Source organism: Chitinophaga varians (genome assembly GCF_014529945.1).
Lineage (GTDB): Bacteria > Bacteroidota > Bacteroidia > Chitinophagales > Chitinophagaceae > Chitinophaga > Chitinophaga varians.
This window is the reverse complement of sequence record NZ_JACVFB010000008.1, coordinates 346,030-403,700: the sequence shown is the minus strand read 5'-3', so window position 1 is coordinate 403,700 and position 57,671 is coordinate 346,030. Positions and strand designations below refer to the sequence as shown.

The following is a 57,671-nucleotide window of genomic DNA, read 5'->3' as shown; positions in this document are numbered from 1 at the left end:
GCGATAAACGCGCAGCTACCTATTATTCCATTGGCGGCGGTTTTGTGGTGCAGGAAGGCGAAATAGGCGGCGGTACTACTTCGGTCGACCTGCCTTTCCCCATCGATACGGCCCGGCAACTGCTGCAGTTTTGCATTAAAACCGGTTTCAGTATTTCTGAACTGGTCATGGAAAACGAACTGGCCTGGAGGCCGGAAGCCGAAACCCGCGCCGGCGTTCTCAACATCTGGCGTGTGATGCAGGAATGCACCTACCGCGGCTGTCACACTACCGGTGAACTGCCCGGAGGCCTCAAAGTGGCCCGCCGTGCTTCCGCGCTGAATAAAAAACTCCTGAAAGGACGCACCTATACCGACTATAACTCCTGGATAGAAGCTATCCGTGCCGGAGGCGCTCATTTCACCTATACGCTCGACTGGGTAAGCTGTTTCGCCCTCGCTGTCAATGAAGAAAACGCTTCCTTTGGCCGCGTAGTCACTGCCCCCACTAACGGTGCGGCAGGGGTAATACCGGCGGTGCTACAGTATTACATCGCCTTCTGCGACGGCCTGCACGACGATAAGATCATGCAGTTTCTCCTCACTGCCTCCGAAATAGGCAGCATCTTCAAAAAACGTTCTACCATCTCCGCTGCCATGGGCGGATGCCAGGCGGAAATAGGCGTGTCTTCTGCCATGGCCGCTGCGGCACTGACAGAATGCCTCGGCGGGTCGCAACGCCAGGTACTGATGGCTGCTGAAATAGCCATGGAACACCACCTCGGCCTCACCTGCGATCCTATCGGCGGACTGGTACAGATACCCTGCATTGAAAGAAACACCATGGGCGCTATCAAAGCCATCACGGCTTCCCAGCTGGCGCTTCAAAGTAATCCTGAACTGGCCAAGGTATCCCTCGATGCAGTGGTGAAAACTATGTGGGACACCGCTTTGGACATGAATTCCAAATACAAGGAAACGTCCGATGGCGGCCTCGCTGTCAACATCCCGATCAGTCTCAGCGAATGCTAACATAAAGTACGGAAACAGCGGTACAGGGCACATGATTTTAAATATGTTTATATTAAGAAAGAAACATATTTTCGTTTTGCGCTCAGTACCGCAATTCGTAATCCGTATTTTTTTATGCGTCACTACCTCTGGCTCCTGTTTTTGTCAACTTCCGCTGCCGCCCAACAATTCGGGGGCAACCCTCCTTCCCTGAAATGGCAACAGATCAATACTGACACGGTCCGCGTTATTTTCCCAAAGGGGATGGCGCAGCAAGGAGAACGTGTAGCCAATATCGTTACCTGGCTGAATAAAAATACCCGCAACTCTATCGGGCCGCTGGAAAGAAAAGTGGATATCGTATTGCAAAATCAGACGATGCAGTCGAACGGATATGTGCAGCTGGGGCCTTTCCGCTCTGAATTCTACCTTGCACCGTCTCCCTCGTCGCAGGACCTGGGCTCCCTTAACTGGACAGAACAACTGGCACTCCACGAATACCGTCACGTGCTGCAAAACATGAACTTCCGCCAGGGCGTGTCAAAAGTATTCTCCTGGCTCGGAGGACAACTCGGGCAGGCTGCCGCCACGAATATCGCGGTACCCAACTGGTTCTGGGAAGGAGATGCGGTCATTAATGAAACTGCTTTCAGTCAGCAGGGGAGAGGCCGGCTACCGGCTTTCTTTGACGGCTTCCGCGCACTATCGCTCGAAGACAAGCGCTACAGCTATATGAAGATACGCAACGGCTCCTACCGCGATTTCGTTCCGGACCACTATCCGCTGGGCTACCTGTTATCAACGTATGGCCGTGATCATTATGGCAACGACTTCTGGAAGGGCGTTACCAGCGATGCGGTCCGTTACCGCGGCGTCTTTTATCCCTTTTCCCAAAGCCTGAAAAAACGTACCGGTAAAAATATCACCGCTTTCTATAACGCCATGTTGGCAGAATACCAGCCACAGTGGAACCACTATGCGGCGCGTCCGGACACTACGCCGGCAGTGCCGGTCACCGCTGCCAGCCGTACGGTGACCAACTATAAATATGTATATGCTGCCGGTCGTGGTGAATGGATCGTGCTGAAAGACGCCTACAATAAAGTACCGGGTATCTACCGCCTGAGCGCTAACGGAGCAGAGCAACTGCTGGTAAGGCCCGGCATTGTATATAATGATTTCTTCAGTTACCGCAACCAACGCATTGTATGGGCCGCTGCCCGCTTCGATGCCCGCTGGGGCTGGAAAAATTTTTCCGTTATCCGGGTGCATGACAACACCAACGGCAGTACGAAAACAGTGTCCCCCCGCGGCAAGTTCTTCTCTCCGGATATCAGCGCCGATGGTCAAAAGGTGGTGGCTGCATCCATCACACCGGATATGCACTATAGCCTCCAGCTGATCAGTACCGCCACCGGTACGGTGGAAAAAGTGCTGCCTAACCCGGACAACTGGTACTATACCTTCCCCCGGTTTACGGCAGATGATAAAGCCGTGATCAGCGCGGTGCGCAACGAGCGGGGCGAGATGGCGCTCATACAACAGTCGCTGCAAACAGGCGAAACCACACCGCTTACGCCTTTCAGCTTCGTGGTACTGGGCATACCCGCTGTACAGGGAGATACGGTCTACTTCACTGCCTCCACCCGTGATGTAAATAACGTATACGCGCTCACGTTATCTGACCGAAAAACGTATGAAATCACGGACAGAGGTAATAGCGCCTTGCACATGGCTGCCTCGCCGCAACAGGACAGCCTGGTGTTCAGCGAGTTTACCACCGCCGGTTACCGCCTGTACCGTGCGCCGCTGAAAACAACCTGGAAAGAAAGTCCCGTGGCTGCGTTTCAGCACAGTAAATGGTTACAGCCTGCTGCGAAAGAAGGGGCCAATATACTGGACATCGTGCCGCATGATTCCCTCCCGGTAAGGAAATACGCGCTCTTTACACGCCCGTTCAACTTCCATAGCTGGGTGCCTTCTTTTAATGAACCCAACTATAGCATCTCGTTGCTGGGTGAAAACGTCCTGAATACCACCAATACTTCTTTGGGATACACCTATAACAGAAATGAAGGGTACTCTGATGTTGGTGCCAGCTTCACTTTCGGCGGATGGTTCCCCTATCTCAGCACCGGGGTGGATTATGTATTTAACCGCAATACGGTGGTGCCTAACCTCGGCCGCATTTACTGGAATGAGCTGACCTGGCATGCAGGATTGTCGGTGCCGGTGAACCTGTCGTCAGGACTATACAGCCGTAGCCTGGTCATCGGCGGGGACTACAATATCCTTCACCGTTATCCGCAGGGAAATTTCAAATTCAGAAATGATAACCTGCAATACCTGAGCAGCCGGTTGATATTCAGCAATATGCGGATCAAAGCCAAACAGAATATCTATAGCCATTTTGGCCAGTATATCGCGCTGTATTACAATCACTCGATGGGTAATCCGTTCGCTGAGCAGCTCTATGGCCGTATAGACCAGTATCTTCCCGGGTTCTCCCAAAATCACAACATTGTATTACAGGCCGCCTACCGGCAGCGCGACCAGGACTTCAACTATACTTTTACGGATAATTTCGTGTATGCGAGAGGGTATAATACGCCTTTCTACGACCGGATATATAAGCTGGGAGCTAATTACCACCTGCCGCTGGCGTACCCCGACTGGGGCTTTGCGCAGATCCTTTATTTCAGCCGTGTCCGGGGTAATCTGTTCTATGACTATAGTGTGGCGCGCGATTTTATCAACAAACGGGACAACCGCTATACTTCAGCCGGGGGAGAACTTTTCCTGGATACCCGCATCGGCAATACATTGCCGTTTACCTGTGGCGTGCGGTTCAGCCACCTGTTTGATAAAGATCCGGTAGACAATGCACAGAACAGAGTGGATTTTATTCTCCCGTTGCAACAGCTGTTTAACTATTGATTTTGGGATTTTTTGATTTACGAATGTTGGAATTTCGGGGATCAAATAAGCGAATTCATAAAATAAAAAAGACCGAAGCGATTAAATATCACTTCGGTCTTCTCTTTTATTCGCTATGAGCTTCAGCTTAATTCCGAAATTCCAACATCTGTAAATCCCAAAATCCCCCAATTATTTAACGGTTATGCGTAAGGACGGCGCCCGGTAAAGCTTATCAGGCACATATTCAATCAGAATATCATCGAAGTACAACACATCTCCCTGTTGCAAACTCTCTTTCAGGCGTGAGCTCCAGAGAGCCGGGAGGCGGGAAGTCTTAAAATTATCTCCGGTGTAGTCTTTATAAATGGCTGCCTGGCCGGTGGTGTCGTTGAGGTAAGGCTGATGTTGTTCGTATGTGAAGGCGAAAGAAATCACCGGGTAGAGGTGATTTTTCTCGTCGCGCACTACCAGCGCGGAGTCCAGCAGTCTCACCACCTGGCTTTTCGGCAGGGTGTCACTGAGGAAGAGGCCCCAGCTGCTGCGGAGCTTCGCCGGCCGTTTGTTACTTACCGGAGCGCCTTTGGTAGCAGGAACGGGCTTTTTGCCGGATTGGGCAAAAGTGTTCACGTTGATCATCAACAGCAGGAAAATGAATGCGGACAGGTGTTTCAGCATGATAGTGACGGGATAAAAAAATCGCCCGGTATACTAACGACCGGGCGATGGCTAAAATTATAAAGATTTCAAACTTTCCGTTATAATCTGAATTTTTGCTTCGGTATCCGCTTTTTTGCGTCTTTCCGCTTCTACCACTTCCGGTTTGGCATTCTGTACGAAACGTTCATTGGCCAGTTTGTTTTCCACTGACTTCAGGAAGCCCTGTTGATACTCGAGATCTTTGAGCAGGGATTCTTTCTGCGCAGTAGTGTCCAGTACTGTTTCGGTACCGAGGTAGAATTTATCTTTCTGTACCACGAGGGTGATACAGCCGGGAACTGCTTCCTGTACATAATGTACCGCTTTGGCGTTAACCTGTTTGGCGATGGTGTCTTCAATTTGTTTGAAGGCATTCTCGTGTTTGGTTTCGATATGCAGTACGATTGGATCTTTCGGTTTGATCTGGTTTTTAACACGGGCGTCGCGGATGCCGGTGATCACTTCCTGTGCCAGTACGCCTTCCAGCAGGGTGGCGTGTACCGGTGCAGCAGGTGCGGTGAATTGTTTTATCATCAGCACATCAGCTTCCTCGCGTGTTTGCAGCTGTTGGTAAATTTCTTCTGTGATGAATGGCATATACGGGTGCAGCAGTTGCATCAGCTGTTCGAAGAAAGACACGGTTTGGGCGTATACCGCAGCGGAGATCGGTTGTTCAAAACCTGGTTTAACCCATTCGAGGTACCAGCTGCAGAAATCGTCCCAGATAAGGCTGTATATGGCTTTCAGGCCTTCGCTGAGGCGGAAGTCGGCATGCAGGGAGGCTACCTGTGCCTGTACTTCGTTCAGTCGGCTCTGGAACCACCTGATCGGGAAGAGGCTGGAAGCGTCCACGTCATCAGTTGCCTGACGGGATTCCCACATTTTCACCAGTTTCAGCGCGTTCCAGATTTTATTGTTGAAGTTACGGCCCTGATCACAGCTGGAAGTATCAAACAGCAGGTCGTTACCGGCCGGGGAGCTGATCATGACGCCAAAACGTACGGCGTCAGCGCCGTAGCTGTGAATGAGCTCCAGCAGGTCAGGTGAGTTGCCCAGCTGTTTGCTCATCTTGCGGCCTTCCTTGTCTCTTACCATGCCGGTGAAGTACACATCGCTGAAAGGCTTTTGCCCGTTGAATTCCAGGCCGGCCATGATCATGCGGGCTACCCAGAAGAAAATGATATCCTGACCGGTTACCAGTACGGAACCAGGGTAGTAGTATTTGTAATCTGCGTTGTCAGGGCTGGAAATACCATTGAATACTTCCATGGGCCAGAGCCAGGAAGAGAACCAGGTGTCCAGGCAGTCTTCGTCCTGTTTCAGGTCTGCCGCGGAGAGCGTGATGCCTTTCTGTGCAAACTGTGCTACCGCTTCTTCGGCGGTGGCGGCTACTTCGAAGGTGCCGTCAGCAGCGTACCAGGCAGGGATCTGCTGTCCCCACCACAGTTGGCGGGAGATACACCAGTCCTTCACGTTTTCCATCCAGTATTTGTAAGTCGCCAGGAAACGGTCGCCGGGATGTATCCTTACATCGCCGTCTACCACTGCGTCCAGCGCTGGTTTGGCGATATCCGCCATTTTTACGAACCATTGGGTGGAGATGCGTGGCTCTACTACGGTGGTGGGGTTACGCTGACTGTAGCCCAGGCGGGTAGTATAAGCTTCTTCTTTCACCAGCTGGCCGGCTTCTGCGAGGGCCGCTACTGTTTTCTTACGGGCCACGAAACGGTCTTCGCCCACAAACACGATGGCAGCAGCGCTCAGGGTGCCGTCTTCGTTGAGGGTGTCGATGATCTCGAGGTTATGTTTCAGACCAAGGTTATAGTCGTTGATATCGTGTGCAGGCGTCACTTTCAGGGCGCCGGTACCGAAGGCTTTGTCTACATAGGTATCAAAGATGATGGGCACGGGACGGTTTACCAGCGGAACGATGGCAAAATGTCCTTTCAGGTGGGCATATCTTTCATCTTCCGGATTGACGCAGATGGCGGTATCGCCCATGATGGTCTCCGGACGCTGTGTGGCGATGGTAATGAATTCGCCGGTAGGCTTGCCTTCCGCGTCGGTGATAGCATATTTTACGTGATACAGGAAACCCTGGATGTCTTTGTATTCTACTTCCTCATCGCTCAAAGCTGTTTTAGCTTTGGGGTCCCAGTTGATCATACGCGCACCGCGATAGATCAGGCCTTTGTTGTACAGTTCCACGAATACTTTGATGACCGCTTTATAATAGTGGTCGTCCATAGTAAAGGTCACCCTGTCCCAGTCGCAGGAGCAGCCGAGCTTTTTGATCTGTTGGTAGATGATACCACCATATTTATCCTTCCATTCAAAGGCGTGTTTAAGGAATTCCTCACGGGACAGCTGGGATTTTTCGATTCCTTTCTCCCGTTTCAGCATGTCTACCACTTTGGCTTCCGTGGCGATAGAGGCATGGTCGGAACCCGGTACCCAGCAGGCGTTGAAACCGCTCATACGGGCGCGGCGCACCAGTATGTCCTGGACAGTTTCATTGAGGGTATGGCCAAGATGCAAGACCCCGGTGACATTAGGCGGGGGGATCACTACAGTAAAGGGCTGGCGGCTATCCGGCGTAGAGCGGAAATAACCTTTGTCCATCCAGTGTTGGTACCATTTGTCTTCAACCGTTGCAGGCAGGTAATTTTTCGAGAGTTCCATGCTATTCATAATATAAGTCTGCAAAAATAACGGAGATTGACCAGAGAAGGAAATAATGAGGCAGAATATTAGGCCGGAACGTTGGCCGCAGGAAGAAGAGGGAAGGCCCGTGTGCCCGGGTTTCCCTGTGACCGGCTGCGTATGGGCCGCACCCGACGGTTTTTGTGCAAAAAAAAAGTGCATCGTGGGATGCACCTTTTGTGGGAGATAAGTGTCTTTATATATAGACGGTACCGTTACATGGTGTCAGCAATCACCTGACAGGTTTTTGCCACCATGTCAGGGGTGATGTCCAGGTGGACCACCATTCTTACCTGTGTAGGGGAGATGGCCAACGTAAGGATACCTTCTTTGCGGAAGTGATCAGTCAGTTTTTGAGGTGTCCATTCACCGCCGGTTACTTCGAAGATGAGGATATTGGTCTCCACCGGCAGCATATGGCCGATGAACGTTTTTTCCAGCAGGGCGGCCGCTATTTGTTTGGCGTGCTGATGGTCTTCTTCGAGGCGCTGGATATTGTTCTCCATGGCGTAGATGCCGGTAGCGGCCATATAGCCGGCCTGTCGCAGGCCACCGCCCAGTCTTTTGCGTACGCGGCGGGCCTCCCGGATAAAGGCTTTGCTGCCGAGGAGTACGGAGCCCATAGGGCAGCCCATTCCTTTGTTGAGGCATACGGAGATACTGTCGAATGTCTGTCCGTAGGCCCTGGGATCCTGTCCGGTGGCCACGATGGCGTTAAAAAGGCGGGCGCCGTCGATATGCAGGGCCAGTTTATGCTGGTTGCACACCTGCCGGATGCGAAGCACCTCTTCCCAATCGTAGCAGCATCCGCCGCCGCGGTTGGACGTGTTTTCGAGGCAAACCAGGCTGGTGCGGGCTTTGTGTACGTCGTCGGGGTTAATGGCAGCTTCCACCTGTGCAGCGGTGATCATGCCGCGGTCGCCATCAATGGCTTGTACCTGTGCGCCGGATGTGGCAGCGATGCCGCCTCCCTCATAAATATACACATGGGCGAGGCTGCTGCAAACCACTTCATCCCCCGGCAACGTATGTACTTTGATGGCGATCTGATTGCTCATGGTGCCGGAAGGGCAGTAAAGGGCTGCCTCTTTGCCAAAATAGTCTGCCATCATGGCTTCCAGTTTATTGACGCTGGCGTCTTCACCGAAAACGTCGTCTCCTGTTTCTGCCTGTAACATGGCCTGTAACATGCCGGGGCTGGGGCGTGTAAAAGTATCGCTGCGAAAGTCTATCATATGATTGAATAATTTGCAAGGACTTTGACAATAAATTAGTTAAGATGCTAATTTAATAATGATTATTTATCAATTGTTAAAATTTGCATAAAGCGTGTGGCAACAAGGACTAAAGCACTATAAAATATCGTTATAAAACTGTACTTTGTTATAGCGAAGTGGAAAAAAAGAAGGATTTGGTAGAGTGACGGGTTAGCACGATCTTTGCAGGCTAATTAAAACAAACGAATAAGGTGTGGGAAATTTTGTAAGTTAATTAAATTCAAAATTCAAACAAAATATTTCTTTCGCTGTTATTCTTATTTATAAACCAATACAATTTTTCATATGAGGCAACTTAAAATTGCCACCCAGATCACCAATCGTGATTCGCAGGCGGTAGAAAAGTACCTGCAGGAAATCTCGAAGATCCCTTTGTTAACACCTGAGGAGGAGACCGTTTTGGCGCAGCGCATTAAAATGGGCGATCAGAAGGCTCTTGAAAGATTGACTACAGGAAACTTGCGTTTCGTGGTTTCCGTTGCCAAGCAGTATCAGCACCAGGGGCTTAGCCTCAGCGACCTTATCAATGAAGGTAATTTAGGCCTGATCAAAGCTGCGCAGCGTTTCGATGAAACAAAAGGTTTCAAATTCATCTCTTATGCAGTTTGGTGGATCCGCCAGTCCATCCTGCAGGCGTTGGCTGAACAAGGTCGTCTTGTTCGTCTGCCGCAAAACAAAATTGGCACCTATAATAAAGCGAACAAAGCTTACATGGCATTTGAGCAGGAAAACGAGCGTGAACCGTCTACCGAGGAACTCGCAGAAATCCTGGAAATGTCTGAATCGGAAATTAACAACATTTTCCAAAGCAACACCCGCCATATGTCACTGGACGCACCAGTACATGAAGCTGAAGACGTAGCTATGGGAGACCTGCTGGAAGGTGGAGACATTACCGACGATGACGTGATGAGAGATTCCCTCCGCGAGGAAATACGCCGGGTATTAAAATCCCTGAGCCCCCGCGAAGCGGAAATTGTGAATGCCTATTTCGGTCTGGATGGTGAAAACGGCGCAACAATCGAACAAATCGGACAGAAGTACGATCTGACCAAGGAAAGAATCAGGCAAATCAAGGAACGCGCTATCAAAAGGCTCCAGAAAGCACGCTATAGCGGCGCCCTGAAATCCTACCTGGGATAATAGCTTAGATTTTCAGATTTTCAGATTTTCGATTTAAATAACTAAATCAAAAAATCCCAAAATCAGAAATCAGTATATAACCCTCTTAATCTATAAAAACACCGGCCTTGTAAATACATGGCCGGTGTTTTTATATTGTGAACACCGCTTATTTTTGCAACTATGCGCAACCTCCTGATGACATTAGTGGCTGCAGTTATATTGCTCTCCGCCTGCGAGAAAGATATTAGCGTCAACTTACAACAGCAGGAGCAATCGCTGGTGGTGGAAGGTAAATTTGAAACCAACCGGTACCCGCAGGTAGTGCTCACCCGCAGCCTTGACTATTTTTCCAGGATAGATGCCGCGGCATTACTGGCCTCCTTTGTACATAAGGCCGTGGTGACCGTCTCCGACAGTGTCCGCACCATGACACTGGAGGAGAAAATCGTGGAAATACCAGGCCTGGGCCCCGTTTTCGCCTACGTGCCCGATACCACCAAAACAACCACCGTTTTCAAAGGAAAACCAGGTGGCCGGTATACCTTAAAGATTACTGCTGACAATAAGTCATATGAGGCAGTGACAACTATACCCCTGCCCGATTTCCATCTGGACACCATCTGGTGGCGACGGACAAGACAGGGCGACGATACGTTAAAAGCCCGCCTGTGGGCCAGAATCACGGATGCTGCTGCACCGGGCAACTACGCCAGGTACTTCACCCGGACTAACAGCGGGCCCTTTCTGGCAGGGTTGAACTCTACCCTGGATGACCAGGTGGTGAACGGCACAACATTTGAAATTCCTGTGGACGCCGGCGTGGATAAAAGCAAACGTCCAGACCCGGAAACAAACGGCTTCTTTAACAGAGGCGACACGGTGACGCTTAAATTCTGCAACGTCGATAAAGCCACCTACACCTTCTGGAGGGCACTCGATTTTGCGTATAACAGCACCGGCAACCCGTTCGCATCTCCCACTAAAATTATCGGGAATGTGCCCGGCGCCATCGGCTACTGGGGCGGCTACGCAGTCACCTATAAAACAGTTATTATCAGGAAATAATTATATAGAGCAATCAAAGTATGGAAAACAAGCAACAAGAACATGTGCATCTGTTGATCATCGGGTCCGGCCCCGCCGGCTACACCGCTGCAATTTATGCCTCAAGAGCCAACCTTAAACCAGTATTGTACCAGGGTATCCAACCCGGTGGCCAGCTCACCATCACTACTGAAGTTGAAAACTATCCCGGCTATCCCGAAGGTATCCAGGGCCCGGAAATGATGGTGGACTTCGAAAAACAAGCTACCCGCATGGGCGCTGATATCCGCTACGGTCTGGCCACATCGGTGGACTTCAGTAAACAACCATATAAAGTAACCATCGACGAAGAGAAAGAAATCACTGCCGACGCTATCATCATCGCAACAGGCGCCTCCGCCAAATGGCTGGGACTCCCGTCCGAACAGCGGCTCAACGGCTCCGGCGTTTCTGCCTGCGCAGTATGCGACGGTTTCTTCTTCCGCGGTAAAGAGGTAGCCATCGTAGGCGCAGGTGACACTGCTGCTGAAGAAGCACTCTACCTCTCCAAAATGTGCTCCACCGTACATATGCTGGTACGTAAGCACGAAATGCGCGCCTCTAAAGTAATGCAGGACCGCGTCCTCAAAACTTCCAATATCATCGTATACTGGAACACCGAAACGGATGAAGTACTCGGCGAAAATAAAGTGGAAGCAGTAAGAGTACGTAACAACCAAACTGGCGAGAAAAAAGACGTTCCGGTGAGCGCTTTCTTCGTGGCTATCGGCCACCAGCCTAACTCCGCTATCTTTAAAGACTATCTGCAACTGGACGAACAGGATTATATCGTGACCGTTCCGGGCAGCAGCCGTACCAGCATAGAAGGGGTATTCGCCTGCGGCGACGTACAGGACAAAATCTACCGTCAGGCTGTAACAGCAGCCGGTAGCGGTTGTATGGCCGCCCTCGATGCTGAAAGATACCTGTCGGCTAAAGAACACCAATAATCAATTACGAATTGCGAATGACGAATGACGAATGAACAGTAATTGGTGATCCGTAATTCGTGATTGAACCTAATCATAACACCATGACGAATGACGGATGACGAATTGCACCTCAATTCGTCATTCGTCATTCGTCATTCGTAACTCGTAATTGTCATCCAATGCTTACTATCGCGCTCGAACAAGCTGCTTTCCATGCCTATCATGGTTTTTACCCGGAAGAAACCGTCATTGGCAACGACTTTCTCCTCGATATAGCTGTTCGTATACCTGGCTCCGTTGCCATCGACGAACTCACTGACACGGTCAACTATCAGGGGATCTATGAAATAGCGAAAGAAATCATGGCCCAACCCAAACCGCTACTGGAAGAAGTCGTATACGCCCTCTCTGATACGCTGAAGGAACGTTATCCCGCTATCCAACACAGCACTGTTACCCTCCGGAAACTAAACCCACCAATGGGCGCCAGCATCCGTAACTCACTGGTATCACTGGAAAAGGAATACTAAAATACACGCCTGCCCGCGCTAATTATTTGTAATTTTCCGTAGATTTATAGCAACAAGTAAATCAAGCATTTCTTATCCTGTTAAAAACCAGTCCTATGATGAAACGGATTTTGACAATTTCATTTTTGCTCTGCACTGTATTATTTGCCAAAGCCCAATCTGTAGACGAAATGGTGGAACAGGCCAAGCAGCTGGAATTACAGATGAAAGAAGAAGCTGCGCTGGACAAGGACAAGGAAATTTTAAAAATACAACCCGGCGAAATACACGCACTGAATCAGGCCAGCCAGATGTGCTCCCGTATCGGCAACCGCCAGAAAGATAAAAGCGCTAAAACTAACTACTTTAATCAGGCGAAAAGTTATGCGCAGTCAGCCCTGAAAGTTGACCCTAACAACGCCGACGCCAATCTGGCCATGGCAGTGGCGATGGGACGTATGGCCCTCATCTCCGGCGCCAAAGAAAAAGTAGCCGCCTCCAAAGATGTGAAGAAATATGCCGAACTGGCCATTAAATTCAATCCTAACCTCGCACAGGCATACCATGTGTTAGGCAAATGGAATTACGAAGTGGCCAATCTCAATGTATTCGAAAGAGGCGCTGCCAAAATGCTCTTCGGTGGCCTGCCGGACGGCTCGCTTAAAAACGCGATCGCCAACTACGAAAAATGCCGGCAGCTGGACCCCGCTTTTCTGCTCAACTATTACGAACTGGCCCGTGCCTACAAGGCAGATGATCAGCAGGAGAAAGCCATTGAAGTGCTGAAAAAAGCCCTGACACTGCGCAGCATCTATCAGGATGACGCCAGCATCAAGGCTGACTGCAAAAAAATGCTCGATGATCTTCAATAAAGAAATTACCCGGAGAACGCTCTGTTAGCGCATTCTCCAGGTAACCTTTCCATAAGCGGGTCCTCCATTCGTAATTTGTAATTCGTAATTCAAATCACTTTTCCTTTCCATTTACCACTTTTCAGATACCAGGCGCTAAGCCCGAATATCAATATCCAGTAGATGAAATCCGCGCCCCAGGCCAGATGCAGCGGGCTACGCATCCTCTCTATCACAATATCACAATAGATCAGATAACCCACTACCGCGGTACATTCGGTGAAAAGGTTCATGCGGGTATTGCCGGTACCGGTAACGCCGCTGAGCACTACCGCTGCCACAGCCATCAGCAACGTGCTGAGGGTAATGATCCGGATGGAAGGGATCGCCGCTGTAATCAGCGAAGCGTCGTTAGTATAGATATGCAGCAGGGTGAAAGGGAAGAGGTTCACCAGTATGCATACCACGGTAGCGCAGCCCAGGCTGATAGCAGCGATGGTCTTGATGATTTTAAATACCAGGTGCTCTTTACCCTGCCCAATGATATTGCTCACCATCGTATTACAGGTGGCCGCCAGGGCCCAGGTGAAAATGCCGAAGAAACCGAAAATACTACGCAGCATATTGGAAATGGCCAGCGGTCTTTCTCCCAGGTGCTCAATGAAAATAAAAAAGACAAACCAGCTGCCGATGCTGAAAAGAAACTGCACAATCAGCGGGGCTGACACATTAAGGATATTCCGGATGATGTCCCAATTGGGCCGTAAATAGGTGAACAGGCTATAGCGGATATGGTATCTTTTCAGAAAGATAATACTGAAAGCCACTGAACAACCGGTCACTTCTGCGATAATAGAAGCTACCGCCGCCCCATTCAGCCCCATGGCCGGTAACCCCAGCTTTCCGAAAATCAGCGTATAGTCAAAGAAGATATTGATGGTTTCCTGACACAGTGAAGTAACCGCCAGTACGCGGGAATTGCCGCTACCGATGTAAAAGGCATTGGCCATGCTCAGCATCATAAGGAAGGGCAGCCCCCAGATACGGATACGAATGAACGAAACCGCTGCGGAAAGGATCTCCTGGTTGTGCAGTGTTTTGGAGAAAAAATATGGCGCTACCGCCAGTGTGATCAAAATGGCCGCCAGCGAAAAGAAAGTACCAACTTCCAGCCCATTGGCAAAAAGCTGACCGATACTGCTGTATTGCTGCTGTCCTGCCCGGCGGGCGATCAGCACCTGCAGGCCGTTGTTGAGCCCATAGGCGATCATGTACATCACGAGGTAATAGATGCCGGCAATACCATTGGCCGCCAACTCCAGCTCGCCCAGCCGGCCGAGAAAAGCGGTGTTGGTCATATGGTTAAACTGAGGGATGATCAGTGCCAGGCATATAGGGGCGGCGATTTTTATGATCTGCCGGTTGTTAACTTCGAGTTGCATCGTGAAATGGGTCTGATATTCATCAAAAAACAAAGATATAGCCTCACCAATTCACTAAAAAGATTATTATTGTAATTCATTTGAAAGGTAAAATATGCCCGTGGCTTACAACATCCATCCTGCATTTACAGTAGATGATGAAACTTTACTGGAAACCGATCTTACTGCCTGTCACCTGCTGGTGCTGGTAGGTGGCGGTACTTTCAGTTATGTGGTGTTTGATCCCGCAGCGAAAAAATTCCTGGCGCTGAAATCCTATCATTTCCAACCGCAGAAACTGGCCCTGGCCGATCTGGAGATGATAGAAGAGGTGTTTGACGCAGACAAACTGCTGTTTACCGCCTTTAAATCCGTACTGCTGGCCTTTGATAACGGTGGCGGAGTGTTGGTGCCGCAGATATATTACATGCCTTCCCTGAAAAAAGAATACCTCCACCTGTCACAACCGGAAAAAATGCAGGAAGCCATTCTGGCCGATCTGCTGCCGGGGCTGCCCATGGTGAATATATTTAGCGTAGACAAAGATCTGCTGGGATTCCTGCGGAAGGAATTCTCCACAGACCTCGTGGTACACGCTAATTCCGCACTGCTGCAAGCTTATCCGCTGGACCTGGACTACCGGGCGACCGATGGAATAGCCTTTGTACATGTACAGCGTCAGCGCTTTACATTGACTATCTACGTGAACGGGAAACTTATCATCCAGCAGGATGGAGAGTACCAGGCCGGGCTCGACGTGGTATACCAACTGGTGAATACCCTTCGTCAGCTGGGGCTCGATGAGCAGCGGGTAAAGGTGAAGCTGGGGGGCGTAGTGGCCACAGACAGCGTGGTTTACCAGGAGATGTATAAATTCATCTCCAACCTGGAATGGGTGCAACGACTACCGGGATTCAACTATATCACACCCATGCAGGAAATCCCGGGCTATTATTTTCATAACTTGTATGCGTTAGCATTATGCGTATAATCGGAGGAGAACGTGGGGGCAGAAAGATACAACCGCCTGCAAAAATGCCTAATACAAGGCCTACTACAGACATTGCCAAAGGCGGACTGTTTAATATCATCGAGAACAATCTGGATATTCCTTCTTTAAAAACACTCGACATTTTTGGCGGTACCGGCAGCATCAGCTACGAGCTGGCGTCCAGAGGCGCCACTGATATGACCATCGTGGAGAAAGATCATGCGATGGCTGAATTTATTACCAAAACAGCCCGGTTGCTGGACATCCCTACCCTGAAAGTAGTGCGGATGGATGTGTTTAAGTATCTGCAGCAATGCACCGAAAAATTCGATTTCATTTTTGCCGACCCGCCTTATGCCATGGAGGCCATGTATAAACTGCCCGGGATCATTTTTGAGCAACAACTGCTCAATCCCGAAGGCTGGCTGGTCATTGAACATACCCGGCAGAACGATTTTCAGGGTTATAGCTATTACCGCTCTGAAAGGAGTTACGGCGGGACTACCTTCTCGATTTTCATTAACCGGGAAGAGCTGAAGCGCTGAACCTGTCATTTAAAACCCATCAACTTTCCATGAGGACTTGTTTATTTCCGGGCACCTTCGATCCCATCACGCTGGGCCATACCGATATCATAGACCGGGGGCTGGGCCTGTTTGACCGCCTGGTGGTGGGCATCGGCACCAATAGCAGCAAATCACCGATGTTTTCGCTGGAAGAACGTATGGAGTGGATCCGGGAGATCTATAAAAACGACCCGAGGGTGGAAGTAGCCGCCTATCAGGGGCTGACCATCAACTTTTGTAAGGAAATCGGGGCTAACTTTATCCTGCGTGGTATCCGGTACGTGAGTGATTTCGAATATGAAAAAGCTATTGCGGATGTCAACCGGACGATCGCACCCGACATAGAAACGATTTTCCTGACCACCACGCCGCAATACTCCAGTGTGGCCTCCACGCTGGTACGGGATATTTTCCGGCATGGGGGAGATGTACAGCCTTTCCTGCATAAAGTAGTGCTGGAAGGTATTCAACAACATAAGCGATCACTGTAAAAGCGCATACTATGAAAGCGATCTGGCATTCCCTGAACGTATCACTGGACACACTCAATGAACTGAGTGAAAATACGATGGGGGCCCATCTGGGAATGGAATTTACAGAAATAGGTCCGGATTACCTGAAGATGATGATGCCGGTGGACCATCGTACCAAACAGCCGTATGGTCTGTTGCATGGCGGCGCTTCTGTGGCGCTGGCAGAAACAGTGGGCAGCATGGCTTCCGGGTTAATCATCGATCCCGACAAACAAATTTGTGTGGGTATGGAAATCAGTGCCAATCACCTGAGGGGAGTAAAGAGCGGATATGTGCATGCCTGCGCTAAACCCTTGCATATAGGCGCTACCAGCCATGTGTGGGACATCCGGATTACTGATGACCAGCACAAACTTATCTGTGTAAGCCGGCTTACCATGGCTATTCTGGCCAAAAGATAAAATCAATTACAAATTAGGAATTAGGAATTACGAATTGAGGGTCCCTTGTCAGAGCGGTTCCTAAACAACCGTTCCATAAATGAGTCCTCAATTCGTAATTTGTAATTGTTTAAATTTTAAATAAGGCCTTCTGCTTTGAATACTTCCCGGATGTTCTCGTAGGAGTATTTAAGGTATTTCTCGAGGTTTTGTGGTTTAACCCATTCTATATCCTGAATATCTTCTTCGATCTGTGGTACCGTAAGTTCTGTACCGGTGAACTGCATCCGGTACCAGTGGGTGTGTTTCAATACTTTTTTAGTCTTCATAGGGTAGTAGTGAAACGTCTCCGTGATTTTATGCGTGAGGGCAATGGTATGCAGCCCTGTTTCCTCCGCTACTTCACGGACAGCGCAGGTTTCGAGGTCTTCGCCCGGGTCTTGTTTGCCTTTAGGCAGGTCCCACTTTCCTCTGCGGAACATCATCAGGATTTCACCGTCGGGATTGGTGATCAGGCCACCGGCGGCCACCAGTACCGTAAAATGAAGAGACACCTTTTTAAACAGCTGTTTCACATCTTCTGTGATAAATACGGCCGCTTCTTTTTTACCTTCCTCCATCTTCTGTAATACCTTCTCTATTTTCTCCGTATCGGGATTCAGGTAAACCTTTGCCCCGTTGATGTCTGCTGGTATGTTTTGTTCACTTCCGCTGATGATGAGGGGGCGCTCATTCAGGTAGATCGTCATGTTAGCTTGCATGATGCAAATTTAGACATTTGGTTATTCAGTGATTTAGATATTTGAAGATTTAATGAAAACACTCAAATCTGTCAATGTCTAAATATCTAAATGGGCAAATAATCAAATGTTTTACCTTTGGCGCTGTATGACTACAGTAAGCGAAAAACAAGTTGCAGAAAAACTGCTGCAGGTGCAGGCCGTAAAGTTGAGCCCTGCCCAGCCTTTTACATGGGCTTCCGGATGGAAATCTCCCATTTATTGCGATAACCGGAAATTGTTATCCTATCCGTATGTGCGGGACTACATCAAATCCGAGTTATGCAATACCGTATTTGAAACTTTCCCGGATGCTGCGGTAATCGCGGGCGTGGCTACTGCGGGTATTCCACACGGCGCACTGGTGGCTGACCAGCTGAAACTGCCGTTTATCTATGTCCGTTCCAAACCGAAAGAGCATGGCATGGGTAATCAGATAGAAGGCGTACTGCAACCTGGTCAGCAGGTAGTAGTGGTGGAGGACCTGATCTCTACGGGTAAAAGCAGCCTCGAAGCGGTACAGGCCATCCGTGCGGCAGGTGGTGAAGTAATAGGCATGGTGTCTATCTTCAACTATGGCTTTGACATAGCGGTAAAAGCATTTGAAGCAGCCGGCGTACCGTTTAAGTCACTGAGCAACTACAACGCTATGATTGCCCTGGCAGAAGAGAAGGGTATTGTTTCTGCGGATGAGATCAGCACGCTGCAGGCGTGGAGAACAGCGCCTGACCAATGGGGTAAATAGTCGGGTATATTACTTTTTTTGTATATTCGGTTGTCAAAATCTATACTATGCGCATCGTAAAATTAGTAATGCTGTTCCTGCTGGCGAGCGTAAGCGTGGCCATGGCCCAGCAGAAGAAAAAATCCCTGCTGACTGCCAAGATCAGCACGCCTACCGTGCAGTGTGAGTCCTGCAAAAACCGTATCGAAAGATATATGTCCCAGGAAGAAGGTGTAGAGTCGGTAAAAGTGGATTTTAAAAAACACGTAACCACCGTAAAATACTGGGATGACCGTACGAATATCGAAAACGTTAAAACAGGTATCGCTAATGCCGGTTATGACGCAGATAACGTAACTGCCAATCCGGAAAGCTACGCTAAACTGCCTAAATGCTGCAAAAAGCCTGAAGATGGCGGCGGCATGGAAAAGAAAAAGCACTAAGCTTTGATACCATCATTATAATTATACCCGGGGAGAGGTCCGAGCCCTTCCCGGGTTTTTAATGCGCCTGAAATTCCCCATTTTCCCCATAAATTGCTCAAATCTTCAAATTTTCGGCTATTTCCTGCATTCTCTTTAACCCGTTCAAACACCATTTAGGTGTATTACAACAGATGCTGGCAACGGTGTCGATTACTGATCTGCCGGCAGCGCTTCAAAAGATCGGGACCTCCCAGATGGATATGTATACCGGCGCGTTGGCCGTGGAAGTGATTTTTGAGGAAGTGACTGCGCAACTGACGGCGCAGGGTATTTTTCTGCCGGCAGCTTTTGCCGCCTGGGTGGCGGCACGGGACGGCTATGTGGAAGTGACGCTGTCTGATACCTCCCGTTGGGTATTGCGGTTGTCGGATAACCCGGAGCAGTATATTCATCTGCATCCCGGCCGGTATAGTCCGCATTCGCTGCGAATCAAAGCTGCTGCGCTGAAAACAGCCATGGCCTATAAAGCGGCGGCCGATAGTGGCCTGCTCAGCGGGGAACTTTTGCCGGATATAAATGCAGTCAGGGGAATGGCTGCTTTATCACCTGTGCGTAGCCTGGAAGACGCCCAACACATCCTGAAGATCATCTCCCTGGTAACGGTATCGAAATAAAAAAGCCCCGGCAGGACCGGAGCTTCCATACTAATTATATAAGCACATCATTTCCTTAAAAGAAATTCAGCGCCTGCTTTGTTTCGCATTTAATCGGGAAAGGAATGTAAATGCCTCCCTTGCCTACTTTACAGTTGCCGGTGGCTTTTATGGTGACTTCCTTGCTGGAGAAAGCGGTAAACGCATTTTTCAGCACATTGGCCATGTTGACTTCCAGCTTCACCGGAAAGTAAAAGGTGTCTTTTGCGGGGATGTTGATCATGGTATCCTGAATGGATCGGCCGACTTCGGTGTCATCGAAAAATACATTGAAGTTGGCGTCTTTGAGTTTGAGCTGATAATTGTTCGGGTTATAATATGCCAGGGTGAGCCGTACAATACTTTTGGACATGCCTAGCTCATCCATTTGCAAATTGGCTACTCTCACAAACTGGAGGTCCTTCATTTTTTCGCATGAGCTTGCCAGTCCCCAGGTGGCCATGATGATTAAAAACAGACGGATCGTTTTCATTGTGATCGGTGAACTTTTAATCTTCAAACCTACAGCAAAGGTTTTACTTATCAAAAACGAGTATCCGAATTGGGAAACATTTAACGGGAAGTTATGGCGGAGCCGGGTAGGAGACTATTTTAAATAGGTTTAAAAATGAATATAAAAAAATATATTCTTTAGGATTGTTTGTTATCTTTCAAATCCTTCCTGAGCTTGCTTAAAATCATCTCGCAAGCAACTAATTTCTTTAGTATTTTTGCATTTGACTGCCATTTTACTTTAAACGGTGAAATACTAATTTCGTTAGCATATGAATAACTTTTCTATGAATTGTTATCCAGTTACTTGAAATTAATTATTAAGTAGATAACTGTAAGTGAGTCAGCAGCTGTAACTATTCATTTCCGCGTTGGCGGGTTAAAAATTTGACAATATGACAGAGAATGCAAAAAGTGAAGTGCTATTAATTGAATCACAGTATTTTCCGCCAATTATCTTCTATAAAACTTTAATTAACCACGATATATTACAGATAGAGAAATATGAGCACTATCAAAAGCTCAGTTACCGGAACCGTTGTTATCTCGCCGGCCCAAATGGCCGCATGATCTTAAGTGTGCCCCTGACCCGCGGAAAAAATCAACGCACGCTGATGAAGGATGTCCGGATTAGTAATGAAGAGAAATGGCAGTCTCTGCACTGGAAAACGCTCGTGTCTGCTTATCGGCGCTCTCCCTGGTTTGAATATTATGAGGAAGACCTGCAGGGGCTGTTTGAAAAACCATTCTCATTTTTGCTCGACTGGAACATGGCCTGTTTTGAATGGGTGAATAACAAGCTCGGCATTAACCCGGTTATTCAGTTCACCGAAAGCTATCAAAAGGAAGTGCCCGGTGTTACGGACGCGCGTGACCGTATCCTGCCCAACGCCCCGGCAACGGAAGATGCGGCGCAGTACACCCAGGTGTTCCAGGAACGTGTCGGTTTCCTGCCCGATCTCAGTATTCTGGACCTGCTTTTCTGCGAAGGAAAACAGTCGCCGGTAGTCATTAATAATGGCCAATAAATATTAAATATTTTTATTTAATTTGCTGATTTGTAATTGTTTGTATATTTGCCCGGTTGTTGACCTGTTGCCCGGCAGGATACCCGGAAAAAAATTAATGCAGCAATCAACAAAATATTTAGCTTTGCAACCAATTTTGCTGGGTTTCAACTGACGTAGGTGTGTAAACCAGGAGTTTCCAGCGAGGAAAAGGAGCATTTATCCTGTAGTTTATTTTATTACTAATTCATTTGCAGATTTAAATGAACAACACCTACACCGACCTCGTTAAACAGACTTTTGAATTCCCCCAGGAGGGCTTTGACGTAAAAGACAACTACCTGGAGTTTAACGGTTTGGACATTAAGGCGCTGATTGACAAGTACGGAACGCCATTTAAGTTGACCTACCTTCCCAAGATCGGGATGCAGATCAACAAGGCAAAGAAAATGTTCCATGATGCCATCAAGAAGAACAGGTACGATGGAAAATACTATTACTGCTATTGTACCAAGAGTTCGCACTTCTCCTTCATTATGGAGGAAACCCTGAAACATGGCGTGCACATCGAAACATCGTTTGCTTATGATATCGATATCGTAAACAAACTGTACGAAAAAAAGAAGATCAACAAAGAGACGTTTGTACTCTGCAACGGTTTCAAAACGAAAGCCTATACCAGGGCCATAGCCAGACTGATCAACAGCGGCTTTAAAAATGTGATCCCGGTACTGGACAACAAAGAAGAGCTGGAAGACTACAAACGCAACGTCCGGATAAAAGATAAGGTGAAACTGGGTATCCGCGTAGCCGCGGAAGAAGAGCCCAGCTTCGACTTCTATACTTCCCGTTTGGGCGTGCCTCCCCGCGATATCCTCGAATATTATGTCGATAAAATCAAAGGGAACGAGAAGTTTGAGCTGAAAATGCTGCACTTCTTTATGAACAAAGGGATCAAAGACGATATCTTCTACTGGTCACAGTTCAACAGGGTGATCAACCTGTACTGCCAGCTGAAAAAGATCTGCCCGGAACTGGACAGCATCAATATTGGTGGCGGTTTCCCGATCAAACACTCCCTGGGCTTTGACTACGATTATAATTACATCGTTAACGAAATTGTGGCCAACATCAAAAGCACCTGCAAAAAGAACAAGGTACCGGTACCGGACATCTACACAGAATTCGGTTCCTTTACTGTAGGTGAGAGCGGTGCGGTGATTTACAGCGTGGTAGGTGAAAAAATGCAGAACGACAGGGAATCCTGGTACATGATCGATAGCTCGTTCATTACTACCCTGCCGGATACATGGGGTATTGGGGAGAAATTCCTGATGCTGCCTATCAATAAGTGGGACCAGGAATACCAGGAAGTACATCTGGGTGGTCTTACCTGCGACGGATACGACTTTTATACATCTGAGGAACATATCAACGCGGTATTTTTACCGAAACAACAGCCAAGCGGAGAGCCGCTGTATATCGGTTTCTTTCATACCGGCGCTTATCAGGACCAGCTGAGTGGATATGGCGGTATTAAACACTGTCTGATTCCATCTCCCAAACACGTGATCGTGGGGTATGATAAAAACGGACAACTGAAAGACTGGTTGTATGCCAAAGAGCAAACTTCCCAGAGTATGTTAAAGATTTTGGGTTATTAAAAAAATGGGTTAGTAATCCTACTGAAAGCCCCCCGATTTTTCGGGGGGCTTCTTTTATGTGTTAAAAAGTACCGGACAAAAAAAAGGACTTTCATTTCTGAAAGCCCCATCCATGGCATAGGTTAGATGATGTCCAATAGCATAAGGACAATAGGAAATAATTTGATAGCACAAATATAGTGTAGCCGTTGACGCTGGATAAGCCCTAAAAGTTGTAATTTTTTATAATCTGTTGAGGCGATATTTGAATTGATTTGGTGGTAATTTAGTATTATAACATTTACAAATCATTAACATTTACGCGGTCTTTCAGAAGATTAGCCTTTGGAGGGATGTCGGGTTACAAGCGGGGGATAGGGAATAAAAAAATATTATATCTCACACAGACGTGTAGTATCAATCTTCCTGTGCTTCATTGAGATAGTCAATAGCGGTACCACATTGTTTTTCTATTTCTGTGAAGCAGGCCTCCAGTAGTTCCATTTCTCCTTTCATGAAGGCCGCTTTGCCGGAGCGGGAAAACCCTTTTACCAGCAGGAACTGTTTGGTCAGGTTCTGATTGATCAGCGACAGGTGCTGCTTTTGTTTTTCCACGGTACGCTGCTGTTCCATGGAGATGATGTTACGGTAATACTGTCCCAGCGCACGGATCAGGAACAGCATGTACAGGATGACCGTTATCGGATTAGACATCAGCTGAAAGGTATCGGAGTAGCCGGAACTTACATAAACGGGGATGCCGTTGATTTTAACATAGGCCACTACAGAGAGGTAGGCACACAGAATGCCGCACAGTGCCAGGGCTGTTCTGATGTTGACAGTAATATAGGCCAGCAATATACTCATGGCCCATACAATGGCGTAGCGGGGCGAAAGGTCCTGACTATTAAAAAATGAAGAAATGATCGGAATGATCAGGGTACAGCAGGAGGTGACCAGGCCTACCACCCGGGCCGCCACGCCTCTTCTCAACAGGTAAAGGCCTGTCAGCAAAGCGGTGACCAGACAAGGGATCAGGAGCATGTTCACTTCATTCTGGCTGATCATGGCCAGTAACATGATGGGGAACAACAGTAATGTGTAAAAAAAGAGGTAGTCAAAGATGAGCCGGAGTTTGGCTTGTTCGTAGGTGTTTTCCGTACGTTGCAATACATTGCCGATCACTGCTTTCTCCGAGCTGAGGTAAATGCTCTTGGTGAATAACCAGGCATTCCTGAAATGCTTTGCCATAGCGCTTGCTTAAGGAAGCAAATTATCGTATTAATGCGCACCAGTTGATTCAACGTTTGTGTGAATTATACACATATGAAAAAAGGAGGTACCAGATGGTACCTCCTTTAACCCCCATGTTTTGGATGACTTCCGGGAGGAAGCCATCCTGTATCCCTTATTCCACTACTATTTCTTTGGGAGCGTCCTGTTTGTTTTCCTTTTTGGAAAGGGTCACTTTCAGGATGCCATTATCGTATTTTGCCTGAATCCTGTTCGTATCTACTGCATCCGTGATGCTGAAGGAACGTTTAAAGGATTTGAAGTTAAACTCGCGGCGTACCTGTTTGTCGCCTTCGGTTTTGGCTTCAGCTTTTCTTTCCGCGCTGATGGTAATTGCTTTTTCGTCTGCATTGATCTTAAAGTCTTCTTTCGCAAAGCCAGGAGCTACTACATCCAGCAAAAACGCGTCTTTGGTTTCTACGATGTTTACCGGAGGATGGGTAGAAAAGAAGTCGCTGGTCAGGAAATCATCTTTTACATATTTATTCCATCCGCCATTAAAAATGTCTTCAACTAATCTGGGAAGAGGGCTGTGGTTGAATTTTACGTGTGTCATAGTTTTTATCAATTTTTTTAGTGTGAAATCAATTTTGTTGTTCAACGATGGTTACAGATCAAATGGGATACCATGCCATTAAAACTGCTATTTTGTTAGTAAAAACGTTACAGATACTGACATTGTGTCTGTTTGATTGTTTGGTTTGTGTCAAAAAGTCTTTTAGTGAGATCGATTTTTTACTTTTTGATCCTATATCTTTAACTTTGTCGAAAATCTTAACACAAAAAACTATAACAATATGTATCCTGCGGAATTAGTTATGCCTAGAAAGGCAGAGTTGACTGATAATGGATTTGACGAGCTGCTGACCTCTGGCAACGTAGACGAAACACTGAAGAAAGAAGGTACCACGCTGGTAGTAATAAATTCTGTATGTGGCTGTTCTGCTGCCACCGCCCGTCCTGGTGTGCTGATGGCAGTAGCGCATAGCGAAAAGAAACCAGACAGGCTGACGACTGCATTTGCCGGTTATGATCTGGAAGCTGTACAGCAGATCCGTACGCACCTGCTGCCTTACCCTCCGTCTTCTCCGTCTATCGCATTGTTTAAAGATGGACAACTGGTACATTTCATCGAGCGTCACATGATCGAAGGTCGTTCAGCACAGATGATTGCTGCTAACCTCGCTGACGCATTTGAACAATATTGCTAATACTTTAATTCCGGAATTCCAATTCAGAATTTCGAAATTACATCGTACTTTGGTGGTTTGATTTTCCTTTTTGACTAATTCGGCTTTGTTCATAGGAAAACTCAGATCACCAATTTTTTTTAGGCTATGTATCCTAATTTATATTACGCTTTCAGAGATCTGTTCGGTATAGAGATTCCTGTTTTCAAAATCCTTCAAACATTTGGCTTTTTTGTGGCCGTTGCTTTCCTGGCAGGGGCTTATGTGTTGACAAAAGAATTAAAGCGCCGTGAGCAGCTGGGTTGGCTGAAGCCGGTTTCCCAAACCGTGCTGACTGGCGGTCCCGCTACTACCAGCGAATACATCAGCAATGGCATCCTCGGATTCCTGCTGGGTTGGAAGGGGCTTGGCCTGATACTCAACTGGGATAAGGTGTCCCAGAATTTTCAGGGTTTTATCCTGTCTGGTGAAGGCAGTTTCCTGGGGGGCCTGGCGGTAGCAGCGATATTGATTTTCCTGAAATACAACAGCACTAAAGGCAAAAAAGGAACAGCAGCCAAAAAAGAAACGGTGAACATATGGCCTCACCAGCGCGTGCCGGACATTATTGTGATGGCGGCCATCGCGGGACTGCTGGGCGCTAAGGTGTTTCATAACCTGGAGAACTGGAACGACTTTGTTCAGGACCCTATTGGCGCGCTGCTCTCTTTCAGCGGCCTTACCTTCTACGGCGGTCTGATTGTGGCCACCATCGTGATTTTGCGTTATGCCCGTAAAAGACAGATCAGCATCAAACACCTGATAGATAGTGCGGCGCCGGCGCTGATGCTGGCTTACGCTATCGGCAGGATGGGATGCCAGTTTGCCGGCGATGGTGACTGGGGTATCTACAACAGCGCCTATATCACCGATACCACCGGTCATGTGGTACAGGTGCCGCCGGCCGAATTCAATAATGCAGTTCAGCGGAATATTACCTTCTTCCAACAGCAATACAGCGATACAGCTCATATTCCCCATGCGGCATTTGCCAAACCGGCGGCGCTGAGTTTCCTGCCTGACTGGTTTTTTGCTTCCGGATATCCCCACAACGTGGTAAATGAAGGGGTGCCGATGCCAGGATGTGACGGGCCTTACTGCCGCGTGCTGCCGGTAGGCGTATATCCCACGCCGTTATATGAAATACTGGCTTGTCTGCTGCTCACCGGTGTACTCTGGGCTATCCGTAAGAGAATCACCGTACCAGGGGTGATCTTCGGGGTATACCTTGTACTCAATGGCCTGGAGCGCTTCTTCGTTGAAAAAATCCGTGTCAATACGAAATACGACATTTTCGGTTTTCATCCCACACAGGCGGAAATCATCTCTTTCCTGATGGTTATCGGAGGTATTATCTGGATATGGTATTGCCGTAAAAAAAATGCAGCTGTTGCAACAGCTGCCTGATATTGAATATGCAACGTCATTCAGCACTAATACCCTTATCGCATGAGCATAAGCGGCTGTTATTTGTATGCCGCTATCTGAAAAAAGATGCGGCTCCCTACGAAGGTTTTCCGCTGGAAACACAGGCCCGTTTTGAATATATGGTGAAAGTGTTTCAGGAACTGATGGTACCTCATATCCAGAAAGAAGAATACCTCTTCGAGAAATGTACCGGTCATGATCCCCGCGTGGACGCGCTGATTACCGAACTACAGGGGGAACACCGGCTTATCTCCGGTATGTATAGTGCCATCACTGAAAGTACGCAGCTGGAAGAAGATATGGACAAAATAGCCGTAAGCCTGGAGGCGCATATACGAAAAGAAGAAAGAGTGTTTTTTGAGTTGATCCAGGAAGTATTGCCTGGCGTCCTGGAAAATATCCACTGGGAAAAATAAAAGTTTTTATATCTTGGTTTTGCGAACAATGAGTGGTTTCCGTCGTGGGTACCACCTTCACGGAAATTAAACCCTGTATCTGTGCGCCCTGATGGCAGCTATCCGTAGTAATTTTATCCCTATCGTACTAAGACCTTACAATATCCATTTTTTGTTGAGCCGTTAAACCACCAATCGGTTTTATGCGAAAGGCTTTTGCATACTGTATTTTCACTTGTATTGTCTTCATTTCCCGGGCATTCGCCGGTGTGGGAGAAGAGGGCCTGGACCGCTATGACTCCCTCGGTCCGGAAGACAGGCTCCATGCATCATTTACTTATCAGGAAGGCAAGGTGGTCCTGAATAACGGCGTGGTATTATCGGTGCCGGAAGGATATCGCTTTCTGAATGCGGTACAGGGCCGGACATTGGTAGAACGTCTTTGGGGTAACCCGCAAAATCCTGGCTTTCTGGGACTGTTGTTGCCCAAACCAGGTAGTCGTGCCGAAAGTAATCTCTTTGGTATTGAAATTTCCATGGATGAATCAGGGTATCTGAGCCAGCCGGAGGCGCGGCAGCTGAACTATAACGTGCTAATGCAGAAAATGCAACAGCACCTCGTTCAGGAAAACAACTGGCGCAGCAGAAGGGGGCTGAATACGGTTACGGATATGTATTGGGCGTTGCCACCGGTATACCATGAAACCGATAATACCTTACACCTGGCCCGCATGCTGCAGCTGGGCAAAAATGCCGCTGTCCTTAACTATGAACTGCGGATCCTTACGCGGACCGGCGCATTGTGCCTGACCGCCGTAGCCAATACCGGGCAACTGGAGCAGTTGCAGGCGCTGATGCCGGCCATGTGCGCGCATGTCCACCTTCCGATTGGGCAGCGTTACCTGGACTTCAACCCCCATACCGACCGGATGGCCGCCTGGACCGAAAAGGTACTCAGGATGGGGGAGCTCCTCGAAGTCCGTCATATCTTCCAGGAGGTGCTCAATACCTGGTTGTTCGTTGTGGTATCACTGTTGATGATACTATTTATATATGTCATGCAATACATACATCGCCGCCGGGAAATGCCTAAGCAGCTTTTTCGGGTAGATGAGCGATTGAACTAAATCTCCCCCAGCTTTCCTTTTAGAAGTTCCCTTTTCTCTTTTCTATTATCCCTGCGGGAGATGCCTGCCGGAGACTTTTGATGTTTTTTTAACCATATTTTACTCTTGTGCCCGCTATTGGAGTACCGTTCTTCCGGTCATTTTAACCGTCTGTACCCCTCATTCACCATCGACACTTCCGTAGCTTTCAGGGTGAAACATTTCCTTTTTTGGGTCGTCTTCTTATTGTTTCCGGCACACATTACCGTTCATCACTACTTACAGACCGTTCGTGTAAAGATTAGGTACTATGTATTGCATGGTACATATCTTTACAATGTAGTTGATAAGCTACTGTAGTTGACAAACCACTGTAGTATATTAACCAAGGTTCTTTAAGAAGGGATTCACCAGAAAACCAACTGAACAGTAACCGGAACGATCTAACATCTAAAAAACCAGAAAAATTCTAAATCCGCCCTTATATGAAATCAATTTTGACAGCGTTTGCATTAACAGCAGGAATGATGAGCGCCGCGTTAACCTCCCAGGCACAAAACGGACCTAAAATAGCCGGTAAAGTAGTTCGTGCCGGCGAACAACCAGTAGAATTTGCTACCGTTACCCTGTTAAAGGCCGGTGACTCCTCTCTTGTAAAAGGAGCTATCGCGGACATCAACGGTAAATATGAATTTGAACAGATAAAACAAGGTAAGTATCTGATCGCGGCAGCAGCCGTAGGAATGAACAAAGCTTACAGTAAACCATTCGAAGTGGGCACCACGGGCGTAGCGGTCCCTTCTCTCGCCATGGAGGCTGCCTCCAAAAGCCTGAAAGCGGTAGACGTAACTGCCCGCAAGCCTTTCGTAGAGCAGAAAGCTGATAAAATGGTGGTCAACGTGGAAAGCAGCATCACTGCTGCTGGTGGCAACGCCATGGAAGTACTGGAAAAATCACCTACTGTCAATGTAGATAAAGACGGTAACATCTCCATGAAAGGAAAAGGCGGCGTTATCATTATGATTGATGGTAAACCCACCAATATGTCTTCCCAGGAAATAGCGGAGCTGCTGAAAAGCATGCCGGCTTCCAATGTGGACCAGATAGAACTGATTGCCAATCCTTCCGCCAAATATGATGCTGCCGGTAATGCCGGTATCATCAACCTGAAACTGAAAAAGAACAAAAACTACGGTACCAATGGCAACGTAAACCTGGCCATTGCACAAGGCCTGAGACCTCGTGGCAACGCCGGCATCAACCTGAACCACCGCAATGCAAAAGTGAATCTGTTTGGTTCTTATAACTATAACCACCGAGAATCAAAGCAAAACCTGGACGTGTACCGCACGATGACCAACGAAGGCCGTTATCAGGTGTTTGATCAGAATAATGTTGACCGATATAAGTCAGACTATCATGGAGCCAAACTGGGATTGGATTACTTCCTCTCCAAAAATCATACAATCGGCGTCATGGCAGACCTGGCACGCCGGGACCGTAACAGTCCGGCAGAAGCCGTTACCAAAATAGGAAATGGTTCCATCATCGATTCCATCCTGCGTACTAATTCCACTGACAATGGCAGATGGCAGCGGGGCGCTTACAACGTGAACTATCGTGGTATCCTGGATTCCACCGGCAAAGAACTGAACATTGATCTGGACTATGCCCGTAACACCAACGAACAAGTGTCTTCCATCTTTGCGGTGAGCCGTGATGGTGCTGAAAAAGGCCTGCTGGGCAGCGATACATCCCGTAACAACCAGCCTTCCCGGATTGAAATCAAAACGGCAAAAGTAGATTATGTGCATCCGTTGAAAGGCGGCGCTAAACTGGAAGCCGGCCTGAAAACCAGCTTTGTGACTACCGACAACGACGCCCGCTTTGACTCGCTGCGCGCCGGTAACTGGATAAAAGATGAGAACCGTTCCAATCACTTTATTTATAAAGAAAACATCAATGCAGCGTATGTTAACTTCAGCAAACAGTTCAAAAAGCTGCATGTACAGGTAGGTTTACGTGGCGAACAAACTCACATCAACGGCTATTCTGAGTCAACACAAAAGGAACAACTGAAAATAGTGAAGAACGATTCCAGCTACTTCAACCTCTTCCCCAGCGCAGCATTGACTTACCAGCTGAATAAAGACAATACGCTGGGACTGACTTACAGCCGTCGTATTCAACGTCCGGATTATGAAGAACTGAATCCGTTCGAATCTTACCTGGACCGCTATACGAAACAAGCCGGTAACCCGAATCTGAGACCGCAGTATTCCAATAACTTTGAACTTACCCACACCTTCAAAGAGTTCCTGATCACTTCACTGGGGTATACGCACACCAAAGATATGATGACGAGAATCCTGGAAGCGGCGGTGGACCCAGCCAGCGGAGATACTTCAGCGATCCGTTACCGGTACCAGAACGTGGCGAAGGCCGACAACTTCAACCTGAACGTGTCTGTGCCGATACCCATCACCAAATGGTGGACTTCTTTTACAACAGTCTCTCTTGCCTATAATATGTATGAAACAGTGGTAGACAAGAACAATGTGAAGCTTTCTTCTTTCGGTTTCTTTGGCCGTACGCAACAAACTTTCACGCTGGCTAAAAACACCACCGCAGAAGTTACTTTCTTCTATGTAGCGCCACAAGTGCTCGAAGAAGGCTTGTTCAAAATGAAGTCAATGTACTCCATGGACCTGGGCTTGCAACAGAAAGTACTGAAAGGTAAAGGAACATTGAAACTGAACATAGCTGATATCTTCAACACACAATATTTCCGTGGTTCATTTGACAACGCCGGCAGGACCACCGGACTGGTTAGCAGAAACGATGTGCGGCAAATACGTCTTTCCTTCAATTACCGCTTCGGTAACAGCAACGTGAAAGCAGCCCGCAACCGCGAAACCGGCCTGGAAGCAGAACAAAACCGTGTAAAACAAGGAGGAAACTAACGATGGTTTTTTAGGTATATATAAGGATGGAAAAACGCGGCTCTTTTCGCCAGAGCTGCGTCTTTTACCTCACCTGAAAATAGCTGTTCGTCACAAAAAAGCAGGATTTGGTGGATTTTAAAATTGGAAATACCTGCTTCCCGATAATTTTAAATCTGAAACCAGAAAAATTCTAAATCCTCTCTTGTATGAAATCAATTTTGACAGCGTTTGCACTAACAGCAGGAATGGTAAGCGCCGTGTTAACTTCCCAGGCACAAAACGGACCTAAAGTGGCCGGTAAAGTAGTCCGTACCGGCGAGCAACCAGTAGAATTTGCCACCATTACTTTATTAAAGGCTGGCGATTCTTCTCTCGTAAAAGGAGCCATTGCAGATATCAACGGTAAATATGAATTTGAACAGATAAAACAAGGTAAGTACCTGATCGCGGCAGCTGCCGTAGGAATGAACAAGGCTTACAGTAAATCTTTTGTGGTGGGCACTACCACCGTAACGGTTCCTTCCCTCGCCATGGAAGCCGCTTCCAAAAGCCTGAAAGCAGTAGACGTGACTGCCCGCAAGCCTTTCATAGAGCAGAAAGCAGATAAAATGGTGGTGAACGTGGAAAGCAGTATCACCGCCGCCGGCGGTAATGCCATGGAAGTACTGGAGAAATCACCTACCATCAACGTAGATAAAGACGGTAATATCTCCATGAAAGGAAAGAGCGGCGTCGTGATCATGATTGATGGTAAACCCACCAATATGACTTCACAGGATGTGGCTGAGCTGCTGAAAAGCATGCCGGCTTCCAACCTCGAACAGATAGAACTGATCGCCAATCCTTCCGCCAAATATGATGCTGCCGGTAATGCCGGTATCATCAATCTGAAACTGAAAAAGAATAAGAACTACGGCACCAACGGCAATCTGAATCTGGGTCTCGTCCGGGGGATCAACAACCGCGCTAACGGCGCGCTTAACCTGAACCACCGCAACGAAAAAGTAAACATCTTTGGTTCCTATAATTATAACTATCGCAGACAAGAGCAGGATTTGGGGTTATACCGCACCATGACCAACGAAGGCCGGTATCAGGTATTTGATCAGCTGACGGGCACAGACCACAAATCTGATTATCACGGTGGTAAACTTGGGGTGGATTATTTCATCTCCAAAAATCATACACTCGGAGTAATGGCTGATGTGAGTCGCCGTGACCGTAATATGTTCAGTGATGCTGTCACTAAAATTGGTAACGGTAACCTGATCGACTCCATCCTGCATACCAACACCGGAGAAAGCGGCAGATGGCAGCGTGGGGCCTACAATCTGAACTACCGCGGTATCCTGGATTCTACCGGTAAAGAGCTGAACATTGATCTGGACTATGCCCGTATCACGCAGCAGCTGAATGCTTCCATCTTCGCCATTAACCGCGATGGTGCCGATAAAGGTGTGCTGGGCAGCGATACTTCCCGTAATGCCCAACCTTCCAGCATCGACATCAAATCTGCTAAAGTTGACTATGTACATCCTTTAAAAGGTGGAGCTAAACTGGAAGCCGGTGCTAAGATCAGCTTCGTGACGACTGACAACGATGCCCGCTTTGATTCACTGCGTACCGGCAACTGGATTAAGGACGAACGGCGCTCCAACCACTTCATATATAAGGAGAACATCAATGCAGCGTATATCAATATCAACAAACAATTCAAAAAGGTATATGTACAAGTGGGGCTGCGTGGGGAGCAAACACATATCAACGGTAATTCAGCCTTTACCAAAGATCAACAGGCACAGGTAGTCAGGAACGATTCCAGTTACTTTAACCTGTTCCCCAGTGCTGCTGTGAGTTATCAGCTGAACAAGAGCAATACGCTGGGCCTGACTTACAGCCGTCGTATCCAACGTCCGGACTACGAAGAGCTCAATCCGTTTGAGTTTTACCTGGACCGCTATACCAGGATTGCCGGTAATCCGGGCCTGAAGCCACAGTACTCCAACAACTTTGAGATCACCCATACATTTAAGGAGTTTCTGACCACTTCACTGGCATATACTCATACGAAGGATATGATGACCAAGATTCTGGAAGCGGCCGTAGACCCGGTGAGCGGAGATACATCAGCTATTCGCTACCGGTATCAGAACGTCGCCAAGTCAGATGTTTTCAACCTGAACATTTCTGCTCCGGTGCCTATCACCAAATGGTGGACGTCTTTTACTACGGTGTCACTCTCCTATAATATGTACGAAACCGTGGTAGATAAGAACAACGTGAAACTGTCATCAGTAGGTTTCTTTGGACGCACCCAGCAGACTTTCACCCTCACGAAGGACCTGAGCGCGGAAGCTGTTTTCTTCTATGTTTCTCCGCAGGTAGCGGATGAAGGGCTGTTCAGAATGAAAGCGATGTATGGCCTGGACCTGGGCGCACAGCAGAAAGTGCTGAAGGGCAAGGGTTCCGTGAAGCTGGGCGTCACCGATGTGTTCAGAACGAATTATTTCCGCGGGTCTTTTGAGAATGTGGGCCGCACCACCTCCGTATTCAACAGATGGGATTCACGGCAGGTACGGCTTTCTTTCAACTATCGTTTCGGCAACAATAATGTGAAAGCAGCCCGTAATCGTCAGACCGGCCTGGAAGCAGAGCAAAACCGTGTTAAAGGAGGAAACTAAAGATGGTTTTTTAGGTATATATAAGGATGGAAAAACGCGGCCCTTTTCGTCAGGGCTGCGTTTTATACCCGGATTATCTAAAAAATGAGTTTTCGTCACAAAAAAGCAGGGTTTGGTGGATTTTAAAACAGGAAAAGCACGCTTCCCGGTAATTTTATAAAAAATTTTTAAGGAGACATTACAGGTATATATCTATATAAAATATTTATAATTAGATATTTAAGTCTAATTTTTTGACGGGTCTTGCGTATCAGTCGTAAAAAATTTCAAAAGAACGGCCTTACTACATGCAACCTTTTTTACAATCATTGTCTTTATAATGAAAGCATCAGCCAATAACTTGAATCAGACGCAATTAGACGGGAATGTAATAGACCGCTGCAAAAGAGGGGATGTTCGCGCATTTCGCGAACTGTATAATGCTTATGCTGCTGCCATGTACAACATCTGTTTGCGTATGACGGGTAACGTTAGTGATGCGGAAGACACCTTACAGGAAGCCTTCATACAGGTACACCGTAACATTGGCAAGCTGGAGCGGGAAGCGAGTGTAACAGCGTGGATTAAAAGGATAGTGGTGAACCACTGCCTGAATAATCTCAGAAAGAAAAAAGTGTACTTTGAAGAAGTGGAAGAAGTGGAAGTAGCAGAAGAAGCAGGTATAGACGAGGATTCCTTCACCTGGACCGTGTCCGCTGTTAAATCAGCGATCCATGGACTGCCACAGGGATACCGCACTGTACTGAACCTCTATCTGTTTGAAGAGTACTCCCACCGTGAGATTGCCGACATGATGGGCATTACGGAATCTACCGTAAAAACCCAGTACATGCGGGCAAAGGAGAAAGTAAGACAAATTGTAAAACAGCAAAATCTTATTCGTTAATGCCGGAAAATTTTGAAAGTTTTATCCAACAGCACCGGGGGGCATTTGAAGAACCCGGACCTTCACCGCGCGTGTGGGACGCGTTGGAAAGAGAGTTGGAGGGAGGCCGTAAAGGCAGCGTGGTTTCGATGCTGGGCAAAAACTGGTTTAAAGCCGCCGTTATCGCAGTATTGCTGGTCAACGCCGCCGTACTGTTTTATTTCGCGAAGCATAAACAACAGCAACAACAGGACCTTGCTGTCGTGATACCGGAAATGCAGGACGCCAAAGTGTATTATTCCAATCGTATCAATGAAAAACTGGAGCTGATCAATGCCTATCCCGCCGAAGAGCTGGGGCTTGACAGTGCAGCGCGACAAGAATTGCAGTTACGTAATGATACCTATAAAACACTGGAGAATGAGCTGAAAAACAATCCGGGCAACCAAAGAATCCGGGGCGCCATGATCCGTTATTATCAGCTCAAACTGGAGCTGCTTGACAAAATCCTCGAAGAGTTGCATGAAAAACACGCAGCTCCCACTACTCACACAAAAAAACAATATGAAGCTGAAATTTAATTTGCTGTTATGCCTTGTATTGCCGCTGTTCACTTTTGCCACTAATGGCGACGTAACGTATAAAAAAACCATCCGCAAAGAATTCACCGTTAGTGCCGGCGCGGCTTTCAGCCTGAGCAACAAATATGGTAAGGTGGTATTCCACATCTGGAATAAAAATGAAATCAAAGCGGCCATCACTGTTACCGGCTTTGGTAAAAATGATGAGGAAGCACAGGGAATCGCCGAAAGCGTGAATATTGATGCCAACCAAAACGGCGCCAACGTGTCCATCACTACTTCCTATGCACCATCCAAATCAGGCGGGTCCTGGTTTTCCTGGGGCGGTAAAAAAGATTCCAAAGACTATGTGAATATAGACTACGATGTGTTTATTCCTGAAAGCCTTGCCAGGCTGAAGGTAGAGAACAACTTCGGAGACGTGGTAGCCGATAAATTCAATTTCCCGGCAGAGCTGTCACTCAACTATTGCTCTTATGATATCCGTGACGCAGCAGACCTGCAGTTAAAACTCAACTATTGCGACAGGGGCCGCATCGGTAAAGCCAACAAAGTGGTGCTGAAGGGTAATTATTCCAGCCTGAAAGCAGAGCAGCTGGACCTGCTGGACGTCAGCTCCAACTACAGCAATTATACCGTTACCAATCTGGGAACGCTGAAGCTGGCCGCCAATTATGATGATTATAAGATACAGCGGGTAGAACGGGTAAATGGCCATGTCGCCTTTTCAGATACCAATATTGGTGACCTGGTGAATGATATCTCCATGAAGATCACGTATGGAGACCTGAACATCAAAAAGGTGGTGCCGGGCTTTAAAGGCGCCGATCTGATACTGACTTTCTCCGATCTGAAGATGAACCTGCCGCGTAAGTTACCGCTGCAACTGGATGTGGTGATAGTAAATGGAGACCTGGGCACCGGTGGCCTGGAACTGAAAAACGTAAATTCCAATAAAACATCCAGCACCCTGATCTATAAAGCACAGTCGGGTGGTGGCAGCGAAGGATCGCCGGTCATTAAGATAAAAGGCACCAATTCCGACGCCAGCCTGAATGCTTATTGATCTTCATCTGATATTGTATTCACAACGAAGTCCATTCTAAAACCTGATTATAAATCATTTCTAAAAAAATCCACATGAAAACATTCTTTAAGTATGTAGTACCAGCGTCCTTTTTGTTAGCGCTCATCGTGTTACTGGCCTCTTTCACCAACATGCGCAATGAGCGTATCAGAGGAAACGGCCAAATGAAAACGGAAAGCCGTACCGCCGGTAATTTTGACAAAATTTCTACCGGTGGCGTGTACCATGTAGAACTGCAGCAAGGCAGCACCAACAGTATTCAGATAGAAGCAGAAGAGAATCTGCTGCCTTACATTGAAACCAACGTTTCCGGCAGCGAGCTGGAAATAACTACCCGCAGAGGTGTAAACATTGACCCCAGCAAAAAGATCATTGTGCACATTACCATACAGCAGGTAAAGAAGTTGTCGGCCAGCGGCGCCTGCAGCTATACCGGTAAAGGACGGATCAACTCAGACAATCTGAAGCTGGATTTCAGTGGTGCCACTCATGCCGACCTGGACCTCAACGCCCGGAATCTGGAAGTGGGCATGTCCGGTGCGAGCAAGGTTGATCTGAAAGGGAGCTGCCAGAGAGTGTCTTACCACGCTTCCGGTGCTGCTAACATTGAAGCGCTGGATTTTCAGACCGATGAGGCGGAAATAGGTATTTCCGGTAGTGGAGAAGCAAAAGTAGCGGTGGCAAAAAAGCTGAATGTCAGCGTATCCGGTGTGGGTAAGGTAAAATATAAAGGAAATCCGACCGTGAACCAGTCCGTTTCCGGCATGGGCAACGTACGCCAGATTTAATTTTTTTTAGATTTAGATTTATATATGTCGGGCAGGTAGTTCACTACCTGCTTTTTCTTTTCTATATTTGTCGTTCCAAGATAAAAAAAATGAATTATGCCGTCCTTTGATATTGTTAGCAAAGTAGATTTACAGACACTGGATAATGCGGTTAACACTGTGAAAAAGGAGATCACCAACCGGTTTGATTTCAAAGGCTCACATGTGGTAATAGAACTGAACAAAAAAGATCTGGTGCTGAACATAGAAGTAGACAGTGATATGAAGCTGGGGCAGGTGTTGGACGTGCTGATCTCGCGTTCCATGCGTCAGGGGCTGGAAGCCACCATTTATGACCAGAGCAAAGAGGCTTACCAGAGTGGAAAAGTATATAAAAAGGAAGTACCTATCCGAAATGGCATTAAACAGGAAGATGCCAAAAAGATCGTGAAGATGATCAAGGATTCCGGATTAAAGGTACAGGCCGCCATTATGGACGATATTGTGCGCGTAACAGGCAAAAAAATAGATGATTTACAGGATGTTATACAGGCATGCCGGGAAGCTAATCTGGGCATACCATTACAGTATATCAATATGAAATCCTGATTTTTTTATAATAAACTTTGGGTGTTAAAGAAATTTGGTTACCTTTGCACCCTGTATTTACAATAATATTTGATATGAAACAGGGAATCCATCCGGAAAATTACAGATTTGTGGTATTTAAAGATATGTCAAACGGACACAGCTTTTTAAGCCGTTCCACTGCTCCTTCCAAAGAAACTGTAAAGTGGGAAGATGGCAATGAGTATCCGTTGATTAAGTTGGAAATTTCCAATACTTCTCACCCTTTCTATACTGGTAAGAATGTGTTGGTGGATACTGCAGGACGTATCGACAAATTCAACAAACGCTACGCTAAAAAAGCATAGTTGTTTGCAACAATATTTTTATAAAGAATCCCATCGGCTTATCGATGGGATTTTTTATTTTTAACCCCTTATGGAGCGTCATTACATTCTTTTCGACACGCCCGAACGCAACCTGTTATACCCCTTTACGTATACAAGACCCATTGCAGCCTGCAGAGTAGGAATTCTTACCCTCCAGGAAAAGTGGGAGCATTGGCTGGGTACAGGTGTCAGTCATTTTACCGTACCTCATTTGCAGGAGAAGTTTCCGCTGCGCCGTGGAGATGACGTGGTGATGAACGTGCTGATCAACGGGCACCTGATGCCCGACGAGCAGCTGGTGGCAGCCATTCAGGCTTTGGGGCCGGATGAGGAATTATATAAAGACAACCATCTGGTAGCGAAGGTGGTACAGGGGAAGGAAGTTCACCTGTTGCCCGCTGCCAGTCGCAAGAATTATACAGGCCCGGTGGCTGGTATTTTCAGGCCCTGGGACATTTTTTTGCAGAACGATCGTGCCATCCGGGACGATTTTCGGCTGTTGACCAAAGGGCGTACCTCTGCGCCGCTGCCGGAAGGTTGCCAGGTATCACATCCTGAAAATGTGTTCCTGGAGCCGGGGGCCGCCGTGCACTGCAGTATCCTTAACGCTGCCACCGGTCCTATTTATATCGGCAGCAACGCCCTTATTATGGAGGGGTGTACTATCAGAGGACCGCTGGCGATGGGAGAAGGGGCCGTTTTAAAAATGGGCGCCAAAATATACGGCGCCACTACGCTGGGACCTTATTGTATCGGTGGCGGGGAAATCAAAAACAGCGTATTTTTCGGCTATTCCAATAAATCACATGATGGTTACATCGGTGATGCGGTGATTGGCGAATGGTGTAATCTTGGAGGCAATACCACCTGTTCCAATGTGAAAAACAATGCGGGGGTGGTGAAAGTGTGGATGGAGGCCAGGCAGGATACAGAGCCGGCGGGGCAGAAGTGTGGCGTGATGATGGGCGATTATAGTCGCACCGGCATCAATACCATGTTGAACACCGGTACAGTGGTGGGCGTATCCTGTAATATTTTCGGCGCCGGATTTCCACCTGTTTTTCTGTCTTCCTTCAGTTGGGGGCATCAGGTGGGGATGACCGGTTACCGGTTGCCGGAGGCGTTGCGGGACGCAGCAGCCTGGATGGGCTTCAAAGGCCATCAGCTGGGAGATGCCGATCGCAGGATACTGGAAGCCATTTTCAGGGAAACAAACACACAACGACCATAAAACTTAATATCACAGTACATGAGAAAAAAAATTGTTGCAGGTAACTGGAAGATGAACCTTACACTGGCACAGGGTGAGCAATTGATCAACGACATATTGCAGGCCGGTCTTAAACTGGCTGAAGGGCAGGAAGTAGTGGTGGCCACCCCTTTCCCATATCTGACCAAGGCCAAGGCGCTGCTGAAAAACTATCCCGGCTTTTTCGTAGCGGCACAGAACTGTGCCAGCGAGAAGTCCGGCGCTTATACCGGCGAAGTTTCCGCAGAAATGTTGCAGTCAGTGGGGGTGGATTATGTGATCATCGGCCATTCTGAAAGAAGGGAATACTTCCAGGAAAGCAACGCGATACTGGCGAAGAAAGTAGACCAGGCGCTGGCTGCCGGCATCAAGCCGATTTTCTGCTGCGGTGAGCCGCTGGCTATCCGTCAGGCGGAGACACAAAATGAATTTGTAGCGAAACAGCTTGAAGAGAGCCTGTTTCATCTGACTGTGGAGCAACTGAAAGACGTGGTCATTGCCTATGAGCCGATTTGGGCTATTGGTACCGGGCTGACTGCCAGCGCAGCGCAGGCGCAGGATATGCACGCTTTTATCCGTTCACAGATAGCTAATAAATTTGGCCGTGAAGCAGCGCTGCACCTGACTATTTTGTATGGTGGCAGTGCTAAGCCGGGCAATGCAGCGGAACTCTTTGCCAATCCTGATGTAGACGGTGGCCTGATTGGTGGCGCCTCTCTGGTAGCGAATGATTTCGTAGCGATTATTCAACATCTCGGTTAGTATTTTTTAGCAAGATATAAAAGGAGCAGGGATAGGCCGAAAGGCTTATCCCTGCTTTGTTTTAGGCTATTGGATGAGTTGGGTGCGTATTTTTTTAGTATAAAATGCTAAAAAAATTAGTATTTCCGAAAAAAGGATGTATATTTGTATTGTCATTCTAACAGTCAGTGTTAAAATATCAGGTTATGAATACGAATTATGAAACTTCGGAAGCGTTATTTGATTATTTGCTGGTAGTGAATCCGGATGTTGTGGTATCGAAAGATGTAAACCGTATACGGCAGTTTATCGCAACGTCTTTGGAAGATGCTGCGAGCATTACATCACCGGTGTACATTCCTTTATTCAGGTCCGAGTTTCCGGCGCGTTTTGAAAATGACTTTATTGACATGGTGGAAGAAGTAGCCAAGCGTCAGTCAGGTTTTGCGATTTATACATCCAGATTGGAGGCGGTAAGGCATGCCGATGGCCGGCAGAGCATTTGTGTGAATGTGGCCAATCCCAAGCCGTTGGTAGAGCTGCACAAGAGCATTATGCAGTGTTTCGATCTGAAGCCGCAGGCATTTAAGCCCGGGATGACGATCGCGCGCGGGCTCGATGACGCAGCCATCAGCAAAGTATTGCCGGCCTTAACGCAACGGTTATTTGTGCGGAGTTTTAACTGCCATTGTTTTACCCTGCTGAAGCGGCCGGTGACAGGTGGTAAATATCAACGCGTGAGAGATATTGTGTTTGGAGACATCGAGCATATGACAGGATCTTTGTTCAATTATGCTGCTTAGCAGGTTGGGCTTTTTATATATCATTGTCTGAATCGGGAAGAGCCGGATTGGAGATGCATTGGATGAAAATTGAACGGACCGTATCATGAATGCCCGCAGCGGGAAGGCTTTCAGCCTATTATTTTGTGACCCCTGTTTCTTCAATTTTCATCTGTAGTTTGTTTCCCTCAAGTTAACCATTCTCAGTCTTTCCTTAAATGTGTGGTAGCTGTCATGGCTTGTTCCGGTAGTACCGGTGAAGGGTGATCACCATCGAATCTGCTTTTGTGGATGAGGTGTCCTACTGCCGGATAAAACTATTTCAGCGCCCCGGGATTAATCGTTACATTCGTTTGACCATAGAACCTATATGGCCGATGGATCATGCTGGTCCGTATTCATCCTGATTCAGACATTTAGAGATAACCATTGACGTTATGACAACCAAATCAATCGTACACAAAGAGATCATCGTGAAGGGCCGGGTGCAGGGTGTAGGTTACCGGGCTAATGCGAAACATATGGCGGATCTGCTGGGCGTACAGGGGCAGATCAAAAACATGCCGGACAAAGCAGTATGGATTTTAGCGGAAGCGGAAGAACCGGTAATGGAGCAATTTCTGACCTGGTGCCGTAAAGGGCCGGCCATGGCTAAAGTAACAGAAATGGAGATCAGTGTGGGACCTGTGCAGCATGTCGCCGGATTTACGATACTCCATTGATGCAGTTATCGCCCTTTTCTATTCACCGTTTTCATTCATCACATTCATTTGGAGTGGTAAACCCAGGTTGCAGTTCGTGAATGCTAATTCGTATTCCGTAATTCATATTCCGTAATTCGTATGATGTGAGTCATACCTCCAAATTCATCATTTCTACAGTCAGATTTTTAATCCGTGAAGCCCTAATTCAACATTCGTAATTCGTAATTCGTAATTCGCATTTCGCATTTCGTAATTCGTAATTCGTAATTCGTAATTCGTAATTCGTATTGAGGTTACTATCCTTCTACATATACCTGGTTAGATAACAGGTACTGGTGTTCCTTTCCTATGCCTGGACTACCGCTTTCCCTATTGGGCGGTAGTCCTGAAATAAAGAAAAGCGCAAAGAATATGACGGGTCGCTGACGCAACTCCAGCCGTATCATTCTTTGCGCTTTTTCTATGATGATGAAGAACGTTTTTTTCCCTTTATGAGAAACGATTAATCTTCGATGCTGATATTGAGATTGCCGGGTTCAGCCTGCCGGATATAGGTCCGTTTGTTCTGCAGGTATTGACTATATTTTTCGGCAACATTATCAGGTTGTTTGGTACCGTTGATATACAGACCGTTGCTGTTCTTTTCAATGGTGAAGGAATGCTGATTGTCGATCAGTTTATCATCCGCCATTTTATTGATCATTTCGCGATATTTTTTGGAGGAGTTGTTGGCCTTTTCCCGGGCAATATCTGCGTTTTCGCGGGCTCTGTCGGCTTGCTGGCGGGCTTTGTCCGCCTCACGGAACATGATGTCCCGTTGCTCATCCATCCGTTTGTGCATTTGCATTTGTTTGGACAGTGCGGAATCGCGCATGACCAGCATTCTTTGTTGGTTGGTAGCAAGTGCTTTATCCCGCATGCGGCTCATTTCCTTCAGCTGATGTGTTCTGTCGGCCTCCATTTTTTTGCGGTTGGTTTCCCATTCCTTGCGGAATTTCTCGCTCTGTTTCCTGAATTTCTCACTGTGCGCTTTCCACTCTTCATTATCGAAATCAAATTTGAAGTTAATGCTGTTTTTTATGTCCTGCTGCATTTGCGACCAGTCGATATTTTTCAGCGCTTCTTTTGCGGCTTCCTGGGCTGCCTGTGATTCTTCGGCGATGGCTTTCCAGTCGATTTTATCTACAGCAGACTGTGCTTCTGCCTGAATCTTTTTGATATCCACTTCTTTCAGCTGTTGCATTGCTTTTTCCACGCTTTGTTGTGCCCGTTGCAGATTTTTTCTGGCAGCTTCTGAGCTGCGGGAGTAGCGTTCCGGTGTGGTATCGGACAACATCGGCGGCATTGGCGGCATCGGTGGCATGGGAATCGTGGGAGTCGTGGGAATCACGGTCATGGAGGGCGTGGGTGTTGAAAAAGGATGCAACATCTGGCCCTTGCTATTCATCACAATAACATTTTGTGGTGTTTGTATGTTGGCCGGGATGGGTTTTTCAGGAGCATTCGGTGGCGGTGGAGGAGGCGCTGGAGCATCGGGAATTTCGTCTGCTGCCGGTGGCGCGTCCGGTACTACAACAGGTGCTGGCGGTGCGTCCGGTACCACGACTGGCGGCGTTGGCGGAGCAGGCGGCATTGGGATGCTGGTATCAGCTGCCGCGGCGCTTTCCGGTTGTTTGTGGCCGGCATCTTTCCCTTTGGCAGGGTTGAGCCATGCGATGGACACCAGGGCAGTGGCAATGATCAGGACTGCTAATAATTTTTGACTATAGTTAAGATGTTTTGTTTTCATCTCCATAATTCTTTTGATGCGGTGAAACAGATGTTGTTTGTCATCTGCAGCAGCCATGGCCATGGGGTTGGAAGTTAACCGGTACGTTTCCAGTGCCATCAAAGCTTTGGCATAATGCAGCGGTTGGACGGTGCCATCGATCACGAGGTCGTCGCAACAGTGTTCCCTTTCCTGGCGGATGATACGGGAAATCAGCCATACGAAAGGATTAAAGAAGAGGATTGTTTCTACAATGGATTGGAAGATATTCAACAGATAATCATTGCGTTTTACGTGTGCCAGTTCATGCAGCAAAATGGCTTCCAGCTGCTCTTCCGACAGATTGTTGACCATCGCGACGGGCAACAGGATGATCGGTTTCAGGAATCCCAGCATCACCGGCACCTGAACATAGCGTGATACCAGCAGTTTTACCGGACGGGATAACTTCAGTCTGGCCATGAGCCGGCGCAGATGTTTTTCCCAGGTCTCGCCCATCGGCTCCACCATCGTGGTACGGATATGATGCAGCTGTACCAGATCAGACGTGAGTTTGATCGTCATGAGCAACATGCCGGCCAGGTATAAGGTGACAATTATAGGGAAGCAGAGTTCCAGGCTGGGAAACAGCTCCACCATTCTCAGTTGGCCCTGATAGGGCGCCGCTGTTGGTTGTGCCATCGCAGCCATTTCTGCTGCATTGGCAGGAGTGTATTGTACCAGCAGTTCTTTGGCAGCGGTAATGGTATGCCATTGCTGATAAAACGTGATCAGGAACCAGGCGAATATTCCGGAGAGTGCAAAAAACGACAGGTTGTATTTAATCCGGGCACTGGCCATGGGCCATAGTTTCAGCACTACTCTCAGGCAGGCATATACGAAGAAAGCCTGCCATAAGGCATGGAGTATGCTCCAGCCAAGCGCGCGCACCAGATCGCCGGTAATAGGTAATAAGTTCATAGTAGTGTCTGTTTTACCTGTTATCGTTTTTGTTGTTTTTCTATTTCCGCTAAGTATTCCCTGATTTTTTCCAGTTCCGCTTCAGAAGAGCGATGTTGTCCCAATGCCTGCATAACCAGGCTGGTAGCCGATCCGCCGAAGACAGTGTCTATCATTTTATTTAACAGCTGCTGCCGGGTTTTTTCCTGGGAAACAGCCGCTTTATACACGTGGGTCTTACTGCTGGTATCACGTTCCAGCAGGTCCTTGTCATGCATGATCTGCATCAGCTTCAGCGTAGTGGTATAGCCGGCATCTTTGGTGGCAGAGAGGATATCATGCACCTCCCGTACGGTGCAGGGACCTTTCTCCCAGAGAATGCTTAGTATCTCCAACTCGCTTTCTGTAGGCTTTATTTGTTTCACAGTCATGATGTTTTATCAAGGATGATTATTGTTGTACGAATATCTTCGTAGCTAATGTACGATTGTTTTCGTAAATGCAAAATAAATTATCGGTGAAAATGATCAGGGTGGTAAAAAAAGGATGAACGGAAAAGAGAGGGGAGACTGTCGTTTCAGGTTGGTAGCGGACGGTTCGCGGTTTCGCCGGCCTGAAAAAAGCGAGTACTATTTCCTCTTGTATGGAACCGATTACCCACTCATGAGATAGGTAACCCGACGATGATTATCAGGAAATTCCGCTTCGTGAAACCGGACAAAAAATTGTCTGATAATGAACAAAACATACTATTTTTAATATGTAAACATATGGTAGGTATATTACTCGTATGTTGGCATTTTCTTCGCGGCCACACTGTCATTCAAATCATCCGAGCATGATCCGCAACTACCTTAAAATTGCTTTTCGCCATTTTACGCAGCATAAACTGTACGCAGGGCTTAATATTATTGGTCTGGCTACCGGAATGGCCGTGGCACTGATGATTGGATTATGGATCTGGGATGAATGGTCCTATAACCACTATCATACGCAGCATAACCGCATCGCCAGGGTGATGAGCACACAGCTGGACAATGGCGCGCTGGTGACCAGCAACGGGATATGTATCCCGCTGGCAGACGAGCTGCGGAACAAATACGGTGCGGACTTTAAGAGGGTCGCCGTCGTTTTCCCGACATATAACCACGTGCTGGCCAATGGGGAGACAAAAGTTTCCGCCATAGGACGGTGGACACAACCAGACCTGCCGGCGATGTTATCACTGCGCATGATCACTGGTCGCCAGGATGCGCTGAATGATCCTTCCTCTGTGCTGCTTTCCCAATCGCTGGCGCAGGCATTGTTCGGGCAGGTTGACCCCATGAACCGCCTGCTGCGCATGGACAACCGTATGGACCTGAAAGTGGCCGGCGTGTATGAAGACCTGCCAGACAATACTACCTTCCATGATACCAAGCTGTTGCTGCCATGGGGAAAAGCCCTACAGGAACTCGTTTGGCTGAAAGACGCGACCAGCGACTGGACTACCCATCACTGGGAGCTGATCGTGGAATTGAATGAACATGCGAAACCTGCTATCGTATCAGATAAAATCAAAAACCTGGTACAGGCGCATATCACAACAGGAAAGGAAAACATCTTTCTGCAACCCATGAATCAATGGCATCTCTATAATGAATTCAGGGATGGTGTCAATACAGGAGGCCGTATCGGTACCGTGAAGCTAATGGGCACCATCGGACTGTTCGTATTGCTGCTGGCGGTGATTAATTTCATGAACCTTGCTACGGCCCGCGGTGAGCAACGTGCACGGGAGGTGGGGCTGCGGAAGGCAATCGGGTCGTACAGAAGCCAGCTGATAGGGCAATTTCTGACGGAATCTATCCTGGTCGCATTGCTGGCCATGATATGCTGTTTGGTGACGGTGCAGTGTTCCCTGTTTTTCTTTAACAGCCTGGCGGATAAACATATGACGCTACCTCTCGGGAACGCGCTTTTCTGGCTGGCGATAGTGTTGTTTACGTTATGTGTGGGCCTGTTGGCAGGCAGTTATCCCGCGTTTTATCTTTCCCGCTTTGAACCGGTAAAGGTGTTGAAAGGAACATTCCCTGCCGGCAAAGCTGCGTGGCTGCCCCGTCAAACGCTGATCGTGCTGCAATTCACGGTGTCCGTTACGTTGATCATTGGTACATTGGTGGTCTTCCGCCAGCTGCAGCACGTCCGCAACCGGCCTGCTGGTTACGCCAGAGAAGGGCTGATAACACTGGGCGTCAATACACCACAACTATACCAGGCGAATTACAACACACTGCACCGCGACCTGATGGAAACAGGCGCGGTGGCTGATATGGCCTACTCCACAGCTGCCACGACAGAAGCGCCGGAGAATGAAAAGAGTTTTAGCTGGAAAGGGAAAGATCCCAATATCGTCCCTCAACTGAAAATAGTGGGCGTGTCTCACGATTACGGCCATACGATTGGTTGGAAGATCAAAGACGGCCGTGACTTCTCGCGGGATTATCCGGCGGATACCGGTACGCTGGTCCTCAACGAAGCGGCGGTGCGACTAATGGGTTTTAGTCATCCGGTAGGGGAGCTTGTGGAGTATGGTGATGTGCCTTGCCGGGTGATTGGAGTGGTCGCGGATATGATCATGGAATCGCCCTATCAGCGCGTGTCGCCGATGATTTTCCAGCTGGACTACAAATGGTATAATTTCATTACTGTCCGCATCAGACCGGGAATGCCGGTGGTGGCCGCGCTGGACAGGATAGGAAAAGTATTCCGTCAATACAATCCGGCAGCTCCCTTTGAATATAAATTTGTAGATGAAGCCTATGCCCGTAAGTTCTCCGACGAACAGCGCCTGGGTCGTCTGGCTGCGGTATTTGCCGTGTTGGCCATATTCATTTCCTGCCTTGGCTTATTTGGATTATCTGCCTTTGTGGTTTCGCAACGCACCAAAGAAATCGGTATCCGCAAGGTATTGGGTGCTTCAGAGCTGAACCTGTGGGCGCTGTTGACAGCCGATTTTGTACGTCTCACCGTGTTGTCCGTTGTCATAGCAGTGCCCCTGGGATATTGCGGCATGCACTACTGGTTGCAGCAATATGCTTACCGCACCAGCCTGGTGTGGTGGATATTTCTGATGGCAGGGGGTATGGCCTTGGTGGTAGCCTTGCTGACGGTGAGCTTCCAGAGTATCAGGGCTGCCCGCATGAATCCTGGCCGGAGTTTATCGGCCTCTTAATTGTTTGGTGGTTTGCCGGCTGCCATCGGGGCTCCAGCCCGGTGCATCCAGGAGATAGTGCCACGCTTCGCGCAGAGACCGCGCCCGTCGCAGGTCGCGCCAGATATCCACCCACTCATGGGTGGCAATACGAAGAGGATTGTAGGTATGAATATTTTTGGTGAGCCCATAGGCAGGCCGCTGCTTTTCGGCCGTAAACGTACCGAACATGCGGTCCCAGATAATCAGCATCCCGCCATGATTGCGGTCCAGATAATCAAGGTCGGAGCCATGATGTACCCGGTGGTGGGAAGGCGTGTTGAAAATAAACTCAATAGGGCGTGGTAGTTTGTTGATCACCTCCGTATGTATCCAGAACTGATAAATGAGGCTGATGGCCTGCATACTCAATACCATAATGGGATGGAACCCTACAAGCGGCATCCATAGCCAGAACAGGAAGGTGCCGGTGAGATTACCGGTCCAGTTCTGACGCAGCGCCGTCGCCAGTGTATACTTTTGGGAAGAATGATGAATGACGTGGGAAGCCCAGAAGAAGCGGACGGTATGGCTACTGCGGTGAAACCAGTAGTAACTGAAATCATCTGCAAAAAAGCATAATATCCAGGCCCACCAGGTAAAGCCGAGGGTAAAGAGCCGGAATTCGTAAACAAAGAGATAAATGCCGAGGATAACGCCTTTGGTAAACAGGCCGATGAAAACATTGCCCAGCCCCATGGCAATGCTGCTGAGGGCGTCTTTGGGCTCGTAAAGATTCCGGTGGTCTATCGTGGTAATGATGATCTCCAGCAGTATCAACAACACAAAGCCGGGAATGGCATACATGATCAGGTTAGGAGGCATAAAAAGAAATTTGGCTATTCAGGTATTTGGTTATTTAATTTACGATTTTTTGATCGTCTGTAAATCACCAGCTACCTAAATAGCCAAATTTATCTTGTTATTTTACCGGTTTTTCCGACCGGCTAACGCCAGACGTACCAAACCAGCCCAGGATTTTGGTTTTCCCGGAAGGAGTAGTGTTGTCAACATTCGATTTTACGTTCTCCAGCACTTTGGCAAACAATCCGCCGGCATTCACCTGTTGATCTACCTGCGTCAGGAACTCGTGACTGCGCTTGGTGACTGATTTCAGCTTTACGATCACTTTTTCATTGGGTTGGAACGGCTTGTCGAAATCCGTGATGCTTTCAGCGATGGGCACAATGAAAACAGCACCGTCGGACACGCCTTCATCATAGGAACCGTCAATAGAGAAGGCATCGCGCAGGCGGCGTGTAGTATCGGTGCGGTAGGAGCGGATCCAGTAGTAGTCCGTAGGACCGCCTTCAATGTCTCTGGCATGCATGGTGGCATAGTATCCTTCCTTACCAGACATGGCCTCTTCTTTTTTCTTGAATTTCAGGGTGATAGAATCGATCTGGGGCACCCTTTTCAGGGTGTCATACGCTTCAAAGATCTCCCCTTTGTATTCCACATGCAGTTTGTAGGCATGGTCAACAATACCAATCGGGCTGCTGGTAGCGTCATAAGTGTAGGCGTTTTCCTTAAACGCAAACGGATAAGACTTGCCATTGGTCAGATCGTAAAGGGTAATGGACGCATCGTTGATGATAGGCGCCGGGTTGTTGTCTGTAAAAGGCACAGACATGGTGAATTTGATCGTTTGCGGCGCGGCCTCGTTGGTAATCCAGGCGTCGAGCACCGGGTAGGATTTACCCGGGGCTATATCCAGATCTATTTTATCCTCGCAGGCCGTAAGCGTTGCTAACGCTGATATGATGAATAATGACAGTTTTTTCATTAGTTTCTTTTTTAGACAGATTAAAATTTGAAGTTGTACGTGATCCCCGGGATGATGGAACCGATGATAGACAGGCGAACAGATTCGCGTTTGTTAGGATCATCCTCATTCTGCTTGAAGTAAATGCTGTAGGCATTTCTACGGGCATACACGTTATACAGGGAAAATACCCATTCTCCTTTCCAGCGTTTCAACTGTTTGCCTTTAAGGGTAAAGGACAGGTCCAGACGGTGGAATGCCGGCAGGCGGTAGTTGTTTCTTTTCTCGGTGCTGTTGTAAGGAATATCCCAGTCCTGGAACTGCAGCCTGTTGTCAGCATAGGTGCCGGGCGTACCGGAAGCATATACCCAGTTGGCGGACAGAGAGTGTCTCTTCGTGAATTCATGTGTAAGCACGAGGTTGAAGTTGTGCGTACGGTCGTAGCGGTTCAGGAACCATTCATCGAGACTGATACCTGGTGTTTTTCTTTCTGAGCGGGACAGGGTATAGCTGATCCAGCCGGTAGTTTTACCAATATTCTTTTTAGCATACAGCTCAATACCATAAGCGCGGGTCTGAGAAGGCAGCAGGTCGGCTTCGATCAGCTGGTTCAACTGCAGGTTGGCATTGTCGATATAGTCCAGTTGATGATCGGTGGTTTTATAGAAAGCTTCTGCGGAGAACTCATAAGAGTCGTTGGGAGAATTGTAGAAGTAACCAACAGTGTACTGGTCAGACAAGGCGGGCTCGATGTTGTTGGTGCTGGGTGTCCAGATATCGAGCGGGGTGGGAGACGCAGTATTGGAGAGCTGGTGCATGAACTGAGTAGTACGGCTGTAGGCTACTTTCACGGCATGTTCATCGTTGATGGCATAGCGGGCGCTGAGTCGTGGCTCGAAGTAGTAATAACCCTTGATCAGTTCATTAGCGCCGTAGGCTTTGCTGCCGATGAGTGTTCTGCGGATACCGGGTGTGGTATCGTTAAAGTAGTAGGCGGTTCCTTTACCCAGCAGTTGGTAAGCAGAGAGGCGGCCACCGTACTGGATACCGAATTTTTTAGTGGGCTTCCATTCATGATCTATGTATACGGCTGATTCCAGTGCGTGTTTCTCGGTCAGCTCTTTCAGGCGGTGTTTGTCGCCCTCAACGCTGCTACCCGTACCCGGACGGAAAGTATAGTAGATGCCCTGTACCCCGAAATGCAGGATGTTATTGGTGTTCAGGTAGTAGGTAAAGGAGGGTTTCAGGCCGTAGTTAATGATATTGGAAGTCCATTTATAGCCTTGCAGCAGTTCATCCTCTTGTTTTTTGGAGCCGTTGCTGAAGTTAAGGCTATAGTCGTATTTAGAGTAGTAGGTGGTAAGGTTCAGGAACAGGCGGTTGGAGAATACGTGGTTCCAGCGCAGGGTGGCGGTGGTATTGCCCCAGTTCATGTCTATATCTTTACCCAATCCGAATTTATCACGGCCGAAGTAGCCGCTCACGAAGAGGGTATTGTTTTTATCGAATTTGTAGTTGGCCTTTGCGGTCAGATCATAGAAGTTCAGTTTGGTATCCTTCATGTCTCCTTTTACGAAAGGTTTCATGAGGATATCGATGTATGATCTTCTGGCAGCAACGATGAAGGACGATTTATCTTTTACCAGGGGGCCTTCTACAGACAGGCGGCTGAAGATGTTGCCGATACCGCCGTTCACGTTGAAGTTCTGGTTGTTACCGTCTTTCATGCGGATATCGAGCACAGAAGAGGTACGGCCACCGTATTCAGCGGGGAAGCCGCCTTTGATCAGGTTGAGGCTTTTTACCGCGTCCGGATTGAATACAGAGAAGAAGCCGAGCATGTGGCTGGAGTTATATACCGGAGCTTCGTCGAGCAGGATGAGGTTTTCATCGCTGTTGCCACCGCGTACGTTGAAGCCGGAAGAGCCTTCCCCTACGGTGGTTACGCCGGGGAGCGTCTGGATGGAACGAATTACATCTACTTCACCCATGAAAGTAGGCAGTTTTTTCATCTGGGCGATGTCGAGGCGGTTGATGCTGGTGTTCAGCGTGTTGACGGCTTTTTCCTGTTTTTGGCCGCTGACGGTGATTTCACTCAGTTGGCTGCTGCTGCTTTCCAGGCGGATGTCGAGGGTTTTGTTGCTATGTAAACTAACAGTTGTTTTAACGGGCGCATATCCCATATACGAAAACTGTAACTCGTGTTCCCCGGCGGGGAGTGTCAGAGAGTAGAAACCGTATTGGTTGGTAACTGTACCAACGCTGGTGCCAGGTTTGCCGATAGAAATTCCCACCAGGCTTTCCCCGTTTTGTTTGTCTTTTACATAACCGCTAACGGTAAAACGTTGCTGTTGTGCGCGTGTTGGACCCATTGCCAGTATCAATACCAGCAAGGTCATCAACATGGTGACCAAAGTTTTCATAATAGGTAAATCTCGATTTAAAATGACGTTTCCTGTTTTTGTGACGTTGCTAATAAGACGTGGTGGGATATTTGTACCCCTATCTGGAGTCAGATTATTTTTTTGGTTAATAATAGGGGGTGAAGATAATCCGGAAAAATGAGAAAGAATATTGAGGTTGAAGCCAGGGGTTATGCTTCAAGCTCAATATTCGGCATAGGATTGGTTTTGAGGGGAATTAATCAAGGATATCGCAACGGAACCCGAGCCGGTTCACAAACTCGATAATGGTTCTTTCTGCCAGTTGCTGGGGGCTGATCACTCTTAAAACCTTGTCGCAGTCCTCAATGTCCACGCTACAGGCATTTACGCTAAAGCTGGCAGAAATGGCATCGATAACATCATCTTTATCCTTAACAGTGTTAATATTTGTACGGAATATTCCAATCATGGCGTTTGGATTTGAATTTTGCGGAATATATTTGTGCAAATTTGCTACTGTTTGTCCGTATAGCTGTTACATGAAAAGGATTAAAACTTATACGAAACGGATTATTTTATGGCTGTAGTAATCAAAAATGAGCTGAACGAAGTATTGCTGCAGGAGGGTTTTCCTTTTTCGCCTGAGGACTTAACGCCTCCCGGGGCCATTGTGGAGGAGAAAAAAGAGCAGCAACTTGATTTTGGCGCCTATAATATACAAGAATGTAAGTTTGACGGGATACATCTGATCATCTGTACTGCGGAGATCTACGAGAACCTGACCGTGGCCTCTGACGATATTATGCCTCATGTATCTATGTTATTTATGGAACAGGGGGATGTGCGTGCCAGGGTGGAAGGGTTAAGGGACAAGTTCCGTTTTTCCTCCCTGGAGCATAATATTATGTATTCTCCTCACCGGGAAGAGACGGCCGAGTTGAGAAAACAGAAAGGTATCCAGGTACTGGGCATGAACTTTTCACCAGAGCGGTTTATTGCCCTGGCCGATAGTAACGGACAGGTATTGGGTAAAATGGCCAATGCTGTTGCCAATAACAAAGGGGTGATTCTGGCAGATAAGATGAACCCGCATATCACGCCCCGCATGAAAGTGGTACTGGGTGAAATACGCCGGTGCCAGTTTAAAGGTGGCCTGAAGAAACTATTCCTGCAGTCAAAGGTGATGGAGCTGCTGGCATTGCAGTGTGATCAGGTGGAGAATGATTTTGGCCATGCGAGGCCCACTCGCCACAATATCACTGCCAGGGAGCTGGAACAGCTGCAGCATGCCCGTTATCTGTTGTTGCGGGACCTCCAGGAACCGCCTTCTTTGGCGGAACTGTCACGTCTTTCCGGCCTGAATGAGTTTAAATTGAAGTCTGGTTTCAAAAACGTGTTTGATAATACCGTCTTTGGTTATTTTAATGACCACCGCCTTCATATGGCGCGGGAGATGATCCTGGCCGGCGGAAAATCCCTCGCTGATATCGCGGATGAAGCAGGATATTCTTCCCCGCAGCATTTTAGTGGCGCGTTTAAAAAGAAGTATGGTATGGCGCCGTCAAAACTATGATGGACGTAGGATATAAACGATGTTAAAAAGCAGCCCGTCGATGATCGATGGGCTGCTTTTTTATGTTGTCAATAAAGTAAATTAAGTTGACTGGTGCGTTGTTTAGTAAGCCACGGTAAATCGTTGTTGAATATGTGCTGGTTTTTCCAGCTCATCGATGAGGGCAACGGCGTAGTCGGCAGTGGAGATTTTGCTCTCGTTGTTGGCGTCGGTGAGGAGCTGATCGCCACCGAGGCGGAATTTGCCGGTGCGTTCGCCGGGTGCGATCATCGCTGCCGGGCTTAATACGGTCCATTGCAGGTCTTTATCCTGTTTGATCACTTTATAGGCTTCGCGGGTAGCGCTGGCGCCTTCTTTCCAGGCCGCCGGGAATTCAGGCGTGTCCAGCAGTTGTATGCCGGGAGCCACTTCCAGGCTGCCTGCACCACTTACGGCAATCAGTCTCTTAATACCAGCCTGTTTCAGTCCGCCGATGATAGCGCGGATAGCCGTTACATAAGTGGCTGTGTCGTGGGCGCTGTAGGCGCTGATAACCGCATCATTGCCGGCTACCAGCTCAGCCACCGCTGCTTCGTTGGTGACATCTCCTTTTTTAACGGTCAGATGATCGTTTTTAACCTGTATTTTTTCCGGGTTACGGACGATGGCGGTCACCTCATGACCTCTGTTTAATGCCTCGTTTAAAAGGGCGCTGCCAATGAATCCTGATGCGCCGATGATCGCTACTTTCATGTTTAATGCGTTTTTGTCGTGATATAATTACAGCCACGAATGACCGATTGTTTAACTGTTTTCTTTTTTATTACAGTTTGATAAGGCAAATGTACAGTACTTTTTTACTGTAACAAAAAAAATTACAGTAAATCGTAAAAAAATAGCGGACGATATGGCCTGTAAAATGATAAGATGCTGTTAATCAATTTTTTGTAAGATTGACAGCGATCATTTCCGGGGGAATCGTCCGCTATGCGGGATTATTTATTTCATGACATACACCTGTTGGGTTTTAGCAGCAGGTAGTGTAACGGTTTTTACCTTCGCTACCGGCGTTTCTTCCCTGGTATGGAATTTTTCAGAGAGGGTAGGCGCTATTACCAGTGACACGATAGACATCAGTTTGATGAGGATGTTCATAGAAGGACCGGAGGTATCTTTGAACGGATCACCAACGGTATCACCGGTTACAGAGGCTTTATGCGGTTCTGATTTTTTATAGAAAGTTTCACCGTTGATTTCCACGCCTTTTTCGAAGGATTTTTTCGCGTTATCCCAGGCGCCGCCGGCGTTGTTTTGGAAGATACCCATCAGCACACCGCTAACGGTGGCGCCGGCGAGGAAACCGCCCAGTACTTCCGGACCAGCGATGAAACCGATCAGCAGCGGGGATATCAGGGCGATCGCACCTGGCAGGATCATTTCACGGATAGAGGCCTGTGTGGAGATCGCCACGCATTTGTCGTATTCCGGTTTGCCGGTGCCTTCCATGATACCGGGTATTTCGCGGAACTGGCGGCGTACTTCTTCCACCATCGCCATGGCTGCGCGGCCTACCGCCGCAATAGCCAGTGAGGAGAAGATGAAGGGGATCATGCCGCCTACAAAGAGGCCTGCCAGCACATCGGCTTTATAGATATCGATGCCTTTGATACCTGCCACGCCCACAAACGCGGCAAACAGTGCCAGCGCGGTAAGGGCTGCAGAAGCGATGGCAAATCCTTTACCGGTAGCAGCGGTGGTGTTACCTACTGCATCGAGGATATCGGTTTTTTCACGCACATCTTTGGGCAGTTCGCTCATTTCAGCAATACCGCCGGCATTGTCGGCGATAGGGCCAAAGGCGTCGATCGCCAGCTGCATCGCCGTGGTGGCCATCATACCGGCAGCGGCAATCGCCACGCCATAGAGGCCGGCAAAGGCATAGGAGCCATAGATGCCCAGCGCCAGCACCAGAATAGGCAGTGCGGTGGATTCCATCCCTACGGACAAACCGCCGATGATATTGGTGGCAGCGCCGGTGGCTGATTGACGGATGATAGAGCGTACAGGGCGTTTGCCCATAGCGGTATAATATTCAGTGATGATGCTCATCAGGGTGCCTACGACCAGGCCTACCACGATGGAACCGAACACCTGTGTTTTAGTGAATTCATGGCCACGAAGTACCATAGGGCCGTCGGGCAGTATCCAGCTAACGAGGAACCAGGAAGCGATGGCGGTGAGGACGATAGAGCCCCAGTTACCCATGTTCAGCGCTTTCTGTACCACGCCGGTATTGAGGCCGGCGCTATCGCTGATGCGTACAAAGAAGGTACCGATCATGGAAAATATGATACCGGTGCCGGCAATCATCATAGGAAGCAGGATGGGGGCGAGGCCACCAAATGCGTCCTGGGAGGTTGTTTCAGAGCCCAGTACCATGGTTGCCAGTACCGTGGCCACATAAGAACCGAAAAGGTCGGCGCCCATACCTGCCACGTCACCTACGTTATCGCCTACGTTGTCTGCGATGGTAGCGGGGTTGCGCGGATCATCCTCCGGGATGCCTGCTTCCACCTTACCTACCAGGTCAGCACCTACGTCGGCCGCTTTGGTATAGATACCGCCGCCTACACGGGCAAAGAGGGCGATGCTCTCTGCGCCCAGTGAGAAACCGGTCAGCACTTCGATGGTCCTGATCATTTCACCGGTATTGGCAGCCGCACCGAAATAAGATTTGAGGATAATGAACAGGGAGCCGAGACCCAGTACAGCCAGACCGGCAACACCCATACCCATAACAGAGCCGCCGGTGAAAGATACGCCCAGTGCCTTAGCGAGACTGGTGCGGGCAGCTTGTGCAGTACGTACGTTGGCTTTGGTCGCTATTTTCATTCCGATAAATCCGGCCGTGGCAGAGAATACAGCGCCTATGATAAAGGCGAGGCCTATCGACCAGTGGGAGGTATGATGGGAAGCCCCCATATAACCCAATAACAGCGCAGCTATGATAACAAAGTAGATGAGTACTTTATACTCCGCTTTCAAAAATGCCATAGCGCCTTCCGCAATATGCTGCGCTATTTCTTTCATCTTTTCATTGCCCGCATCCTGGCGGGAAACCCAGGAACTGCGGACTGCAGTAAATAACAAGGCCAGTAATCCAAAACAGGGAACGAGGAAAACGATACTCATAGAAGCGTATTTAAATTGCTCGGTTGAAAAAATAGCGTATTAACTAAATGTTATCCAATAAATATAGATAATAAAATTTTGAATTAAGCATTACAGGTAAGGAAATACCGCAGGCGGAAAAGAATTAACAGAAAAGCCGGTATGGTGGCCGGTTTTAGCGGAAAAACCGGGGAAAGTCGCTGGTGGCGGGGAAGTATCCGTTGTTACAAGCGGCGCATGAAAACAGGAAGGGCCGGCGGGATAGGCGTTTTAGTAGAAACACTCGAGGAAAGCTGCGCCCAGATGGGAGATGATGTCGCCTGCGGTCATCGCTTCCTGCGACAGCTTCGCTGCAGCGAGGTCGCCGGCATAGCCGTGCAGCCAGGCACCCAGCAATACCGCGGCCTTAGGCGCATAGTCCTGCGCGAGTAACCCGGTGAGGATGCCGGTAAGCACGTCGCCGCTACCGCCGGTAGCCATACCGGGATTGCCGGTGGCGTTAAAATATACAGCGCCGTCAGGGCAGGCGATCGCGGTATAGCGCCCTTTCAGCAGGATATATAGCTGTAGCCGTACTGCCTGTTTGGATAACAGCTCCAGTCGCTCGAAATCATTGACAGACGGGCCAAAGAGGCGCTCAAATTCTTTAGGGTGCGGTGTGAGGATGGAACCGGCCGGCACCTGATATAACAGTGACGGGTATACGGAGAGGATATTCAGTGCATCTGCATCGATCACCATCGGCCGTTTGTAGGTGGTGAGCAGTTTTTCAAAAGAACGGGCGGTAGCGGTGGCGGTGCCCAGCCCCGGCCCGATGCCGATGGTTTTGTAACGGGCATCGGCCTGCTCGTGAAAATGTGCGCTGTGGTCCTGCACTTCATCTGCCACGCTCATGGCGGCAGGCTCGCTGATCTGCATAATATCATACCCACAACGGGGGATATGACAGGTGAGCAGGCCCACTCCCGCACGCAGACAGGCCCTGGCACTGAGCACAGCGGCGCCCATTTTTCCATAGCTACCGGCAATCAGCAGCGCATGGCCAAAAGTGCCTTTATGCGCAAAAGGCGGTCGCGGGGTGTAAATGGTACGCATCATCTCCTTGTCTGCCAGATGATAGCGTGCAGGCGTATGCGTTATATAATCGGGCGACAGCCCTATCGGCAACACCTGTACCTCGCCAACGAGAGCCGCGTTTTCGGGCAACAAAAAAGCGAGTTTATGAAATTCAAAGCTCAGGGTGTAATGTGCCTGTATGACGGGCGTATTGCGGCAACTGGCGTCTGCCATCAG

51 protein-coding genes (2 of these 51 only partly in view) are annotated in these 57,671 nt (G+C 48.2%); 34 read left to right on the top strand and 17 right to left on the bottom strand.

The annotated features are described in order from the left end of the window. Both ICL55_RS32760 and ICL55_RS32755 read left to right on the top strand, forming a co-directional pair. Nucleotides 1-1,010, top strand: the 3' portion of a protein-coding gene (locus tag ICL55_RS32760; RefSeq protein ID WP_188105814.1) for an L-serine ammonia-lyase. The gene continues 418 nt to the left of window position 1, outside the view; the window shows 1,010 of its 1,428 coding nt (coding positions 419-1,428); the start codon falls outside the window, past its left edge; its stop codon occupies nucleotides 1,008-1,010. Between the two features lie 114 nt (nucleotides 1,011-1,124). After that, nucleotides 1,125-3,926 (top strand): TolB-like translocation protein, encoded by a 2,802-nt coding sequence (locus tag ICL55_RS32755; protein ID WP_188105812.1) that lies wholly within the window; start codon nucleotides 1,125-1,127, stop codon nucleotides 3,924-3,926. Nucleotides 3,927-4,097: 171 nt separating this feature from the next. Here the strand turns inward: ICL55_RS32755 and ICL55_RS32750 are convergent, their stop codons facing one another. From ICL55_RS32750 to ICL55_RS32740, 3 genes are all read right to left on the bottom strand, one after another. After that, nucleotides 4,098-4,583: a hypothetical protein gene (locus ICL55_RS32750; protein WP_188105810.1), complete on the bottom strand. Its 486-nt coding sequence runs from the start codon at nucleotides 4,581-4,583 to the stop codon at nucleotides 4,098-4,100. 57 nt (nucleotides 4,584-4,640) lie between these two features. After that, nucleotides 4,641-7,286: a valine--tRNA ligase gene (locus ICL55_RS32745; RefSeq protein ID WP_188105808.1), complete on the bottom strand. Its 2,646-nt coding sequence runs from the start codon at nucleotides 7,284-7,286 to the stop codon at nucleotides 4,641-4,643. A 236-nt stretch (nucleotides 7,287-7,522) separates the two neighbouring features. Beyond that, nucleotides 7,523-8,542: a threonine aldolase family protein gene (locus tag ICL55_RS32740; protein WP_188105799.1), complete on the bottom strand. Its 1,020-nt coding sequence runs from the start codon at nucleotides 8,540-8,542 to the stop codon at nucleotides 7,523-7,525. A gap of 327 nt (nucleotides 8,543-8,869) precedes the next feature. On the opposite strand from ICL55_RS32740, the gene ICL55_RS32735 reads away from it, so the two are divergent. The 5 genes from ICL55_RS32735 (at nucleotide 8,870) to ICL55_RS32715 (ending at nucleotide 13,105) form a co-directional block, all read left to right on the top strand. Further along, complete coding sequence (locus tag ICL55_RS32735; protein ID WP_012793808.1) at nucleotides 8,870-9,727, top strand: sigma-70 family RNA polymerase sigma factor; 858 nt, start codon at nucleotides 8,870-8,872, stop codon at nucleotides 9,725-9,727. Nucleotides 9,728-9,889: 162 nt separating this feature from the next. Beyond that, complete coding sequence (locus ICL55_RS32730; RefSeq protein ID WP_188105797.1) at nucleotides 9,890-10,774, top strand: DUF4249 domain-containing protein; 885 nt, start codon at nucleotides 9,890-9,892, stop codon at nucleotides 10,772-10,774. A 20-nt stretch (nucleotides 10,775-10,794) separates the two neighbouring features. After that, the gene (trxB, locus tag ICL55_RS32725) at nucleotides 10,795-11,742 is read left to right on the top strand and encodes a thioredoxin-disulfide reductase (protein WP_188105794.1); all 948 of its coding nucleotides are present in this window, start codon (nucleotides 10,795-10,797) and stop codon (nucleotides 11,740-11,742) included. A 161-nt stretch (nucleotides 11,743-11,903) separates the two neighbouring features. Continuing rightward, nucleotides 11,904-12,254 (top strand): dihydroneopterin aldolase, encoded by a 351-nt coding sequence (folB, locus tag ICL55_RS32720; protein WP_188105792.1) that lies wholly within the window; start codon nucleotides 11,904-11,906, stop codon nucleotides 12,252-12,254. A gap of 95 nt (nucleotides 12,255-12,349) precedes the next feature. After that, nucleotides 12,350-13,105, top strand: coding sequence for a tetratricopeptide repeat protein (locus tag ICL55_RS32715; protein ID WP_188105790.1), 756 nt, complete (start codon nucleotides 12,350-12,352; stop codon nucleotides 13,103-13,105). A gap of 89 nt (nucleotides 13,106-13,194) precedes the next feature. On the opposite strand, the gene ICL55_RS32710 is transcribed toward ICL55_RS32715, so the two are convergent. Continuing rightward, nucleotides 13,195-14,526 (bottom strand): MATE family efflux transporter, encoded by a 1,332-nt coding sequence (locus tag ICL55_RS32710; RefSeq protein ID WP_188105787.1) that lies wholly within the window; start codon nucleotides 14,524-14,526, stop codon nucleotides 13,195-13,197. A gap of 100 nt (nucleotides 14,527-14,626) precedes the next feature. Between ICL55_RS32710 and ICL55_RS32705 the strand changes: the two genes are divergently transcribed. From ICL55_RS32705 to ICL55_RS32690, 4 genes are read left to right on the top strand one after another with little or no spacing between them, the layout of a single operon-like run. Continuing rightward, complete coding sequence (locus tag ICL55_RS32705) at nucleotides 14,627-15,496, top strand: DUF3822 family protein (protein WP_188105785.1); 870 nt, start codon at nucleotides 14,627-14,629, stop codon at nucleotides 15,494-15,496. A gap of 44 nt (nucleotides 15,497-15,540) precedes the next feature. Beyond that, nucleotides 15,541-16,041, top strand: coding sequence for an RsmD family RNA methyltransferase (locus ICL55_RS32700; RefSeq protein ID WP_246496785.1), 501 nt, complete (start codon nucleotides 15,541-15,543; stop codon nucleotides 16,039-16,041). Between the two features lie 29 nt (nucleotides 16,042-16,070). After that, on the top strand, nucleotides 16,071-16,553 hold the full coding sequence (coaD, locus tag ICL55_RS32695; protein WP_188105779.1) for a pantetheine-phosphate adenylyltransferase: 483 nt from the start codon (nucleotides 16,071-16,073) through the stop codon (nucleotides 16,551-16,553). Between the two features lie 11 nt (nucleotides 16,554-16,564). Continuing rightward, nucleotides 16,565-16,996 (top strand): hotdog fold thioesterase, encoded by a 432-nt coding sequence (locus ICL55_RS32690; RefSeq protein WP_188105776.1) that lies wholly within the window; start codon nucleotides 16,565-16,567, stop codon nucleotides 16,994-16,996. Nucleotides 16,997-17,112: 116 nt separating this feature from the next. Here the strand turns inward: ICL55_RS32690 and ICL55_RS32685 are convergent, their stop codons facing one another. Further along, complete coding sequence (locus tag ICL55_RS32685) at nucleotides 17,113-17,736, bottom strand: NUDIX hydrolase (RefSeq protein ID WP_188105774.1); 624 nt, start codon at nucleotides 17,734-17,736, stop codon at nucleotides 17,113-17,115. 127 nt (nucleotides 17,737-17,863) lie between these two features. Here ICL55_RS32685 and pyrE point away from each other — a divergent pair, with 127 nt between their 5' ends. The 3 genes from pyrE to ICL55_RS32670 all read left to right on the top strand — a co-directional run bounded on the left by pyrE (nucleotide 17,864) and on the right by ICL55_RS32670 (nucleotide 19,577). Next, entirely contained in the window at nucleotides 17,864-18,499 is a 636-nt protein-coding gene (gene pyrE, locus ICL55_RS32680; protein ID WP_188105772.1) for an orotate phosphoribosyltransferase, read from the top strand. A 47-nt stretch (nucleotides 18,500-18,546) separates the two neighbouring features. Further along, nucleotides 18,547-18,921, top strand: a complete 375-nt coding sequence (locus tag ICL55_RS32675) for a heavy-metal-associated domain-containing protein (RefSeq protein WP_188105770.1) — start codon at nucleotides 18,547-18,549, stop codon at nucleotides 18,919-18,921. A 185-nt stretch (nucleotides 18,922-19,106) separates the two neighbouring features. Beyond that, on the top strand, nucleotides 19,107-19,577 hold the full coding sequence (locus ICL55_RS32670; RefSeq protein ID WP_188105768.1) for a hypothetical protein: 471 nt from the start codon (nucleotides 19,107-19,109) through the stop codon (nucleotides 19,575-19,577). A 55-nt stretch (nucleotides 19,578-19,632) separates the two neighbouring features. On the opposite strand, the gene ICL55_RS32665 is transcribed toward ICL55_RS32670, so the two are convergent. Beyond that, nucleotides 19,633-20,088 carry an LEA/WHy family protein gene (locus tag ICL55_RS32665; protein WP_188105766.1) on the bottom strand — a complete coding sequence of 152 codons (456 nt, stop codon included), beginning with the start codon at nucleotides 20,086-20,088 and terminating at the stop codon, nucleotides 19,633-19,635. A 415-nt stretch (nucleotides 20,089-20,503) separates the two neighbouring features. Here ICL55_RS32665 and ICL55_RS32660 point away from each other — a divergent pair, with 415 nt between their 5' ends. Continuing rightward, nucleotides 20,504-21,136 carry a WbqC family protein gene (locus tag ICL55_RS32660; RefSeq protein ID WP_188105763.1) on the top strand — a complete coding sequence of 211 codons (633 nt, stop codon included), beginning with the start codon at nucleotides 20,504-20,506 and terminating at the stop codon, nucleotides 21,134-21,136. A gap of 242 nt (nucleotides 21,137-21,378) precedes the next feature. Continuing rightward, nucleotides 21,379-22,779 carry a type III PLP-dependent enzyme domain-containing protein gene (locus tag ICL55_RS32655; RefSeq protein ID WP_168872611.1) on the top strand — a complete coding sequence of 467 codons (1,401 nt, stop codon included), beginning with the start codon at nucleotides 21,379-21,381 and terminating at the stop codon, nucleotides 22,777-22,779. A 396-nt stretch (nucleotides 22,780-23,175) separates the two neighbouring features. Here the strand turns inward: ICL55_RS32655 and ICL55_RS32650 are convergent, their stop codons facing one another. Further along, nucleotides 23,176-24,009: a hypothetical protein gene (locus tag ICL55_RS32650; protein ID WP_188105761.1), complete on the bottom strand. Its 834-nt coding sequence runs from the start codon at nucleotides 24,007-24,009 to the stop codon at nucleotides 23,176-23,178. A gap of 157 nt (nucleotides 24,010-24,166) precedes the next feature. Next, complete coding sequence (locus tag ICL55_RS32645; RefSeq protein WP_188105759.1) at nucleotides 24,167-24,607, bottom strand: Hsp20/alpha crystallin family protein; 441 nt, start codon at nucleotides 24,605-24,607, stop codon at nucleotides 24,167-24,169. A gap of 241 nt (nucleotides 24,608-24,848) precedes the next feature. Between ICL55_RS32645 and ICL55_RS32640 the strand changes: the two genes are divergently transcribed. The 16 genes from ICL55_RS32640 (at nucleotide 24,849) to ICL55_RS32565 (ending at nucleotide 41,585) form a co-directional block, all read left to right on the top strand. Continuing rightward, nucleotides 24,849-25,262, top strand: a complete 414-nt coding sequence (locus ICL55_RS32640) for a BrxA/BrxB family bacilliredoxin (RefSeq protein ID WP_188105756.1) — start codon at nucleotides 24,849-24,851, stop codon at nucleotides 25,260-25,262. Between the two features lie 126 nt (nucleotides 25,263-25,388). Further along, nucleotides 25,389-26,687: a prolipoprotein diacylglyceryl transferase gene (locus tag ICL55_RS32635; RefSeq protein ID WP_188105754.1), complete on the top strand. Its 1,299-nt coding sequence runs from the start codon at nucleotides 25,389-25,391 to the stop codon at nucleotides 26,685-26,687. A gap of 8 nt (nucleotides 26,688-26,695) precedes the next feature. Further along, nucleotides 26,696-27,124, top strand: coding sequence for a hemerythrin domain-containing protein (locus tag ICL55_RS32630; RefSeq protein ID WP_188105752.1), 429 nt, complete (start codon nucleotides 26,696-26,698; stop codon nucleotides 27,122-27,124). 182 nt (nucleotides 27,125-27,306) lie between these two features. Then, entirely contained in the window at nucleotides 27,307-28,230 is a 924-nt protein-coding gene (locus ICL55_RS32625; protein WP_188105750.1) for a DUF2167 domain-containing protein, read from the top strand. A 464-nt stretch (nucleotides 28,231-28,694) separates the two neighbouring features. Beyond that, nucleotides 28,695-31,172, top strand: a complete 2,478-nt coding sequence (locus ICL55_RS32620; protein ID WP_188105748.1) for an outer membrane beta-barrel family protein — start codon at nucleotides 28,695-28,697, stop codon at nucleotides 31,170-31,172. A 188-nt stretch (nucleotides 31,173-31,360) separates the two neighbouring features. Then, nucleotides 31,361-33,835, top strand: a complete 2,475-nt coding sequence (locus tag ICL55_RS32615; protein WP_188105746.1) for a TonB-dependent receptor — start codon at nucleotides 31,361-31,363, stop codon at nucleotides 33,833-33,835. A 340-nt stretch (nucleotides 33,836-34,175) separates the two neighbouring features. Further along, nucleotides 34,176-34,721: an RNA polymerase sigma factor gene (locus ICL55_RS32610; RefSeq protein ID WP_188105742.1), complete on the top strand. Its 546-nt coding sequence runs from the start codon at nucleotides 34,176-34,178 to the stop codon at nucleotides 34,719-34,721. Beyond that, the gene (locus ICL55_RS32605; RefSeq protein ID WP_188105740.1) at nucleotides 34,721-35,281 is read left to right on the top strand and encodes a hypothetical protein; all 561 of its coding nucleotides are present in this window, start codon (nucleotides 34,721-34,723) and stop codon (nucleotides 35,279-35,281) included. Before ICL55_RS32610 ends, ICL55_RS32605 begins: the two co-directional genes overlap by 1 nt. Beyond that, the gene (locus ICL55_RS32600; RefSeq protein ID WP_188105738.1) at nucleotides 35,265-36,347 is read left to right on the top strand and encodes a hypothetical protein; all 1,083 of its coding nucleotides are present in this window, start codon (nucleotides 35,265-35,267) and stop codon (nucleotides 36,345-36,347) included. Before ICL55_RS32605 ends, ICL55_RS32600 begins: the two co-directional genes overlap by 17 nt. Before the next feature lie 74 nt (nucleotides 36,348-36,421). Next, nucleotides 36,422-37,156, top strand: a complete 735-nt coding sequence (locus ICL55_RS32595; protein WP_188105736.1) for a head GIN domain-containing protein — start codon at nucleotides 36,422-36,424, stop codon at nucleotides 37,154-37,156. Nucleotides 37,157-37,252: 96 nt separating this feature from the next. After that, the gene (locus tag ICL55_RS32590; RefSeq protein ID WP_188105734.1) at nucleotides 37,253-37,744 is read left to right on the top strand and encodes a YajQ family cyclic di-GMP-binding protein; all 492 of its coding nucleotides are present in this window, start codon (nucleotides 37,253-37,255) and stop codon (nucleotides 37,742-37,744) included. A 74-nt stretch (nucleotides 37,745-37,818) separates the two neighbouring features. Then, nucleotides 37,819-38,070, top strand: coding sequence for a type B 50S ribosomal protein L31 (locus ICL55_RS32585; protein ID WP_168805214.1), 252 nt, complete (start codon nucleotides 37,819-37,821; stop codon nucleotides 38,068-38,070). 70 nt (nucleotides 38,071-38,140) lie between these two features. After that, nucleotides 38,141-39,322 (top strand): putative sugar nucleotidyl transferase, encoded by a 1,182-nt coding sequence (locus ICL55_RS32580; protein ID WP_188105732.1) that lies wholly within the window; start codon nucleotides 38,141-38,143, stop codon nucleotides 39,320-39,322. 18 nt (nucleotides 39,323-39,340) lie between these two features. Beyond that, nucleotides 39,341-40,102 (top strand): triose-phosphate isomerase, encoded by a 762-nt coding sequence (gene tpiA, locus ICL55_RS32575; protein WP_188105730.1) that lies wholly within the window; start codon nucleotides 39,341-39,343, stop codon nucleotides 40,100-40,102. Nucleotides 40,103-40,287: 185 nt separating this feature from the next. Then, nucleotides 40,288-40,884 (top strand): 2'-5' RNA ligase family protein, encoded by a 597-nt coding sequence (locus ICL55_RS32570; RefSeq protein WP_188105728.1) that lies wholly within the window; start codon nucleotides 40,288-40,290, stop codon nucleotides 40,882-40,884. Between the two features lie 416 nt (nucleotides 40,885-41,300). Next, nucleotides 41,301-41,585 (top strand): acylphosphatase, encoded by a 285-nt coding sequence (locus tag ICL55_RS32565; protein WP_188105726.1) that lies wholly within the window; start codon nucleotides 41,301-41,303, stop codon nucleotides 41,583-41,585. Between the two features lie 484 nt (nucleotides 41,586-42,069). On the opposite strand, the gene ICL55_RS32560 is transcribed toward ICL55_RS32565, so the two are convergent. Together ICL55_RS32560 and ICL55_RS32555 are read right to left on the bottom strand one after the other, a co-directional pair. After that, nucleotides 42,070-44,295, bottom strand: coding sequence for a M56 family metallopeptidase (locus ICL55_RS32560; RefSeq protein ID WP_188105724.1), 2,226 nt, complete (start codon nucleotides 44,293-44,295; stop codon nucleotides 42,070-42,072). A gap of 20 nt (nucleotides 44,296-44,315) precedes the next feature. Next, nucleotides 44,316-44,705 (bottom strand): BlaI/MecI/CopY family transcriptional regulator, encoded by a 390-nt coding sequence (locus ICL55_RS32555; RefSeq protein ID WP_188105722.1) that lies wholly within the window; start codon nucleotides 44,703-44,705, stop codon nucleotides 44,316-44,318. Nucleotides 44,706-45,112: 407 nt separating this feature from the next. Here ICL55_RS32555 and ICL55_RS32550 point away from each other — a divergent pair, with 407 nt between their 5' ends. Then, nucleotides 45,113-47,488, top strand: coding sequence for an ABC transporter permease (locus tag ICL55_RS32550; protein WP_188105720.1), 2,376 nt, complete (start codon nucleotides 45,113-45,115; stop codon nucleotides 47,486-47,488). Here the strand turns inward: ICL55_RS32550 and ICL55_RS32545 are convergent. The 4 genes from ICL55_RS32545 to ICL55_RS32530 form a co-directional block, all read right to left on the bottom strand. Then, entirely contained in the window at nucleotides 47,474-48,331 is an 858-nt protein-coding gene (locus tag ICL55_RS32545; protein WP_188105719.1) for a sterol desaturase family protein, read from the bottom strand. The two genes, ICL55_RS32550 and ICL55_RS32545, sit on opposite strands and share 15 nt — an antisense overlap. A 97-nt stretch (nucleotides 48,332-48,428) precedes the next feature. Continuing rightward, nucleotides 48,429-49,292 carry a DUF4249 domain-containing protein gene (locus tag ICL55_RS32540; RefSeq protein WP_188105717.1) on the bottom strand — a complete coding sequence of 288 codons (864 nt, stop codon included), beginning with the start codon at nucleotides 49,290-49,292 and terminating at the stop codon, nucleotides 48,429-48,431. A gap of 20 nt (nucleotides 49,293-49,312) precedes the next feature. Then, complete coding sequence (locus ICL55_RS32535) at nucleotides 49,313-51,694, bottom strand: TonB-dependent receptor (protein ID WP_188105715.1); 2,382 nt, start codon at nucleotides 51,692-51,694, stop codon at nucleotides 49,313-49,315. 217 nt (nucleotides 51,695-51,911) lie between these two features. After that, nucleotides 51,912-52,124, bottom strand: a complete 213-nt coding sequence (locus ICL55_RS32530; protein ID WP_188105713.1) for a hypothetical protein — start codon at nucleotides 52,122-52,124, stop codon at nucleotides 51,912-51,914. A 108-nt stretch (nucleotides 52,125-52,232) separates the two neighbouring features. On the opposite strand from ICL55_RS32530, the gene ICL55_RS32525 reads away from it, so the two are divergent. Further along, nucleotides 52,233-53,228: a helix-turn-helix transcriptional regulator gene (locus tag ICL55_RS32525; protein WP_188105711.1), complete on the top strand. Its 996-nt coding sequence runs from the start codon at nucleotides 52,233-52,235 to the stop codon at nucleotides 53,226-53,228. A gap of 102 nt (nucleotides 53,229-53,330) precedes the next feature. On the opposite strand, the gene ICL55_RS32520 is transcribed toward ICL55_RS32525, so the two are convergent. From ICL55_RS32520 to ICL55_RS32510, 3 genes are all read right to left on the bottom strand, one after another. Next, nucleotides 53,331-53,960: an NAD(P)-dependent oxidoreductase gene (locus ICL55_RS32520; protein ID WP_188105709.1), complete on the bottom strand. Its 630-nt coding sequence runs from the start codon at nucleotides 53,958-53,960 to the stop codon at nucleotides 53,331-53,333. 246 nt (nucleotides 53,961-54,206) lie between these two features. Continuing rightward, nucleotides 54,207-56,399: a sodium-translocating pyrophosphatase gene (locus ICL55_RS32515; RefSeq protein WP_188105707.1), complete on the bottom strand. Its 2,193-nt coding sequence runs from the start codon at nucleotides 56,397-56,399 to the stop codon at nucleotides 54,207-54,209. A gap of 249 nt (nucleotides 56,400-56,648) precedes the next feature. Then, a protein-coding gene (locus tag ICL55_RS32510; protein WP_188105704.1) for an NAD(P)H-hydrate dehydratase crosses the window boundary here: on the bottom strand, nucleotides 56,649-57,671 show its 3' portion. 495 nt of this gene lie beyond the right edge of the window; only the last 1,023 of its 1,518 coding nucleotides appear in the window; the start codon falls outside the window, past its right edge; the stop codon is at nucleotides 56,649-56,651.

Excerpts from the sequence above, each read along its gene's own strand:
- ICL55_RS32620 (WP_188105748.1), top strand. The coding sequence starts at position 28,695 with ATGAAATCAATTTTGACAGCGTTTGCATTAACAGCAGGAATGATGAGC.
- ICL55_RS32535 (WP_188105715.1), bottom strand. The coding sequence starts at position 51,694 with ATGAAAACTTTGGTCACCATGTTGATGACCTTGCTGGTATTGATACTG.
- ICL55_RS32625 (WP_188105750.1), top strand. The coding sequence starts at position 27,307 with ATGCGAAAGGCTTTTGCATACTGTATTTTCACTTGTATTGTCTTCATT.
- ICL55_RS32615 (WP_188105746.1), top strand. The coding sequence starts at position 31,361 with ATGAAATCAATTTTGACAGCGTTTGCACTAACAGCAGGAATGGTAAGC.
- ICL55_RS32565 (WP_188105726.1), top strand. The coding sequence starts at position 41,301 with ATGACAACCAAATCAATCGTACACAAAGAGATCATCGTGAAGGGCCGG.
- ICL55_RS32560 (WP_188105724.1), bottom strand. The coding sequence starts at position 44,295 with ATGAACTTATTACCTATTACCGGCGATCTGGTGCGCGCGCTTGGCTGG.
- ICL55_RS32580 (WP_188105732.1), top strand. The coding sequence starts at position 38,141 with ATGGAGCGTCATTACATTCTTTTCGACACGCCCGAACGCAACCTGTTA.
- ICL55_RS32755 (WP_188105812.1), top strand. The coding sequence starts at position 1,125 with ATGCGTCACTACCTCTGGCTCCTGTTTTTGTCAACTTCCGCTGCCGCC.
- ICL55_RS32715 (WP_188105790.1), top strand. The coding sequence starts at position 12,350 with ATGATGAAACGGATTTTGACAATTTCATTTTTGCTCTGCACTGTATTA.
- ICL55_RS32675 (WP_188105770.1), top strand. The coding sequence starts at position 18,547 with ATGCGCATCGTAAAATTAGTAATGCTGTTCCTGCTGGCGAGCGTAAGC.
- ICL55_RS32550 (WP_188105720.1), top strand. The coding sequence starts at position 45,113 with ATGATCCGCAACTACCTTAAAATTGCTTTTCGCCATTTTACGCAGCAT.
- ICL55_RS32660 (WP_188105763.1), top strand. The coding sequence starts at position 20,504 with ATGACAGAGAATGCAAAAAGTGAAGTGCTATTAATTGAATCACAGTAT.
- ICL55_RS32545 (WP_188105719.1), bottom strand. The coding sequence starts at position 48,331 with ATGCCTCCTAACCTGATCATGTATGCCATTCCCGGCTTTGTGTTGTTG.
- ICL55_RS32570 (WP_188105728.1), top strand. The coding sequence starts at position 40,288 with ATGAATACGAATTATGAAACTTCGGAAGCGTTATTTGATTATTTGCTG.
- ICL55_RS32730 (WP_188105797.1), top strand. The coding sequence starts at position 9,890 with ATGCGCAACCTCCTGATGACATTAGTGGCTGCAGTTATATTGCTCTCC.
- ICL55_RS32530 (WP_188105713.1), bottom strand. The coding sequence starts at position 52,124 with ATGATTGGAATATTCCGTACAAATATTAACACTGTTAAGGATAAAGAT.
- ICL55_RS32540 (WP_188105717.1), bottom strand. The coding sequence starts at position 49,292 with ATGAAAAAACTGTCATTATTCATCATATCAGCGTTAGCAACGCTTACG.
- trxB (WP_188105794.1), top strand. The coding sequence starts at position 10,795 with ATGGAAAACAAGCAACAAGAACATGTGCATCTGTTGATCATCGGGTCC.
- ICL55_RS32655 (WP_168872611.1), top strand. The coding sequence starts at position 21,379 with ATGAACAACACCTACACCGACCTCGTTAAACAGACTTTTGAATTCCCC.
- ICL55_RS32595 (WP_188105736.1), top strand. The coding sequence starts at position 36,422 with ATGAAAACATTCTTTAAGTATGTAGTACCAGCGTCCTTTTTGTTAGCG.
- ICL55_RS32525 (WP_188105711.1), top strand. The coding sequence starts at position 52,233 with ATGGCTGTAGTAATCAAAAATGAGCTGAACGAAGTATTGCTGCAGGAG.
- ICL55_RS32640 (WP_188105756.1), top strand. The coding sequence starts at position 24,849 with ATGTATCCTGCGGAATTAGTTATGCCTAGAAAGGCAGAGTTGACTGAT.
- ICL55_RS32590 (WP_188105734.1), top strand. The coding sequence starts at position 37,253 with ATGCCGTCCTTTGATATTGTTAGCAAAGTAGATTTACAGACACTGGAT.
- ICL55_RS32745 (WP_188105808.1), bottom strand. The coding sequence starts at position 7,286 with ATGGAACTCTCGAAAAATTACCTGCCTGCAACGGTTGAAGACAAATGG.
- ICL55_RS32520 (WP_188105709.1), bottom strand. The coding sequence starts at position 53,960 with ATGAAAGTAGCGATCATCGGCGCATCAGGATTCATTGGCAGCGCCCTT.
- ICL55_RS32685 (WP_188105774.1), bottom strand. The coding sequence starts at position 17,736 with ATGCAAGCTAACATGACGATCTACCTGAATGAGCGCCCCCTCATCATC.
- ICL55_RS32605 (WP_188105740.1), top strand. The coding sequence starts at position 34,721 with ATGCCGGAAAATTTTGAAAGTTTTATCCAACAGCACCGGGGGGCATTT.
- coaD (WP_188105779.1), top strand. The coding sequence starts at position 16,071 with ATGAGGACTTGTTTATTTCCGGGCACCTTCGATCCCATCACGCTGGGC.
- ICL55_RS32645 (WP_188105759.1), bottom strand. The coding sequence starts at position 24,607 with ATGACACACGTAAAATTCAACCACAGCCCTCTTCCCAGATTAGTTGAA.
- ICL55_RS32515 (WP_188105707.1), bottom strand. The coding sequence starts at position 56,399 with ATGAGTATCGTTTTCCTCGTTCCCTGTTTTGGATTACTGGCCTTGTTA.
- ICL55_RS32690 (WP_188105776.1), top strand. The coding sequence starts at position 16,565 with ATGAAAGCGATCTGGCATTCCCTGAACGTATCACTGGACACACTCAAT.
- ICL55_RS32665 (WP_188105766.1), bottom strand. The coding sequence starts at position 20,088 with ATGAAAACGATCCGTCTGTTTTTAATCATCATGGCCACCTGGGGACTG.
- ICL55_RS32635 (WP_188105754.1), top strand. The coding sequence starts at position 25,389 with ATGTATCCTAATTTATATTACGCTTTCAGAGATCTGTTCGGTATAGAG.
- ICL55_RS32600 (WP_188105738.1), top strand. The coding sequence starts at position 35,265 with ATGAAGCTGAAATTTAATTTGCTGTTATGCCTTGTATTGCCGCTGTTC.
- tpiA (WP_188105730.1), top strand. The coding sequence starts at position 39,341 with ATGAGAAAAAAAATTGTTGCAGGTAACTGGAAGATGAACCTTACACTG.
- pyrE (WP_188105772.1), top strand. The coding sequence starts at position 17,864 with ATGACTACAGTAAGCGAAAAACAAGTTGCAGAAAAACTGCTGCAGGTG.
- folB (WP_188105792.1), top strand. The coding sequence starts at position 11,904 with ATGCTTACTATCGCGCTCGAACAAGCTGCTTTCCATGCCTATCATGGT.
- ICL55_RS32700 (WP_246496785.1), top strand. The coding sequence starts at position 15,541 with ATGCCTAATACAAGGCCTACTACAGACATTGCCAAAGGCGGACTGTTT.
- ICL55_RS32710 (WP_188105787.1), bottom strand. The coding sequence starts at position 14,526 with ATGCAACTCGAAGTTAACAACCGGCAGATCATAAAAATCGCCGCCCCT.
- ICL55_RS32555 (WP_188105722.1), bottom strand. The coding sequence starts at position 44,705 with ATGACTGTGAAACAAATAAAGCCTACAGAAAGCGAGTTGGAGATACTA.
- ICL55_RS32630 (WP_188105752.1), top strand. The coding sequence starts at position 26,696 with ATGCAACGTCATTCAGCACTAATACCCTTATCGCATGAGCATAAGCGG.
- ICL55_RS32750 (WP_188105810.1), bottom strand. The coding sequence starts at position 4,583 with ATGCTGAAACACCTGTCCGCATTCATTTTCCTGCTGTTGATGATCAAC.
- ICL55_RS32650 (WP_188105761.1), bottom strand. The coding sequence starts at position 24,009 with ATGGCAAAGCATTTCAGGAATGCCTGGTTATTCACCAAGAGCATTTAC.
- ICL55_RS32735 (WP_012793808.1), top strand. The coding sequence starts at position 8,870 with ATGAGGCAACTTAAAATTGCCACCCAGATCACCAATCGTGATTCGCAG.
- ICL55_RS32585 (WP_168805214.1), top strand. The coding sequence starts at position 37,819 with ATGAAACAGGGAATCCATCCGGAAAATTACAGATTTGTGGTATTTAAA.
- ICL55_RS32740 (WP_188105799.1), bottom strand. The coding sequence starts at position 8,542 with ATGATAGACTTTCGCAGCGATACTTTTACACGCCCCAGCCCCGGCATG.